Source organism: Erwinia sp. JH02, assembly GCF_013074405.1.
GTDB classification, from domain to species: Bacteria; Pseudomonadota; Gammaproteobacteria; order Enterobacterales; family Enterobacteriaceae; genus Erwinia; species Erwinia rhapontici.
This window is the reverse complement of the sequence record NZ_JABANZ010000008.1, coordinates 115,343-167,383: the sequence shown is the minus strand read 5'-3', so window position 1 is coordinate 167,383 and position 52,041 is coordinate 115,343. Positions and strand designations below refer to the sequence as shown.

Below are 52,041 nucleotides of genomic sequence, written 5' to 3'. Positions count from 1 at the left end.
TTGAGAAGTTTTTTCCGGCGGTTCAGATGCTTCCTGAACCTCCTGAGCCGCTGGCCGTAAGCCGTTGTGCCGTCTCAGTGGTTGCGCATTATAGGCAGTTTCCGACGAGTGACAAGTGTTTATTGCAATAAAATGACTGAGCGCGTTATTTTTCATCAGAAGCGTTAAAAGCATACGCTTTCAGGGCAATAAATCAGCATTTACTGACAGAAAACTGCGAAAGACCGAGGAGGAAAGCAAAAATGAGATGCTATTCTTTCTGCTTCACAGGGGATTTTTCTGCCGCACTCACAAAAGAAAGGGATACCAATGATTAAATCCGCGCGCAGTATGGCCGGACTTCCATGGATTGCCGCTATGGCTTTCTTTATGCAGGCGCTGGATGCCACCATTCTGAACACGGCCCTTCCGGCCATCGCCCACAGCCTGGGGCGTTCTCCCCTGGCGATGCAGTCTGCCGTTATCAGCTATACCTTAACTGTCGCGATGCTGATCCCGGTCAGTGGCTGGCTGGCCGATCGCTTTGGCACCCGTAAAGTCTTTATCGCCGCCGTATTTCTGTTTTCCCTGGGTTCGCTGGCCTGCGCGCTTTCGGGTTCGTTGTCGATGCTGGTCACATCCCGTGTGGTGCAAGGTGTGGGTGGGGCAATGATGATGCCGGTGGCTCGTCTTGCCCTGCTCCGGGCCTATCCGCGCAGCGAGCTGCTACCGGTACTCAATTTTGTCACGATGCCGGGACTGGTTGGCCCGGTGTTAGGCCCTTTACTGGGGGGCGTATTGGTCACCTGGGCAACCTGGCACTGGATTTTCCTCATTAATATCCCAATCGGTATTCTCGGCATTTTCTATGCACGCAAATATATGCCGGACTTTACCACTCCGAAACGCCGCTTTGACCTGATCGGCTTCCTGCTGTTTGGTTTGGGTCTGGTGGGCATCTCCAGCGGCATCGAATTATTCGGTGAACAGGTTGTATCAAGCGTGATTGCTCTGGGTGTGTTGCTGGCGGGTATCGCATTATTACTTCTCTATATAGTGCATGCGCGGCGCCACCCTGCCCCGTTGCTGCCATTACCCATGTTTAAGACGCGCACCTTCTCCGTCGGCATCGTGGGCAATATCGCTTCAAGACTGGGTACAGGCTGTATTCCCTTCCTGATGCCATTAATGTTACAGGTCGGATTTGGCTACACCGCCCTGCTGGCGGGCTGCATGGTCGCGCCCACCGCCCTCGGTTCCATTCTGGCGAAGTCGACGGTCACCCAGGTACTGCGCTGGTTTGGTTATCGCAAAACCCTGGTCGGGATCAGCATGATTATCGGCGTACTGATCGCCACCTTTGCTTTGCAGGTTCCTGGCTGGAGTATGCTGGCGCTGCTCATCCCACTCTTTATTCTGGGTATGGCGATGTCCACACAATTTACCGCGATGAACACCATCACCCTTGCAGACCTGACGGATGCCAATGCCAGCAGCGGTAACAGCATGCTGGCCGTCACACAACAGTTAGCGATTGGGTTTGGTGTCGCAGTGAGTGCAGCGGTGTTACGCTTTTATGAAAACTTTGATGGCACCACACTCCAGCACTTCCATGCCACCTTCCTGACGATGGGGGTCATTACCGTGCTGTCAGCGCTGGTCTTCCTGCTACTGAAACCAGGGGACGGTCGCAACCTGATTAGCGACCGTGATAAGAAGAAAACCTAGGCGCTTATTCCTTGCGGATATCGCCCACGGAGGCACGTTCCATCAGTTCCGGCGTCAGCACCAGCAACTGGGGGCTGGCCGTTGGATCTGTCAGGCGGTGTAGCAGAGCATCGATCGCCAGCTCCCCCAGTTCGTCTTTAGGCTGGTGAACAGTGCTGAGGGGCGGCGTCATATAGCGCGCCAGTTCGATATCATCGTAACCCACCACGGCCATATCCTGCGGGATACGCATTTCCGCCAGATAGAGCGCGTGATACACGCCAACAGCCATCGCATCATTACAGGTAAAGACAGCCTGAGGTGGAGGATCGAGGGCCAAAAGCGTATTCATGGCATTGAATCCGCCCTGGAATTCAAAATCGCTACTGACAATGTAGTCAGGCGGTATCGCTAACCCGGCGCTATCCATTGCCTGCTTATATCCTTCAAGACGCAGACGCGCAGGTGTTTTGTCCTGTGGCCCGGCAATACAGGCAATCCGTGTATAACCACGCGAAATGAGATGTCGCGTCGCCATCTCCCCACCCAGCAGGGAGTTATCCTGGATAATGTCGCTGCCGCCTTCAAACGGCGCCCAATCCATCATGACTGAAGGGATCGTGGGATAACGATGAAGTAATTCAGCGGAAGGCAGGTGACTTTCGGTACACATAATCAGTAAGCCATCAACACGCTTTTGCAGCAGTGTTTCAAGGCTTCGATTCATACGGTCTTCATCGCCTTCGGTATTGCACAATACCAGGCTATAACCACGCTCATAGCAGCTACGCTCAACACCCCGTACCACCTCGGAATAGAACGGGTTACTGCTGGCCGTCAGTAACATGCCAATAGTACGGGTCTGATTGAGCTTCAGACTACGCGCCAGCGCAGAGGGTGCGTAATTCAGCTGGCTTACCGCCGAGGTCACTTTTTCACGAACCGCTTCGCTCACGAAGCGGTTGTTATTGATAACGTGAGACACGGTGGAGGTTGAGACGCCCGCCAGGCGGGCGACATCTTTCATGGTCGCCACATCTACCCCTGCTGTTGCAAGAAGCTGTCAATCTCATCACGCCAGGGAACGGAAGGTTGTGCACCACGGCGGGTCACGGCAATCGCTGCGGCTGCATGGGCAAAGCGTACGGCTTCAGCCATCGGACGCTGCTCAATCAGTGCCGTGATCAGCGCACCATTAAAGGTGTCGCCCGCGGCAATAGTATCCACCGCTTCCACACGGAAACCAGGAATACGCTGACCATTCCCCTGCTCACTTAACCACACGCCCCGGCTGCCGAGGGTAATCAATACTGTACGGATACCTTTTTGATGCAGCACTGCCGCTGCTCGTGCAGCGTCTTCATCGCTGTTGACCGCCACACCCGTGAGGATCTGCGCTTCGGTTTCATTCGGGGTAATCATATCCACCAGCGACAATAGCTCGTCAGAGAGTTCTGTCGCCGGGGCCGGATTCAAAATCACCTGCGTCTGATGCTGATGCGCGATCTTCGCAGCCGCCAGCACGCTTTCCAGCGGTGACTCCAGCTGCATCAACAGTGCTGCGGCATCCGCAATCACCTGCTGGTGCTGCTCAACGCGCTCGGGCGTCAGGGCAGCGTTGGCGCCGGCGTGAATGCCGATCGTATTCTCACCTTCACCGTTAACAAATATCAGTGCCACACCCGTCGAGTCGCCGGCAACGGCTTCCACCGGGCTGACATCAATACGGTCATCAACCAGTTGCTGGCGGATACGTTCGCCAATGTCGTCTTCACCCACGCAGGCGATAAAGGCAATGTCTGCGCCACTGCGCCCGGCGGCAACGGCCTGGTTTGCACCTTTCCCACCGAATGCGACCTGATACTGCTTCCCGATCACCGTTTCACCCGGACGCGGGAAATGCGCCAGATTCAGAATGTGATCTGCATTAATGCTGCCGAGGACAGCCAGTTTGCCAGTTTTCATCATAAGGGGATTGTCCAGATAAGTGCGCCACCCGAAGGTGGCGCGTGCCATGCTTTTCTTTGATTTATTGGGTAACCAGCTTCAGGTCAACCGGATTGATAGCCTGTACTTTCTGGCCTTTCAGCACTTTATCAGCCGTCTGAACGCCGATAACGCCGATTTGCTCCGGTAACTGAGCCACGGTCGCAGCCAGTTTGCCACCTTCAACCGCTTTGATACCATCTGGGGTGCCGTCGAAGCCCACCACTACGACATCAGATTTGCCTGCCGTTTGCAATGCACGCAGGGCACCCAGTGCCATTTCGTCGTTCTGAGCAAACACCGCCTGCACGTCCGGGTGAGCGGTCAGCAGGTTCTGCATCACGTTCAGGCCTTTGGTACGGTCGAAGTCAGCCGGCTGGCTGGCGAGAATATTGAATTTGTGTGCATCGGCAGCCTGCTTGAAGCCTTCACCACGCTCACGCGCAGCAGACGTTCCGGCAATGCCCTGCAGCTCAATGATTTTTGCATTGTCGCCGACTTTTTTGGCGATGAAGTTACCGGCCATTTTGCCGCCGAAACGGTTATCAGACGCCACGTGGCTGACCACGGTACCCTGAGAGGCTACACGGTCCAGGGTGATCACCGGAATGTTCGCCTGGTTTGCCATTTTCACGGCGTTACCCACCGCATCAGAATCGGTCGGGTTAATCAGCACCAGCTTGGTGCCACGAACGGTCAGATCCTGCACGTTAGCCAGTTCTTTCGCCGGGTTGTTCTGAGAATCCAGCACCACCAGGTTATAACCCAGTTTATCCGCTTCTTTCTGCGCGCCATCTTTCAGCGATACGAAGAACGGGTTATTCAGGGTAGAAACCACCAGCGCAATGGTGTCCTTTGCCAGCGCGTTAGCGCTCAGCGTGGCGCCTAACAGTACAGCCAGTGCAGTCAGTTTATTCATCTTCATTTTCATATCCTGTAAAGGTAAAGAGTGTTATTTACTGCTTTTGTTGTCTACCAGCACCGCCAGCAAAATCACCACAGCTTTGACGATCATTTGGTAGTAAGAAGAAACACCGAGCAAGTTCAGCCCGTTATTCAGGAAGCCTAAGATCAGCGCACCTATCAGCGTGCCCATAATCCGGCCTTTACCGCCTGCGAGGCTGGTTCCACCCAGCACCACAGCTGCAATCGCATCCAGCTCATAGCCCGTACCGGCCGTCGGCTGCGCCGAAGAGAGGCGTGCCACTTCAATGGTGCCCGCCAGTGCAGCCAACATGCCGCACAGTGCATAAACGATAATTTTGACGCGGTTAACACTGATGCCGGACAGACGCGTTGCCGCTTCGTTACCGCCCAGCGCATAAATGTAACGGCCAAGGCGCGTGTGATGCAGCATGTACCAGGCGGCGAGGAACACCACACCCATTAACCAGACCGGTGTCGGGATACCCAGAGGACGACCGATACCAAACCAGCCAAACAGGTCTGCATTGTCGTTAAAGCCGGTATTCACCGGGCTGCCGTTGGTGTACACCATCGTCACACCACGCAGCAGCAGCATCATGACCAGTGTGGCAATAAACGCCTGCACTTTACCTTTCGCGACAATCGAGCCGGTAATCGCACCAATAAAGGCACCCAGTGCCAGCGATGCCGCCACCGCCACCAGAGCATTCACTTCCAGCCCGACAATCGAGGCAGCGACTGCCCCGGTCAGCGCCAGCAATGACCCCACGGAGAGATCGATACCGGAGGTGAGGATCACCAGCGTCATACCCACCGCCATAATGGCGTTGACCGACGTCTGTTGCAGAATGTTAAACAGGTTAGCCACGGTGAAGAAATTCGGGCTCAGACTGGAAACGATGGCAATCAGCACCACCAGCGCAATCAGCGATTTCTGCTCAAGCAGCCATGCCTTACTGATCAGGCGGCGTGAAGGAATTGTTTGCGTACTCATAGTTATGCCAGCTCCGCGCTGTAATGTTTACCAACTGCCGCCGCCATCAAAATTTCCTGCGAGGCTTGTTCAATCGGGAAGTCACCGCTCAGGCGACCTTCGTGCATCACCAGCACGCGGTCACTCATGCCCAGGACTTCCGGCATTTCGGAGGAGACGAGAATGATGCTCAACCCTTCCTGTTTAAACTGATTAATCAGCTGATAAATCTCTTTTTTCGCGCCAACATCGACGCCACGCGTTGGCTCATCCAGGATCAGCACTTTTGGCCGCGTCATCAGCCCGCGCGCAATGGCCACCTTTTGCTGGTTACCCCCTGAGAGCAAACCAATCGGCTGATTCATTGATGGCGTTTTAACGTTAAACAGCTTGATAAAATCACCGACCGCCTGCTGCTCTTCCGCATGTTTCAGGCGGCCCGCGCCATAGCTAAAATAGTTGAGGGCGGTCAGTGACATGTTCTCTTTCACCGACATGCCCAGCACCAGACCATCACGCTTACGATCTTCAGAAATATAGACGATACCGTTGGCCAGCCCCTCTTCCGGGGAACGCGCGAAGACGGTTTTTCCGTCCAGCGTTACGCTGCCACTGCTGCGTGACAAGGCGCCATACAGCACTTTCATCAGTTCGGTACGCCCCGCGCCCATCAGCCCGGACACACCCAAAATTTCGCCTTTACGCAGCGTAAAGCTGACATCCTCAACGCCGGAACCACTCAGATTCTCCACCTTCAGGCGAACCTCACCCGGTGCTTTATCCAGGCGTGGATACTGCTCTTCCAGCTTGCGGCCGACCATCATTTCAATCAGCGACTCTTCCGTCAGCTGAGCCACTTCACGTTCTGCAATAAACTGCCCGTCACGGAAGATGGTGACATCGTCGCAGATCTCAAAAATTTCTTTCATTCGGTGGGAGATATAAACAATGCCGCAGCCCTGCGCTTTCAGCTCGTTGATCACCCGGAACAGCGAAGCGGTCTCGGTATCCGTCAGCGCGTCCGTCGGTTCGTCCATGACGATCACTTTTGACTCGAAGCTCAGGACCTTGGCAATTTCCACCATCTGCTGGTCACCGATCGACAGATCACCCACCAGCTTATGGCTGCTGAAGCGCAGATTCAGGCGCTTCAGTAAGGCATCCGCCTCGGCATACATCTTTTTCCACTGGATGCGGCCAAAACGGTTAACAAATTCGCGACCCAAAAAGATGTTTTCCGCAATGCTCAACTGGGGGATCAGGTTCAGTTCCTGATGAATAATACCGATCCCGGCTTCCTGCGACTCTTTCGGCCCGTTAAAGGTGGTTTCCTGACCGAGCCATTCAAACGTGCCCGCATCACGGGCGTAGATCCCGGTAAGCACCTTCATCATGGTCGACTTACCCGCACCGTTCTCGCCCACCAGCGCCATCACGCGGCCAGGATAAACAGAGAGGGCGGCTCCCGACAGCGCCTTGACGCCCGGGAAGGCTTTATCAATGCCTTTTAATTGCAGTAAAGGTTGCATAACAGCCTCTAAAAGGTCACGCCAGCGATCAGGATGACATTCGCATACGGAGAACACTCTCCGCTGCGAATGACAGCCTGACTACGCTGAGTTTGGTGTTTGAACTGTTCGTGACTGACATAACTGATACTGATTGAATTACCCTGGTGTTGTTGCAGTAAGTCGAGCAGGGCGATCAATTCACTATGAAGCTGCGGATTATGCTGCTTAATTTCTTCCGCAATGATGGCACTCTCGACCTGCATCTCGCTGGTGACCGCCTGGGTAACCTGTAAAAATGTCGGAATTCCATGCGTCAACGCCAGATCAATACGCTGCGGACCTTGTGGGACCGGCAGGCCGGCATCGCCAATCACGATGCTGTCAGTATGACCGAGACGTGAAATCACGGACGAGATATCAGAATTCAGTAAGGTGCCTTTTTTCATTATTCACTCCAGAGCGAAACGTTTCGCTGAGGGGCAGTGTAAGAAATGGTCAGGGGAAAACAATCATCAAATGTTGAAAATGTGATCGCCATCGAAACGTTTCGCTGACGCAGAGAGAGGATTTGTTTTAAGGAAAAAAATGGCCCTTTTATGTTACCGGTAAAGGGCCATGACTGAATGTAATGAATATCTGGAAGGTATAGCAGCTCACAAAATCTGGCTGAGATGAAGCTGTCCCATCAGCAGAGGGTTGTCTGCGTAGTCCACCGGAATAGCCACTACCGCCGGGCCCTGCACATCCATCGCTTTACGCAACGTCGGTTCCAGCATTTCTGCACTTTCCACAGCAAACCCCGCGGCACCAAACGACTCGGCGTAAGCTTTAAAATCGATCGGACCGAATTTCACCCCGGAAACCCGCTGATATTTCTTCTCTTCCTGCATCGCCACCATGTTGTAGCACTCATCCACCCAGATGATATGCAGCAAATTAGCGCCCAGCCGTACTGCCGTTTCCAGCTCCATACTCGATTGCAGGAACCCGCCATCCCCGGAGACCGACACCACTTTGCGCGACGGGTCCACCAGCCAGGCACCAATCGCCCAGGGCAGGGCAACGCCCATGGTTTGCTGACCGTTGGAGATCATGATCTGACGGGCGCGGAAGCTGTAAAGATAACGCGCGATCCAGATATGAAAGCTGCCCATATCCACCGTCAGGGTGACGTCACTGTTGATGATGTCCTGCATAGCACGCACGATGCGCAAAGGATGCAGGGCAAACTGATTCAGCTGATGGCCGCGCAGCGCCAGCAGTTCACGCTGTTGCTGGCGGTCGCTGAGGATCGCAGCCGCCTGTGGGCTAAGCGTTAACGGGCCGTGGATACGTGCCGTCAGTTTATCCAGCGTGGCAGCAATATCCCCGACCAGCTCGGCATCAGGCTGATAACAGTTGTCGGTATCGGCGGGCAACACATCGATATGCACCAGGGTGGCTTTGCCACTGTTCCACATCGCAGGTTCATACTCTACCGGGCTGTAGCCAATGGTGATAATCAGGTCGGCTTCTCGCAGTAACCGATCGCCCGCCTGATTATTAAAGAGCCCGACACGCCCGGCAAAGCGGGAAAAATGCTCCTGCCGCACTGCACCTGCCGCCTGGTAGGTACTGGTGACCGGAATATGGCTACGCTCCAGCAGCTGATGCAGCGCATCGCTGTTGGCGGGCTGGCTGGCCATCAGGCCCAGCAGCAGCACCGGGTTTTTCGCCTGTGCGATTTGGCGGGCAACGGCGTCAATCGCCACATCCGGTGCCGCCCCCAGCAGCAGCTGGCCACTGGTATTCAGCAGATGTCCGCGTGCGGGCTCATTAATAATGTCCTGCGGCAGGCTGACAAAAGCGCCGCCGGGGCGCCCCTGCTCCGCACTGCGAAACGCATTCGATAACACTTCGGCAATGGCATCTGAGGAACCGACTTCTACCGCATATTTACTCACAGGGCGGAACATCGCGACGGTATCCATGCTTTGATGCACCTGTTTGGCGCTATCCGCGCGTTTTACCGCCCCCCCCAGTGCCACTACCGGATCGCCCTCGGTGGTCGCCGTTGCCATACCGGTGATCAAATTGGAACAGCCAGGCCCGGAGGTGACCAATGCAACGCCGGCTTTGCCGGTCAGCCGACCCACGGCCGCTGCCATAAATGCGGCGTTGGCTTCATGACGTACGGCAATCGTCTGGATGGAGGTGTCCAGCAGCGAATCAAAGACTTTATCGATTTTGGCACCGGGAATGCCGAAGACCTGCTTCACCCCCTGTGCTTCCAGTTGAGCCACGACCAGATCGGCACCGTGTGCCCACTGTTGAACCTCAGTGACGTTTTTCATCTTTTGTTCTCTCTCTTTTTCAGCTTTCAACAGAACGAATGGCGGAATCCAGGTTTTCCGGGCTGAGATCCGCCCGCAGGAAGTCGCTGTCGCCAGGCAGGTCAATCACCAGCTTGCTGATCTCACCAAAGGTCAGCGTGCCGTGATCAAGCTGATAGTCCAGAAGATGACCGCCACCCTGGCGATCGTCAGTAATGAAATGTTCGTGATAGCCCGCGACGTTGATGCCCTGCATATACTGCGGCGTGCGAAAACCGATCAACACGCCATTGCGCTGCTCAAAATGAAAGGTGGGCTGCTTGCCGAGCACCTCTGGCATCGATTTATACGGGCGGTGCTGACAGGGAACCGTGCGGGTTTCTGCGCGGCTGAACAAACCGTCGAGACGCAATGCGCAGAACTGATTATCGGAACTGACCTGCTGGTCGATGACCTGATGTACCCCGGCCCGATCAACCGGGCCGGTAAAGCGATGCTGATACTGAGGGTGGAAGAAGGTCATCACTGCAAACGGCGATTGCTGATCGGGACTGGCAGCACGGGCACTGCCATCTGAACGCAACTGGTACACTTCACGGTTAAAAGCGATAAGCTCGCCATCCAGCTGATTAAACGTCCCGAGGCCAAAATCGCCTTTCTTCAGCAGGTCAGCCACCGTGGTGGTACCGTCATAGACGCCGCTCAGTAACGCGCTCATCAGAGAGGTCTGATAGATTACACTTTCTGGCCTTTCCTTCTGCATCCCCCTGACCGTTTCGGTCAGTTGTTCCGAACATGAACAATCAGTTACAGAATGTGTCATTGCCATTTCCCCCGATAAACTGTTAAGAAGTATTGAATCAATGTTGACTCGGTTCAGTTCGGGATTCCAATATAGAACACCCCCCACTTTGAGACGTTTTCGATATGGAACTGCGGTATCTGCGTTACTTCGTTGCGGTCGCTGAGACGAAGCACTTCACCCGGGCGGCGGAAAGGCTGGGTATTTCCCAGCCCCCGCTGAGTCAGCAAATCAAAAAACTGGAAGAAGAGATTGGTACACCGCTGCTGAAAAGGCTGACGCGTGGCGTGGAACTGACGGATGCCGGGGAAGCGTTTTATCATGATGCCTGCCAGATCCTGGCACTGACCGGCCATGCGCTGGAGAAAGCCAAAGGGATTGCCCGCGGGATCAGTGGAAAGCTGTCGATTGGTTTTGCCAGCTCCACCGCGTTTCATCCGCAGATTTTCCGGCTGCTGCACTGTTTTCAGGATCGTTTTCCGGCCATCACCTTACTGCCCCAGGAAGAGAGTATGGCGACGCTGATGCATAATCTGGAGGAGGGATTACTGGATGCCGCCTTTGTACGTCTGCCCTGTGAGAGCAGTAAGACGTTTAATCTGAAGGTGATTGCTTCTGAGAAAATGGCTGTGGTGCTACCGACGGGTCATCCGCTTGGCAGCGTACCCTCTTTGTCGCTGGCACAGTTACGTCAAGAATCACTGATTTTGTTTCCACGTGAGGTTGCCCCCAGCCTGTACGAAGTGATTATCAGTGCCTGTCTGCGTGCCGGTTTTCAGCCAGATGGCGTGCAGCAGTCACCGCAAATTTCGTCGGGCGTGAGCATGGTCGCCGCAGGCTTCGGCATCACCATCGTGCCTGATTCACTGCGCTGCATCAGCCTGCCCGGCGTCAGCTTCCATCAGATTGAGGATGCTGCGCTGGGCAGTGATATCGCCCTGGCCTGGCGGCGTTGGGATCGCTCCCCCGCCGTCCACCACCTGGTCACGATGCTTGCCAGCGATTAGCCACCGATTTTGCGCACCTGTTTGACGTCCAGCTCCAGCGAGTTGAAGTCTTTATCCAGCTTGCCCTGGAGTTCAACATTGTCTTTCGGACCAATGGTCTGTCCGTCCCAGCGCTTATCGTCAATTTCGACGGTCATGGTGCCGGTGGCATCACGGAACAGATAGTCTTCATCACCAATGCGCTTTTCAATATGACCACGCATTGTTACCCAGGCATCATCACTCATATCCTGAGCCTGCTTGACGGTAGCCACCGTACCGTTCGGGCCGCTGAACCCGCCCTTCTGTACCTGGGCTGCCGGGGCGCTCGGGTCAACAAAACCGCCGCCCTGGACGGCAAGTACGGGCATGGACATCAGGGCGGTGATCGCCAGTAATGCAGCTGTCTTCTTCATCATTTTCACTTTTCCTTATGCAATAGAGCAGTCAGTTCTGCCCGGTAACGTCGGTTCAGTCAGTATTACAGCAAAAGGTTCTTAACAGGATCTTAAGAACTCTTTTATCACGAGTTTATTGTTCTAAATTGACGAAAAGTCGCGAATTTCGTCGATCGTTGCTGTACAAGCCGTATCATGATTCCGTATAACTCGGTGAACTGCGAAGGATAACACCATGCGAATTCTTTTAATCGAAGATGACCGCCTGATTGGCGACGGCATCAAAGCCGGGTTAAGCAAACTGGGGTTCAGTGTTGACTGGTTTACCCAGGGCAACGAGGGACTTCGGGCGCTGAGTGCCGCGCCCTATGATGCGGTAGTACTGGATCTCAGCCTGCCAGAAATCGACGGACTCACCATTCTCCGCCAGTGGCGACAGCAGGGACGTGATGAACCGGTGTTGATCCTCACGGCCCGCGATGCCCTGGAACAACGCGTCAGCGGGTTGCAGCAGGGAGCCGATGACTATTTATGTAAACCCTTTGCCCTCAGCGAAGTGGCCGCACGTTTACAGGCACTGATCCGCCGCCGCCACGGTCAGCTTCAGCCGACACTGCAACATGGCAGCCTGATCATGGAACCGGGTTCCCATACCGTTACCCTGAAGGGTGAACCGCTGGTACTGAAAGCGCGTGAACTGGCGCTGCTGGAACTGTTTCTGCTCAACAACGGGCGCGTGCTCACCCGCCCACAGTTAGAAGACAAACTCTACGGCTGGGATGACGACGTTTCCAGCAATGCCGTGGAAGTGCACATCCATCACCTGCGTAAAAAACTGGGCAGTGAGTTTATTCGCACCATTCACGGCGTGGGTTACACGCTGGGAGCGGCACCCTGATGCGCCAAAGTCTGCGACTGCGTCTGATGCTCGGTTTTTTGTTGCTCAGCCTGCTGTGCTGGGGAGTGGCCGCTGTGGGGGCCTGGTGGCAGACCCGTCACAATATCAATGCGTTGTTTGATACACAGCAAATGCTGTTCGCAAAACGGCTCACCACCCTGAATATTGAGTCAGGGGATGAGAAAACGATAACGCTGCCGAAAACAAAAAAAATCCTGCGCCATCACCGGGGCGATCAGGACGATGATGCGCTGGCCTTTGCCGTGTTTCGCCGCGATGGCCAGATGCTGCTTAATGATGGTGATAATGGCCGTAATTTCATCTTTGATTATCAGCGTGATGGTTTTGTTGATGGCCGCCTGCGCGGTGACGATGACAGCTGGCGTATGGTGTGGCTGCGTACCCCGGACGATCGCTATGTGGTGGTGGTCGGTCAGGAGTGGGAGTATCGCGATGATATGACCCGCGATCTGGTGCAAACCAACCTGACGCCGTGGCTGGTGGCACTGCCGGTAATGCTGATGTTGATGTTGTGGCTGATCACCCGGGAGCTGGCGCCGCTGAAACAGATCGCCGACCAGCTGCGGCAGCGCGCCCCGGATGACATTACGCCCCTCACCGCACAGCGTGTGCCGCAGGAAGTCCGCCCGTTGCTGACTGAACTGAATCAACTGTTTGGGCGCATCGGTGACATGCTGCTGCGCGAACGCCGTTTTACCTCGGATGCCGCACATGAACTGCGCAGCCCGCTGGCCGCGTTAAAAGTGCAGACGGAGGTTGCCCAGCTGGCTCATGACGATGCCGCATTACGCCACCATGCGCTGACCAGCCTGGATGCGGGGATAGACCGCGCTACCCGGCTGGTGGATCAACTGCTGACGCTGTCGCGTCTGGATGCCGGGGAAGATCTGGAAACACAAAGCGTGCAGTGGCAGGCGATCGTGCAGAAAGCCGTGGTGGATCAGTATGCAGCCGCACAGGCTGCGGGCGTGGAACTGGCGCTGGATGCCCCTGATGCGCCCGTTATCTGTCAGGGTCAACCGCTGCTGCTGGCGCTGTTGGTTCGTAATCTGCTGGATAATGCCATTCGCTACAGTGCGGCGGGCAGTGAAGTATGGCTGAAACTGACCGCCGGCACGTTGCAGGTGCTGGACAATGGACCGGGCGTCAGCCCGGAAGCGCTGGCACGTATTGGTGAACGATTTTATCGCCTGCCAGGCCAGCAACAGTCTGGCAGCGGTTTAGGCTTGTCGATCGTTCATCATATTGCCCGCCTGCACGGCATGACGGTGACCCTTGAAAATCGGGCAGAAGGCGGATTTGCGGTGACGGTAAATATTAACGGATAACCAGGGCGAGGCGTGCCTCGCCCCTACGATGGATCTGCTTAGGAGAGGGCGTGCCTCGCCCCAGCGACAGACAGGTTTGTAGGGGACGGGCATGCCCGTCCCGAACCGTGCTAAATCTCGACCTGAGTACCCAGCTCAATCACCCGGTTAGGCGGAATTTTAAACTGATCGGGTGCCCGCAGCGCATTACGTTGCAGCGCAAGGAACAGCTTGCCGCGCAGGCGCAGGTACCACGGACGCTTACCGATAATCAGCGACTCATGTGACATAAAGAACGAGGTCTCCATCATCCGGCAGCTCAACCCTTCCAGACCGCAGCGGTGGAAAATCTCCTCCACGTTTGGCGTTTCACGCCAGCCGTAACTGGCCACCACACGCCAGAAGGTCGGCGACAGTTGCTCGATGGTCACACGCTTCACGTTATGGACATAAGGCGCATCTTCGGTACGCAGCGTAAGCAGCACCACGCGCTCATGCAGCACCTTGTTGTGTTTCAGGTTATGCAGCATGGCGAACGGGATCACGTTCAGGGCGCGGGACATATACACCGCGGTGCCCGGCACGCGCACCGGTGGCGATTTCTCCAGCGAGGCGATCATTGCCTCCAGAGAATTACCGTGTTCGTGCATCCGACGCAGCAGACGGAAACGTTCGCTCTTCCAGGTGGTCATCACCACAAACATCACCAGCGCCAGCGAAAGTGGTAACCAGCCTCCGGCAAACACTTTCACCAGGTTTGCGGAGAACAGTGACACGTCAATGCACAACATGCCCACCAGCAGCGTCATCACCAGATAACGATTCCAGTGCCAGTTTTTAATCGCCACCACGCTGCACAGGATTGCGGTGAGAACCATCGTTCCGGTTACGGCAATACCGTAAGCCGCAGCCAGGTTGCTCGAATGCTCAAAGCCCACAATCACAATCACTACCGAGACAAACAGCAGCCAGTTGATTACCGGAATGTAAATCTGGCCCGACTCCTCTTCCGAGGTGTAAACAATACGCATCGGCGGCAGATAGCCGAGACGTACCGCCTGACGCGTCAGGGAGAAGACACCGGAAATCACCGCCTGAGAGGCGATAACTGTCGCCAGCGTGGCCAGAATCAGCATCGGGATCAACGCCCAATCGGGGGCTAACAGGAAGAAGGGGTTTTTAATCGCTTCCGGATTTTTCAGCAGCAACGCGCCCTGGCCGAAATAGTTCAGCACCAGCGACGGCAGCACCACAATAAACCACGCAAGACGGATCGGATACTTACCAAAATGGCCCATATCGGCGTACAGCGCCTCAACGCCCGTGATGGCCAACACAACGGCCCCAAGCGCAAAGAAGGACACCATTTTGTATTCAACAAAGAAATGAATCGCCCAGTAAGGATTCATGGCGTGCAGCACTTCGGGGTTACTGATGATGCCGCGCGCACCCAGTACCGCCAGCACCAGAAACCACAACAGCATCACAGGTGCGAACAGCTTACCGACCAGGCCGGTACCGTGTTTCTGGATCATGAAGAGCAATGTCAGCACGCCAATCGCCAGCGGCACGATATAGCGGTCAAGGGAGGGCGCGGCGATCTCCAGGCCTTCAATGGCCGAAAGCACCGATACCGCCGGGGTGATCACCACCTCGCCGTAGAAGAAACTGCCACCAATCAGGCCCATGATCACCAGCACGGCGGTTGACCGCGCACCGGTATTGCGTCCCGCCAGTGACATCAGTGTCAATATCCCGCCTTCCCCGGCATTATCGGCACGCATCACGTAACTGATATATTTCAGTGAAACGGTGAGTAATAACAGCCAAAAAATCAGCGACAGGAAGCCGAAAACGGCATCGCGCTCAACACCAAAACCAAACTGCCCGGAAAGACACTCACGCAGTGTATACAGCGGGCTGGTGCCGATATCACCATACACCACACCTATCGCTGCCAGGGTAACGGCACCAAGGGATTGCTTCTTCTCAGAACTCATAGACTTGTCTTTTGTTGCGGTGGACTGACGCGGGATTGCGTACGGCTCAACTGCCCGTCAAAACGCGCACAGTATGCATGATTAAACATGAATGCCTATCCTTAATTGCCTGTTAAATGACAACTTCAATGGTCAGTGTCACCCTTTGATAATAAAAAAGCTGACTGCAATCAACTCTTTCAAGCATCATAGCCAGTAGTGTTTGCGCTCGCCAGACAGCAATCTGGCCTGACCGTAGAAAAAGGATGAATGTTTGATTATGGCCCACTCTCAATTATTGGCGGAACGCATCGCCCGCCTCAGCAATGCATTAGAGAAAGGACTTTACGAACGCCATCATGCGATTCGCCTTTGCCTGCTCGCCGCCCTGTGCGGTGAGAGTGTCTTTTTACTCGGCCCACCGGGCATTGCCAAAAGCCTGATTGCCCGCCGGCTCAAGTATGCTTTCCAGCATGCCCGCGCGTTTGAATACCTGATGACGCGCTTCTCCACGCCGGAAGAAGTCTTTGGCCCCCTTTCTATTCAGGCACTAAAAGACGAAGGGCGCTACCAGCGCCTGACTAAAGGCTACCTTCCTGACGCAGAAATCGTGTTTCTTGACGAGATCTGGAAAGCCGGGCCCGCCATCCTGAATACGTTGCTGACCGCGATTAATGAACGCCGTTTTCGTAACGGTGACAGCGAAGATAAAATCCCGATGCGCCTGCTGGTCACTGCCTCTAACGAACTGCCGGAAGCGGATAGTGGGCTTGAAGCACTGTACGACCGTATGCTGATCCGCCTGTGGCTGGATAACGTGCATGAAAAGCAGAACTTCCGCAGTCTGTTGACCCACCAGCAGGATGAGAATCAGAATCCGGTATCCGATTCACTCTGCATCAGCGATGAAGAGTATCTGGAGTGGCAACAAGGTATCAGTAAAGTCAGCCTGCCCGACGATGTTTTCGAGCTTATTTTCCAACTGCGTCAACTGTTAGAAAATCAACCAGAAGCGCCGTATATCTCCGATCGCCGCTGGAAAAAAGCCATTCACTTGTTGCAGGCCAGTGCCTTTTACAGTGGCCGTAGCGTGATCGCGCCTATTGATTTGATCCTGCTGAAAGACTGCCTGTGGCACGATGTGGGATCGATGAAACTGCTGGATCGTGAACTGGATAATCTGATCACCCAGCAGGCGTGGCAGCAGCAACCGATGCTGTTCAAATTGCAGCAAATTAATGCCCGCCGTCTGGCGCTCCAGCAGCAACAAAGTGTGGAACAGGCCATCCGCCTGGAGAAACATGGCGGCATGTTCAGCCGCAAACCTCACTTTGATCTGCCGGCAACGCTGTCAGCCGATGCGCTGACGCTGATGCTGCAAAAACCGCTCACGCTGCATGATATGCAGGTCACGCATATCACCCTGACCCGCGAAGCTCTGCATCACTGGCTGCAAAAAGGTGGCGAAATGCGTGGCAAGCTCAATGGTATTGGCTTTGCCCAGACGCTGGATTTGCACGTAGACGGCCATGACTGCCTGACATTGCGCGACGTCAGCCTGCAAGCCTCACGCCTGATGCTGCCGGGTAAACCGCAGCAAGGGCTGCCGGAAGAGATTTCGCTGGCGCTGGATGAGCTTGATACCCAGCTTCGGGCACAGCGCACGCTGTTCAGCCAGCATCATCGCTGCCTGTTTATCAGCGATGACTGGCTGGCACGTGTTGAAGATAGCCTGCAACAGGTGGCGGAACAGCTGAAGCAGGCGCGGCAGTGATCTCACTTGATACATTGAGTATGTTTCTGGCAGTCAGTGAAAATGAGCTGATTGAAGAACTGGTGATCACGTTGCTGGCCTCACCGCAGCTGGCCGCCTTTTTTGAAAAGTTTCCCCGGCTGAAAAATGCCCTGACGCGCGATCTTCCACGCTGGAAGTCAGAGATCCTGCAACAGTTAAAATCGACCCCGGTTCCGGACGATTTGGCTGCAGAGTTCAGCCGCTTCCAGCAGTGCCAGACTCTCAGCCAGCATGACTTTAGCAGTCAGCTGCCCGAATTACTGACATGGCTTGCGCAGAATCACTCACCCTTTGCTGAAAAAGCGCAAGCGCTGGTCAGCCATCACGATACCTTGCAGCTCAGCGGCGCTCAGCAGACGCTGTTTTTACAGCGCTGGCGACTGAGCCTGACGCTGCAAACCCTGACCCTTAACCAACAGTTACTCGATCAGGAGCGTGAAAAACTGCTGGCTGACCTGCAACAGCGGCTGGCCATGAGTGGTCAGCTGGCTCCCGTGCTGGCCACCGACGACGAAGCCGCTGCCGGGCGCTTATGGGATTTGACCCGCAGTTCACTGCAACGCGACGACTACCAGCTCATGGTGCAATACGGCGATTTCCTGGCCAGCCAGCCGGAGCTGCTGAAACTGGCGGAACAGCTGGGCCGCAGCCGTGAAGCCAAAGCGGTACTCTCGGACGATGCTCCGCCGGAAGCCTTCCACCAGTTGGTGCGCGAACCAGAAAGCGTGCCGGAAGAAGTCAGCGGTCTGCACCAGAGTGACGATATTCTGCGCCTGCTGCCACCAGAGCTGGCCACGCTGGGCATCAGCGAACTGGAGCTGGAGTTTTACCGTCGGATGGTGGAAAAACGCTTGCTCACCTACCGTCTCCAGGGAGAGAGCTGGCATGACAAAGTCACGCTGCGCCCGGTGACTCACCACCATCATGATGAGCAGCCGCGCGGCCCGTTTATCATCTGCGTGGATACATCCGGTTCAATGGGCGGCTTTAATGAACGCTGTGCCAAAGCGTTCTGCCTGGCCCTGCTGAAAGTGGCGCTGGCAGATAACCGCCGCTGCTACATTATGCTGTTTGCCCATGAAGTGGTGGGCTATGAACTGACCGCTGAAGATGGCATCAGCCAGGCGATCCGTTTTCTCAGCCAGCGTTTCCGTGGCGGCACCGACCTGGCTGCCTGCCTCGATGCCGTCTTACTCAAGCTGTCCGGCCCACAGTGGCAGGATGCTGACGCCGTGATTCTCTCTGACTTTATCGCTCAACGTCTTCCTGATGTACTGGTCAAACGCGTACGCGACCATCAGAGCCAGCAGCAACAGCGTTTTCATGCCGTTGCCATGTCCGATCATGGAAAACCCGGCATTATGCGCATCTTTGACCACATCTGGCGTTTCGACACCGGGCTAAAAAGCCGCCTGCTCCGTCGCTGGAAACGATGAACCCCGCCTTTGACCTAATCTGACAAAGCTTATTTGCTATAGTGATGTATACGCTTTAGCCACATGGCAAGATGGGAGCATCACGTGACTTCGCAACAACACCAGACAGGATTACCTGCCCCAACCCGCACGCTGCAGTTAACCGGCAATGACCCGGAACAAAAACGTCAGCAATTGCTCAATTACTTCCGCCAGACATGGGAGCTGTATGAAAGCCTGTTTGACTGCCTGGCGGATGAACGGGCGTGGACAACCAAAGCGATATCGCTACGGCATCCGCTGATCTTCTACTACGGTCACACCGCCACGTTCTATATCAATAAGCTGATGGCAGCTCGCCTGCTCGACAACCGTACCGACGATAGCATTGAAGCGATGATGGCCATCGGCGTCGATGAGATGAGCTGGGATGACCTCGACACCAGTCACTATGCCTGGCCATCCGTCGCTGAACTGCGCGATTATCGCGGTAAAGTGCGCGCCCGCGTTGAACAGCTGATCCGTGAGATGCCGCTAACGCTGCCGATCACCTGGGATAGCCCGGCCTGGGTTGTCCTGATGGGCATCGAACATGAGCGTATCCATCTGGAAACCTCCAGCGTGCTGATTCGACAGCTGCCCCTGGCGTGGGTCAAACCGCAGCCACACTGGCCGGTGTGTCCGGATGCGCGCCATGAGCGTCAGACGGTGCCGCATAACAGCCTGATCAGTGTTGCCGCAGGACGTGTCACTCAGGGAAAAACCGATGACACCTACGGCTGGGATAACGAGTATGGCAGCCGCATCACCGACGTGAAGGCTTTCGAGGCCAGTAAAATGCTGGTCAGTAACGCAGAGTTCTTCGACTTCGTGACGGCGGGTGGCTATCAGACACCACGCTGGTGGGATGACGAAGGCTGGGGCTGGCGTGAATTCGCGAAAGCCAGCCAACCCACTTTCTGGACTGGTCATGCAGACCAGCCGGAAACGCTGAAGCTCCGCCTGATGGCGGAAGAAGTCCCGATGCCCTGGGACTGGCCAGCCGAAGTCAATCAGCTTGAAGCTGCGGCATTCTGCCGCTGGAAAGCCGAAGTGACAGGCCAGTCTGTTCAGCTTCCCGCCGAAAGCGAATGGATGCTGCTGCGTGAGAAGGTGGCCGGCGATCAGCCTGACTGGGATAACGCACCGGGTAATATCAATCTCTCCCACTGGGCCTCATCCTGCCCGGTCGATCGTTTTGCTCAGGGTGAGTTTTTCGATCTGATCGGTAACGTCTGGCAATGGACGACCACACCCATTTCAGGTTTTGAAGGTTTCCGCGTCCATCCTTTATATGATGACTTCTCCACGCCGACGTTTGATGGTAAGCATTCGCTGATCAAAGGCGGCAGCTGGATCTCTACGGGGAATGAAGCGCTAAAGTCGGCACGCTACGCTTTTCGCCGCCACTTCTTCCAGCACGCGGGTTTCCGCTATGTGGTCTCCGATCATCAGGAAAGCCGGGCCAGTAACCCCTATGAAACCGACAGCATGGTGTCACAGTACCTCGATTTCCAGTACGGGCCGGAATACTTCGGCGTGGCCAACTACGCGAAAGTGCTGGTTGAGATAGCCTGCGGTGTCACAAACCAGCGTCAGCGGGCACTGGATATTGGCTGTGCCACAGGACGTGCGAGTTTTGAACTGGCACGTCATTTCGGCCAGGTGGTGGGAATGGACTATTCCGCACGCTTTATCGACGTGGCATTACAGCTCACCAGCGGCGAAGAGTTCCGCTACGTCACCCAGGAAGAGGGCGAGCTGGTGGAATACCGACAGGTACAGTTGAAGGATATTGACCTCGGTACTGAACAGGCCAGCCGTATTCAGTTTGTACAGGGCGATGCCTGTAACCTGAAACCGCAGGCTGAACCCTTCGATCTGGTGCTGGCTTCGAACCTGATTGATCGTCTGCGCCAGCCACGTCGCTTCCTGCAGGACATCACCCGCATGATCCGCCCCGGCGGTGTGCTGATGCTCTCTTCTCCTTATACGTGGCTGGAAGACTTCACGCCGAAGGAAAACTGGCTGGGAGGCATTCGTGAAAACGGTGAGGCGCTATCGACTTACCAGGCGTTGCAGCGCCTGCTGGCACCCGATTTTGAGGAGATCGAACCCGCACAGGATGTGCCGTTTGTCATCCGCGAAACGGCGCGTAAGTACCAGCACACCGTCGCTCAGGTGACACTGTGGCGTAAACGTTAATCTTTTGTTCTCCGGCGGGCACCCTTCGGTGCCCGCTGTCATATCGGCACTCTGATTGCCATTCTGTTCACGATCCCGCACATTAATACTCTGTTCATTGAATAACATTCAATCTCGGAGTCACTATGCCGGAAAATATGCAGCCAGATAATCTCGACCGCGGCATTCTCAATGCACTAATGGAGAATGCCCGTACCGCCTATGCCGAACTGGCCAAGCAGTTCAACGTCAGCCCCGGCACTATCCACGTGCGCGTGGAGAAGATGAAGCAGGCGGGGATCATTAAAGGAACGCGCGTTGAGATAGATCCGAAGCAGCTTGGTTATGATGTCTGCTGCTTTATCGGCATCATTCTGAAAAGTGCCAAAGACTATCCGTCAGCAGTGGCGCGACTGGAAGCACTGGATGAAGTGGTCGAAGCGTATTACACCACCGGTCACTACAGCATCTTTATTAAGGTCATGTGCCGCTCGATCGATGCCCTGCAACAGGTATTGATCAACAAGATCCAGACCATCGATGAAATCCAGTCCACCGAAACCCTGATCTCCCTGCAAAACCCGATTATGCGCACCATTATCCCGTGATCGGTGCATAAGGTTATCCACACCAGAATGTTTTCTCAGATCCCCTCCTCGTCATGCACCGTCGACGGTGCCGTCAGTTTCGATCCGGCCAGCGCACAGCACCCGCAGCGTACTGAAGTACGTGAGGAGCGCGAGCACTGCCCGGATTGGAACTGGCCAACAAGCCAGGTGCCTGGCAGTAATACCCTTAATTATCCACAGGTAGATCCCATGGTGATCACAGAGTACAATGCCCGCCATTATCATTCAGGGATCTCATCATGGCCGACATTACCTTAATCAGTGGCAGCACCTTAGGCAGCGCAGAATATGTGGCCGATCATCTTGCTGAGAAGCTTGAAGAAGCAGGACATACAACAGAAACACTGCATGGGCCGGAGCTGGAAGAGCTGAAAATGGAAGGGATATGGATTGTGGTGAGTTCTACCCACGGTGCCGGTGAACTGCCCGATAACATTCAGCCACTGTTTGAAGCCATAAAGGAACAGCAACCGGATCTGAGTAACCTGCGTTACGGGGCTGTAGGCATTGGTAATCGTGAATATGATCTGTTTTGCGGTGCCATTATCCAGTTTGACGAGCTGCTGACATCACTGGGAGCACAGCGTATTGGCGATCGACTGGATATAGATGTGCTGCAACATGAGATTCCCGAAGATCCTGCCGGTGTCTGGGTAGAAAGCTGGAAAGAACTGATCTAACTCTTGCCCGGATCGGCCGGAGATCCTCTGCCCGATCCGCAAAACTGGCCTTTTTCGATCCTGAGTTTTGTAAATATTGCCCTTTTTTGCCTGGTTTTAACGCATTCAACTGTGGATAACTAGGCTCAATACAGTCTGATAACCGGTGTTTATCCCAAGGACAACATGAGTACCTGGCTGAGCCTGTGGATAACATGCCATTTAGATCCCAGCTTATACGGTGTGGGATCACCGATCATTAACAGCTAATGATCCTGTCTAATCACTTGATCCTTATCAGCAAAAAAGGCTTATCCACAGAGATCGTCGATCCTAATAGAAGATCTAATAAAGAGATCTCTAAATAAAAAAGATCTTCTTTTTAATACACGAAGATCCCGGTGCTTTCGCCATCGTCTAAAGTTGAGTAGAATCCACGCCCTCAGCAACACTCCCTTAATTCGCACAAACCGCGAGGTGCAGTACCATGTTTTATCCAGATCCTTTTGACGTCATCGTAATCGGTGGTGGTCATGCGGGAACGGAAGCAGCGATGGCTGCTGCCCGTATGGGTCAACAAACCCTGTTATTGACCCATAACATCGACACACTGGGGCAGATGTCCTGCAACCCAGCGATCGGCGGTATCGGAAAAGGACATCTGGTAAAAGAAGTGGACGCACTGGGCGGGCTGATGGCTCATGCCATTGACCAGGCGGGTATCCAGTTTAGGATACTAAACGCCAGCAAAGGTCCGGCAGTGAGAGCAACCCGTGCTCAGGCCGATCGTGTACTGTATCGTCAGGCGGTACGTACAGCACTGGAGAATCAGCCCAACCTGATGATCTTCCAGCAGGCGGTTGAAGATCTGATTGTCGAAAACGATCGTGTCGTGGGTGCCGTCACCCAGATGGGTCTGAAGTTCCGTGCCAAGGCCGTTGTGCTGACGGTAGGAACGTTCCTTGATGGTAAAATTCACATCGGAATGGACAACTACAGCGGTGGACGTGCTGGTGATCCGCCTTCCATCTCGTTATCACAGCGTCTGCGTGAACTTCCTCTGCGTGTAGGACGTCTGAAAACCGGAACCCCTCCGCGTATTGATGCCCGAACCATTGATTTCAGCGTTCTGGCTCCGCAGCATGGTGATACGCCGATGCCAGTGTTCTCGTTTATGGGTAATGTCAGCCAGCATCCACAACAGGTGCCGTGCTACATCACCTACACCAACGAAAAAACCCACGATGTGATCCGCAATAATCTCGATCGCAGCCCAATGTATGCCGGGGTGATCGAAGGGATCGGTCCACGCTATTGCCCATCGATCGAAGACAAAGTGATGCGCTTTGCCGATCGCAATGCACACCAGATCTTCCTGGAGCCGGAAGGGCTGACCAGCAACGAAATTTATCCAAATGGCATTTCTACCAGTCTGCCGTTTGACGTTCAGATGCAGATCGTACGTTCTATGCAGGGAATGGAGAATGCCAAAATCGTTCGTCCTGGCTATGCCATTGAGTACGATTTCTTCGATCCACGCGATCTGAAACCGACGCTGGAAAGCAAATATATTGAGGGTCTGTTCTTTGCAGGACAGATCAACGGCACCACAGGTTATGAAGAAGCCGCTGCACAGGGGTTACTGGCGGGTCTGAACGCCGGGCGTCTGTCTGCTGACAAAGACACCTGGGCACCGCGTCGCGATCAGGCCTACCTTGGCGTACTGGTTGACGATCTCTGCACACTCGGCACAAAAGAGCCGTACCGCATGTTTACCTCACGTGCTGAATATCGTCTGATGCTGCGTGAAGATAACGCCGATCTGCGACTGACGGCTGCGGGTCGTGAACTGGGTCTGGTGGACGATGCCCGTTGGGCTCGTTTCAACGAGAAACTGGAAAGCATTGAACTGGAACGCCAGCGTCTGCGAGATATTTGGGTACATCCGAAATCAGAGTGCGTTACTGAGGTGAATACACTCCTGAGCGCAGGCCTGACGAAAGAAGCGAGTGGTGAAGATCTGCTGCGCCGCCCGGAAATGACTTACCAGAACCTGATGACATTGAGCACCTTTGGCCCGGCATTAACCGATCCTCAGGCGGCTGAACAGGTTGAGATCCAGGTCAAATACGAAGGCTATATTGTCCGTCAGCAGGAAGAGATCGATCGTCAGTTACGCAATGAGAACACCTTGTTACCTGTTGATCTGGATTATCGTCAGGTCAGCGGCCTCTCTAACGAAGTGATCGCGAAACTTAACGATCATAAGCCAGGGTCAATTGGCCAGGCGTCACGTATTTCTGGGATTACACCTGCAGCCATCTCAATTTTACTTATTTATCTTAAAAAACAGGGGCTTTTACGTAAAAGCGCATGATTAATAAATTATCCGTATTGCTAAAAAGCGCCGGTATTTTCCTGTCCGATCAGCAGAAACAACAGCTGGTCGGTTATGTGGAAATGCTGCATAAATGGAATAAAGCCTACAATCTGACGTCAGTACGTGACCCTGAGCAGATGCTGGTACGCCATATACTTGACAGTATTGTGGTGGAGCCTCATCTGTCAGGCGATCGGTTTATTGATGTGGGTACCGGGCCTGGATTACCTGGCATTCCACTGGCGATTGTCAGGCCGCAGTCTCATTTCACGCTGCTGGACAGCCTGGGCAAGCGCGTACGCTTCCTTAAACAGGTACAGCATGAGCTGAAGCTGGAAAATATTTCACCGGTACAAAGCCGTGTAGAAGACTTTCCTGCCGAGCCGCCGTTTGATGGCGTGATCAGCAGAGCTTTTGCCTCGCTGACGGATATGGTCACCTGGTGCCATCATCTGCCGGGTCCACAGGGTCGTTTTTACGCGTTAAAAGGTGTGCTGCCCCAGGATGAAATCGCGGCATTACCTGCCGGTTTGACGGTGGAAAACGTTCTCCCACTGAGCGTTCCTCAGCTCGAAGGTGAGCGCCATTTGGTGATTATTGCCCCTTCTGCCTGATTTTGACGTTGTGCGAACCTGGCCTGTCAGCCTGTTTTTTTAGCGTTGATGGGTTTTTTTTCGCAATTATTGGCCTTTTTAACCAGAAAAAACGGTATTTCAGTGATAGTTAACCCCTGAAATCATATGACTTTTTGGTGTGTCAATAGCACATTTAAAGTGTGGGTATTCAGAATATGCTCATCTCATGATTTTTTTTGCGAAAATTTGCCTGGACGGAGCTGTTACCATCGGGTTAAATCACTCAGCGGAAATTATCTGAAAACCTCTGTTACATTTAACGTTATTTTCACATTTAGTTATCACTTGAGTCATATTTTCGTGGTGCGACAGGGATAAAATAGTCACGCAGGAAAATATATCGCGCTAATAAATTAGCGTGAGTGATGACCGGGTCGATGTTAAATATTTGCTACAGATGTCAATAAAAGCTTTTAATCGAGATAACAGTGTGTTTTTACAAAAATTATAATTATCTATCTGATTTTAATCATTTTATTGGTGTTATGTTATTCAAGTTCATTCAAAAGGCAGTTTGATTCTCCGCCATTACATTACTAATTTGTGATCTTCCGCACGCTTTGTAAGCATGGATTCGCGGGCATTGCAGAAAAAAGTCGATAAGCAGCCGTTGTCATTGGTTTTGGAAAATAGGCTGCTGGAAAGAAATTTAAATAATTGTTCACCTTTTCTCTACTTATCGATTGAAATCACAGGTGCGCACCGTATAATTTGCACGGTTTTTGCTGCTTGACTCAAAAGAGCAAAGGCAGTTTTATACGACACGCGACATACCCCTTTCGGGGCAGGAGAGTTTCAGCGACATGTCAGTGTCCCTTTACAGAGTTAAATTTGCCCGAACCATACTGCTGTGGCAGTTGGCGACCTTCGTCGTAATCGGTGCGCTGTTTTCCTTTAAAGATCTGACCTGGGGCGTGTCCGCCCTTGCCGGCGGGCTGGCAGCCTGGCTGCCAAACGTGTTGTTTATGATTTTTGCCTGGCGCCACCAGGCGGGGCATGAAGTAACGGGACGGCTTGCCTGGACTTTTGCGCTAGGCGAAGCGCTGAAAGTTTTCGTTACGATCCTCGTGATTATCGTGGCGCTGGGAGTGTTTAAGGCGGTGTTTACGCCGCTGGGACTGGCCTGGTTATCGGTGCTGATTGTGCAAATCGTCGCACCGGCTGTAATTAACAACAAAGGGTAAGAGGCATCATGGCTGCAGGAGAAATCTCTACGCCGCAAGAATACATAGGCCACCACCTGAAGAACCTTCAGTTGGACCTGCGTACCTTCGAGCTAGTGAATCCGCACGACGCACCGTCGTTCTGGGTATTAAATATCGACTCCATGTTTTTCTCTGTGGTGCTGGGACTGGTGTTCCTGGTGCTGTTTCGCAAAGTGGCGAAATCAGCGACCAGCGGCGTGCCAGGCAAATTACAGGCCGCTGTTGAGTTAGTTGTTGGTTTCGTTGACGACAATGTGCGCGACATGTACCACGGTAAAAGCAAACTAATCGCTCCGCTGGCCCTGACGGTTTTCGTCTGGGTGTTCCTGATGAACTTTATGGACCTGTTACCTATCGATTTGCTGCCGCATATCGCCGGGATGATGGGGCTACCAGCGATGCGTGTGGTGCCTTCTGCTGACGTGAACGTTACGTTGTCGATGGCCCTTGGCGTATTTATTTTGATTCTGTTCTACAGCATCAAGATGAAAGGCATTGGCGGCTTTACTAAAGAGCTGACTCTGCAACCCTTCAACCACCCTGTGTTCATTCCGATCAACCTGATTCTGGAAGGTGTGAGCCTGCTGTCCAAACCGGTATCTCTGGGTCTGCGACTGTTCGGAAACATGTATGCGGGTGAATTGATTTTTATCCTGATTGCCGGTCTGTTGCCGTGGTGGTCACAGTGGATTCTGAGTGTGCCTTGGGCCATTTTCCACATACTGATCATTTCGTTGCAGGCTTTCATTTTCATGGTCTTAACGATTGTCTATCTGTCGATGGCATCTGAAGAACATTGATTTTTTTCTCAACACTACTGCGTTTTAACTGAAACAAACTGGAGACTGTCATGGAAAACCTGAATATGGATCTGCTGTACATGGCTGCCGCTGTGATGATGGGCCTGGCGGCAATCGGTGCTGCGATCGGTATCGGCATCCTCGGAGGCAAATTCCTGGAAGGCGCCGCACGCCAACCGGATCTGATTCCTCTGCTGCGTACGCAGTTCTTTGTTGTAATGGGTCTGGTGGATGCAATCCCGATGATCGCTGTTGGTCTGGGTCTGTACGTGATGTTTGCTGTCGCGTAAAACCGTTTGTTCATCGCCGTACTCACGTATAGCGATGAACGGATTCTGCCGCTGTCATCACAGCGGCAGAAAACGTTAACTTAACAAGAGGCATTGTGCTGTGAACATTAACGCAACAATCCTCGGCCAGGCTATCGCGTTCATCCTGTTCGTAGCGTTCTGCATGAAGTACGTATGGCCGCCGCTTATGGCCGCTATCGAAAAGCGCCAGAAAGAAGTTGCTGAAGGCCTTGCTTCCGCTGAACGTGCCAAGAAAGATCTGGATCTCGCGCAGGCTAATGCGACCGATCAGTTGAAAAAAGCGAAAGAAGACGCTCAGGTAATCATCGAGCAGGCGAACAAACGCCGCGCTCAGATCCTGGACGAAGCTAAAGCTGAGGCTGAACAGGAACGTAGCAAGATCGTCACTCAGGCGCAGGCAGAAATTGATGCCGAACGCAAACGTGCACGTGAAGAGCTGCGCAAGCAGGTCGCGATGCTGGCTGTTGCCGGCGCCGAGAAAATCATTGAACGTTCCGTGGATGAAGCTGCTAACAGCGACATCGTTGATAAACTGGTCGCTGAACTGTAAGGGAGGGGCTGATGTCTGAATTTACTACCGTAGCTCGCCCCTACGCTAAAGCCGCTTTTGACTTTGCGGTTGAACATCAAAGTATCGATCGCTGGCAGCAGATGCTAGCGTTTGCCGCCGAAGTGGCTGGCAATGAACAGGTATCAGAACTTCTTTCCGGCGCTCTGGCGCCGGAAGCGTTGTCTGGCGCGTTCATCGCAATCTGTGGTGACCAACTCGACGAAGCCGGTCAAAACCTGATTAAGGTGATGGCTGAAAACAAACGTTTGCCTGCGCTTGCCGCTGTTCTGGAACAGTTCATCCAACTGCGTGCCGCACATGATGCGACCGCCGAGGTTGAAGTTATCTCTTCCACAACATTGAGCGATGAACAGCTGACCAAAATCAGCAGCGCGATGGAAAAACGTCTGTCACGCAAAGTTAAGCTGAATTGCAAAATTGATAAGTCTGTAATGGCAGGCGTAATCATCCGAGCGGGTGATATGGTCATTGACGGAAGCGTACGCGGTCGTCTTGAACGCCTCGCAGACGTCTTGCAGTCTTAAGGGGACTGGAGCATATGCAACTGAATTCCACCGAAATCAGCGAACTGATCAAGCAGCGCATTGCTCAGTTCAATGTAGTGAGCGAAGCTCACAACGAAGGTACTATTGTTTCTGTAAGTGACGGTATCATCCGCGTCAACGGCCTGGCCGATGTGATGCAGGGTGAGATGATTGCCCTGCCGGGTAACCGTTACGCAATCGCACTGAACCTGGAGCGTGACTCTGTTGGTGCAGTTGTGATGGGCCCATACGCTGACCTCGCCGAAGGCATGAAGGTGAAGTGTACTGGCCGTATCCTGGAAGTGCCGGTTGGCCGTGGTCTGTTAGGCCGCGTGGTGAACACCCTGGGTGCACCTATTGACGGTAAAGGCGCTATCGACAACGACGGTTTCTCACCGATCGAAGTGATTGCACCTGGTGTTATCGATCGTCAGTCCGTTGACCAGCCTGTACAGACCGGTTACAAATCTGTCGATGCAATGATTCCAATCGGCCGTGGCCAGCGTGAGCTGATCATCGGTGACCGTCAGACCGGTAAAACCGCGATGGCGATCGATGCGATCATCAACCAGCGCGATTCAGGCATCAAATGTGTGTACGTTGCTATCGGCCAGAAAGCCTCTACCATCGCTAACGTGGTACGCAAACTGGAAGAACACAACGCGCTGGCTAACACCATCGTTGTTGTTGCGACTGCCTCTGAGTCTGCTGCTCTGCAATACCTGGCTCCGTATGCCGGTTGCGCCATGGGCGAATACTTCCGTGACCGCGGCGAAGACGCTCTGATCGTATACGATGACCTGTCTAAACAGGCTGTTGCTTACCGTCAGGTTTCTCTGTTGCTGCGCCGTCCACCAGGTCGTGAAGCCTTCCCTGGCGACGTGTTCTACCTCCACTCCCGTCTGCTGGAGCGTGCTTCCCGTGTGAGCGCCGACTATGTTGAGCGTTTCACCAATGGTGAAGTGAAAGGTAAAACCGGCTCACTGACCGCGCTGCCAATCATCGAAACCCAGGCGGGTGACGTTTCTGCGTTCGTTCCAACCAACGTAATCTCGATTACTGATGGTCAGATCTTCCTGGAAACTAACCTGTTTAACTCCGGTATTCGTCCGGCAGTTAACCCGGGTATCTCCGTTTCTCGTGTTGGTGGTGCTGCTCAGACCAAGATCATCAAGAAACTGTCCGGTGGTATTCGTACCGCTCTGGCACAGTATCGTGAACTGGCTGCGTTCTCTCAGTTCGCATCCGATCTGGATGAAGCAACCCGCAAACAGCTGAGTCACGGTCAGAAAGTGACCGAGCTGCTGAAGCAGAAACAGTATGCGCCGATGTCAGTAGCGCAGCAGGGTCTGGTTCTGTTTGCTGCCGAGCGCGGCTTCCTGAATGACGTCGAACTGGCGAAAATCGGTAGCTTCGAAGCAGCACTGCTGGCATTTGCTGATCGCGATCACGCAGAGCTGATGGCTGATATCAACCAGTCTGGTAACTATAACGGCGAAATCGAAGAGAAGCTGAAAGGCCTCCTCGAAACGTTTAAAGCAACCCAGTCCTGGTAATGTCTGGCGGCTTGTCCCTTAGGGGGCAGGCCGCAAGGCTTTGAGGAGAAGCTTATGGCCGGCGCAAAAGAGATACGTAGTAAGATCGGCAGCGTGCAAAACACGCAGAAGATCACCAAAGCGATGGAAATGGTCGCCGCCTCCAAAATGCGTAAATCGCAAGAACGCATGGCGGCCAGCCGTCCTTATGCAGAGACCATGCGCAAAGTGATTGGTCACATTGCGTTAGGTAATCTGGAATACAAGCACCCTTACCTGGAAGAGCGCGACGTTAAACGCGTTGGCTATCTGGTCGTATCTACCGACCGCGGGCTTTGTGGTGGTTTGAACATTAACCTGTTCAAAAAAGTGCTGGCAGATATGAAGGCCTGGTCTGATAAAGGCGTCGAGAGCGATCTGGCGGTTATCGGTTCTAAAGGTCAGTCATTCTTCGGTTCTGTTGGCGGCAACGTGGTTGCTCAGGTAAGCGGAATGGGTGATAAACCTGCGCTGTCCGACCTGATTGGCCCGGTCAAAGTGATGCTGCAAGCATACGATGAAGGCCGTCTCGACAAGCTGTTTATTGTCAGCAACAAATTTATCAACACCATGTCTCAGTCTCCACAGATCGTACAGCTGCTGCCGTTACCGCCAGCAGATGATGCGGAAGGCGTTGTGAAGAAGAGTACCTGGGACTATCTGTATGAACCCGATCCGAAAGCGCTGCTGGATACATTACTGCGTCGCTACGTCGAGTCTCAGGTTTACCAGGGTGTTGTTGAAAACCTGGCCAGCGAGCAGGCCGCGCGAATGGTGGCGATGAAAGCCGCGACCGATAACGGCGGAAACCTGATCAAAGAGCTTCAGTTGGTATACAACAAAGCTCGTCAGGCCAGCATCACCCAGGAACTTACCGAAATTGTCGGTGGGGCCTCCGCGGTTTAACCAGGTATACGCAGAATTTAGGTAGAGGATTCAAGATGGCTACTGGAAAGATTGTCCAGGTAATCGGCGCCGTAGTTGACGTCGAATTCCCTCAGGACGCAGTACCACAAGTGTACAGCGCCCTTGAGGTTAAAAATGGTGATGCTCGTCTGGTGCTGGAAGTTCAGCAGCAGTTGGGCGGCGGTGTGGTTCGTACCATCGCAATGGGTTCTTCCGACGGCCTGAAACGTGGCCTGGAAGCGGTTGACCTTCAGCACCCAATTGAAGTCCCTGTCGGTGTGGCAACACTCGGCCGTATCATGAACGTGCTGGGTGAGCCAATCGATATGAAAGGCGACATCGGCGAAGAAGAGCGTTGGGCAATTCACCGCGCTGCACCTTCTTACGAAGATCAGTCTAACTCGCAGGAACTGCTGGAAACCGGCATCAAGGTTATCGACCTGATGTGTCCGTTCGCTAAGGGCGGTAAAGTTGGTCTGTTCGGTGGTGCGGGTGTAGGTAAAACCGTAAACATGATGGAACTGATCCGTAACATCGCGGCAGAACACTCAGGTTTCTCGGTATTTGCTGGCGTGGGTGAGCGTACTCGTGAGGGTAACGACTTCTACCACGAAATGACCGACTCTAACGTTATCGATAAAGTTTCCCTGGTCTATGGCCAGATGAACGAGCCACCAGGAAACCGTCTGCGCGTCGCGCTGACTGGCCTGACTATGGCTGAAAAGTTCCGTGACGAAGGTCGTGACGTTCTGCTGTTCATCGATAACATCTACCGTTACACCCTGGCCGGTACTGAAGTATCAGCACTGCTGGGTCGTATGCCTTCTGCGGTAGGTTATCAGCCAACGCTGGCGGAAGAGATGGGCGTTCTGCAGGAACGTATCACCTCGACCAAAACCGGTTCAATCACGTCTGTACAGGCCGTTTACGTTCCTGCGGATGACTTGACTGACCCGTCTCCAGCCACCACCTTTGCTCACTTAGATGCAACCGTGGTACTGAGCCGTCAGATCGCTTCCCTGGGTATCTACCCGGCGGTTGACCCACTGGATTCAACCAGCCGTCAGCTGGATCCACTGGTTGTTGGTCAGGAACACTATGACACTGCGCGTGGCGTTCAGTCACTGCTGCAGCGTTATCAGGAACTGAAAGACATCATCGCCATCCTGGGTATGGATGAACTGTCTGAAGAAGACAAACTGGTGGTAGCACGCTCTCGTAAGATGCAGCGTTTCCTGTCCCAGCCGTTCTTCGTGGCAGAAGTATTCACCGGTTCCCCGGGTAAATACGTGTCTCTGAAAGATACCATCCGTGGCTTTAAAGGCATCATGGAAGGTGAATTCGACCATATGCCAGAGCAGGCTTTCTACATGGTCGGTTCTATCGAAGAAGCCGTGGAAAAAGCGAAGAAACTGTAATCGTCTCCCCCGACTATTTCGGCACGTTGTCTGAAGTATGAAGGGGAAAGTTTCCCAGGAGATTAACAATGGCTATGACATTTCACCTGGACGTTGTCAGCGCAGAACTGCAAATGTTCACAGGCACTGTACAGAGCATCCAGGTATCAGGTAGCGAAGGTGAGTTGGGTATTCGCCCAAACCACGCCCCGCTTCTGACCGCCATTAAGCCTGGTATGATTCGCATCGTTAAACAGCACGGCGACGAAGAGGTTATTTACCTTTCTGGTGGCGTACTGGAAGTGCAGCCGGGTGCGGTTACCGTACTGGCTGACACAGCGATCCGCGGCAGCGATCTTGATGAAGCTCGCGCGCTGGAAGCGAAACGCAAAGCTGAAGAGCATATGAACAGCTCTCACGGTGATGTTGACTTCGCGATGGCGTCTGCGGAACTGGCTAAAGCGATCGCCAAACTGCGCGTGATCGAGTTGACCAAAAAAGCGATGTAATTCAGGTTTAAACATCAAAAAGCCGGTCAGGAAACTGACCGGCTTTTTTTATTGTGTAACCCAGGTTGATCCACAGAATCGACGCTAAGGGGTAGGGTTATCTGTTGCTGAATGCGCATATTTATTCTTAATGGCCATCAGCTCATTGCTTCGGGATAAATCAATACACTTCATCACGATAAGCTCTGAATGTCCCTCTTTGCTCACATACTTCTTTTTGAGAAATTGATGAACAAGATCGGTGGCTTCTTCATAAGCTTCAGCGGGATAGGAACCCAGTTCAACATAAGCCCCCACCGCAGCCAGCGCATCTTCTTTTACGCTCTTGTCAGAAAAGCCCTGCGCCAGACACTGACTTAAAGCAAAATTTTCTAAATTATCTTTTTCTACGTCGCGTTGATTGCCTTGGGAAATAGCAGGAAAAGAGAGTAATAACAGGAGTCCTGTTACTTTAAAATTCATCACTGTACTCCGTTGAGTTCGGGGGAACTTATACCCATTGAGTCCTGAGAGTATTCTAAACAGCGTTTCCAGATACAGAGTCGATTCCATGAAAACGAGCACGATGTCCCTTCTCTGGGCCCTTTTAATCACTCCCGGGCTGAGTCGTCGCGGGATGCGCTCTTCGTTCGCTTGGTGAAATAAGCGATAAACCAGTGGCATAGCAATTTTTGCACGCTAAACTGGGCATAAATCGATAGATTTACCCTGTCAGCCGCGCTTTATGATGCGATAAAGGGTGGAAATCATCTGCGAATCGAGACTTTTCGGACGGTACGTTTTTTACTGCAAAATATGTAGAATTTTCAAGGATAAATCGATTTACTTCTCTCACTAAACAGATTCAGGACGCGTATGTCAAACAGTGCTATGAGCGTGGTGATCCTTGCCGCTGGTAAAGGAACCCGAATGTACTCCGATCTCCCGAAGGTTCTGCATACCCTCGCCGGGAAACCGATGGTCAAACATGTTATTGATGCAGCGAATCATTTGGGCGCTCAGCATGTGCATCTGGTTTACGGTCACGGCGGAGAGCTGCTTAAACAAACGCTGACTGACAGCTCGCTCAACTGGGTGTTGCAGGCGGAACAGCTGGGAACGGGCCATGCTATGCAGCAGGCCTCCCCTCACTTCGCCGATGACGAAGACATTTTGATGCTGTATGGCGATGTGCCACTGATCTCCGTGGACACGCTACGCCAGCTTCAGGTGGCAAAGCCCGCTGGCGGCATTGGCCTGCTGACCGTCATTCTGGATAACCCAACCGGTTACGGACGTATTATCCGTGAAGCGGGTCAGGTGGTCGGCATTATCGAACAGAAAGATGCTGCGCCTGAACAATTGCTGATTAACGAAATCAACACCGGCATTTTGCTGGCTAACGGCGCCGATCTTAAGCGCTGGCTGAGCAAGCTGGACAATAACAACGCGCAGGGCGAATACTACATTACCGACATTATCGCCCTGGCCCATCAGGAAGGCCGTCAGATCGCGGCGGTGCATCCGGCAAGAACCACGGAAACCGAGGGCGTCAATAATCGTCTGCAACTGGCAACGCTGGAGCGGGTGTATCAGGCTGAGCAGGCTGAAAAACTGCTGCTGGCGGGGGTGATGTTGCTCGACCCGGCGCGTTTCGATCTGCGGGGTGAACTGATACACGGCCGTGATGTGGTGATTGATACCAATGTGATCATCGAAGGCAAGGTCACGTTGGGTCACCGGGTGAAAATCGGTAGCGGCTGTGTGATTAAAAACAGCGTGATTGCTGATGACAGCGTTATCAGCCCGTACAGCGTGATTGAAGATGCGCAGCTGGAATCAGGCTGTACTGTCGGGCCATTCGCGCGTCTGCGTCCGGGCACTGAGCTGGCTGAAGGGGCGCATGTGGGCAACTTCGTCGAGATGAAAAAAGCGCGCCTGGGTAAAGGCTCTAAAGCGGGCCATCTGAGTTATCTCGGTGATGCGGAAATCGGTGCTAATGTGAATATTGGCGCAGGCACCATTACCTGCAACTACGATGGCGTCAATAAATCGAAAACGATCATCGGTGATGATGTGTTTGTCGGTTCAGATACCCAGCTGATCGCACCGGTAACGGTAGCTGCGGGTGCCACCATCGCAGCCGGAACCACCATTATGAAAAACGTTCCGGCAGCAGGCCTGGTGTATAACCGTAAAGAACAGCAGTTGAAGGCAAGCTGGCAGCGCCCGGAAAAGAAAAAGTAAGCCCATTTTATGAAGGGGTGAGGCATGCCTCACCCTCTGTTTTTGTTGTAAATGCAGTCAATACAAAAATAATCCCCACTCTCTACAAGGCTCGGGGAACCCGAATATACGGGAACAATCAGGTCAGAAGACAACGCTGATGGCTTACCGCCATCATGTCAGGAAAATAATTATGTGTGGAATTGTTGGTGCTGTAGCGCAGCGTGATATTGCAGAAATCCTGCTTGAAGGGCTGCGTCGTCTGGAATACCGGGGCTATGACTCTGCGGGTCTGGCCGTTGTTGATCAACAGGGTAACGCCACCCGACTGCGCCGTCTGGGTAAGGTGCAGAACCTGGCTGAAGCAGCAGAAACCACCTCACTGGTAGGGGGAACGGGTATTGCGCACACGCGCTGGGCCACGCATGGCGAACCTTCGGAAGCGAATGCCCATCCGCATATCTCTGAACATATCATCATTGTTCACAACGGCATTATTGAGAATCACGAACCCCTGCGTGAACAACTGATTGCGCGGGGTTATACCTTTGCCTCAGAAACCGATACCGAAGTGGTGGCGCATCTGGTGCACTGGGAGCAGAAACAGGCTGGTGGCTCGCTGCGTGAAGTTGTGCAGCGGGTGATCCCACAGCTGCGCGGTGCCTATGGCATGGTGATTCTGGACAGCCGCGATCCGTCGGTTATTGTGGCTGCCCGTTCCGGTAGCCCGCTGGTGATAGGCCGCGGCGTGGGTGAAAACTTCATTGCTTCCGATCAGCTGGCGCTGTTGCCCGTGACCCGTCGTTTTGTCTACCTGGAAGAGGGCGATATTGCGGAGATCACCCGCCGTGATGTGACCATTTTTGATCGTCAGGGACATCAGGTAAAACGTGCTGAGATCGAATCGAACGCACAGTATGATGCTGGCGACAAAGGGGTTTACCGCCACTACATGCAGAAAGAGATTTACGAGCAACCTGTCGCGATTAAAAACACCCTGAGTGGTCGTTTCAGCCACGGTGAAGTCGATCTCTCCGAGCTGGGTCCGCAAGCTGATACGCTGCTGGCCAACGTTGAGCACATTCAGATCGTTGCCTGCGGCACCTCATACAATTCCGGTATGGTTTCCCGTTACTGGTTTGAGTCGCTGGCCAACGTGCCGTGTGACGTTGAGATTGCGTCTGAATTCCGCTATCGCAAATCGGCAGTACGCAAAAACAGCCTGCTGATCACCCTGTCTCAATCGGGTGAAACGGCGGATACCCTGGCAGCACTGCGCCTGTCGAAAGAGCTGGGTTACCTTGGTTCTCTGGCGATTTGTAACGTTGCCGGTTCATCGCTGGTGCGTGAGTCCGACCTGGCGCTGATGACCAAAGCCGGGACCGAAATCGGCGTAGCGTCGACCAAAGCCTTCACCACTCAGCTAACGGTGCTGCTGATGCTGGTGGCGAAAATCGGTCGTCTGAAAGGCGTTGATCCGCAGGTTGAGCACGATATCGTGCACTCTTTGCAGGCGCTGCCAAGCCGAATTGAACAGATGCTGTCACAGGATGAGCTGATCGCGTCACTGGCGGAAGACTTCTCGGACAAGCATCATGCGCTGTTCCTCGGCCGTGGCGATCAGTATCCGATCGCGATGGAAGGTGCGCTGAAGCTGAAAGAGATCTCCTACATTCATGCTGAAGCTTATGCTGCAGGTGAACTGAAACACGGTCCGTTAGCGCTGATCGATGCCGATATGCCGGTTATTGTGGTGGCACCGAATAATGAATTGCTGGAGAAACTGAAGTCAAATATCGAAGAGGTGCGCGCCCGTGGTGGTCTGCTGTATGTCTTCGCCGATATTGATGCCGGTTTTGCCAACAGTGAAGGCATGCGCATTATTCCATTGCCGCATGTGGAAGAGGTGATTGCGCCTATCTTCTACACCGTGCCGTTACAGCTGCTGTCCTATCACGTGGCGCTGATCAAAGGCACCGATGTGGATCAACCGCGTAACCTGGCAAAATCCGTTACGGTTGAATAAGCCCTGCCCTGCACGCAGGTGAACTCTGCGTGCTGCTCAAGAGTCCGGTATGACTGCTCCGTCAGTCGGCCGGACTTTTTTTGTACAAATTCCCGTTATTCCTTTCCTTACAATGAACGTTCTTAGGTTCTTTTTAAGGGAATAGAATGAAAAAGATGCAAACGGGGTTTTGTCTGATGGCGCTGTGCTTTGGCACCGTATACGAGGCGAATGCCTCATCAGCGAAGGTACCCTGCCCGGTGCCACTGAAAACGTGTCCTGCTCCGCTGGATAAAAACCTGCCAGACGTCAAAAATATGCTTACCTGGACGCCTCAGCAGCGTGTGGTGGGTTTCCGTAACGACTATCGATCCTATCCCGGCGATATTTTCCGCGCCAGCAAAGCAGGCGTACCGCTCCCTGTTGCTCATCGCAATCTCTCTGCCGTGTCCTATGAGTATCAGCAGCATCACTACTCATTGGCAGATTACCTTAAACGCAATAACGTGACAGGCATGATGGTGATTAAAGACGGTAAAAAGGTCTGGGACTATTACGGCCATGGCAACACGAAAACGACGCTATGGACCTCGCGATCTGTCGGTAAATCAGTGGTGTCCACGTTAGTCGGGATCGCACTGAAGCAGGGGAAGATAGCCTCGCTGGATGATGAGACTGTGAAGTACAATCCAGAGGTACGGGGCACTGCCTGGGAACATGTCCCTCTACGCAGTCTGCTGCAGCACACCTCCGGTGTGACCTGGAATGAGGATTACACCAACCCCCAATCTGATTTTGCCAAACTGACCCAGTGTGAAGCAGGAAAAGACACCTATGACTGCGTCAGCAAACTGGTACTCGACCCTCAGCGTAAAGCCTATGCAAAACCGGGTCAGGTCTGGTCCTACTCTTCCGGCGGTGCCTGGGTGCTGGGTGACACGCTGGAGAAAGCGACCGGAGAAACACTGGCCCGCTATCTGCAGGACAACATCTGGCAGCCTTACGGAATGGTGAATGATGGCGTGTGGCACAGCTATCTGCCGGGCAAACATGATGTGGGTGCACACGGCTTTAACGCAACGCTCGAAGACTGGGGCAAGTTTGGTCTGTTCGTGATGAACAATGGCATCCTGCCTGATGGCACGAAAACGCTGCCCGAGGGTTGGGTAAAAGAGGCCAGTACCTGGAATAAAGCCGAAAACTCGGTGACGACCGATTATCCTGACGGACAATTTGGTTACCAGTGGTGGAACATCGGTGTGCCCTTGAGTGCGAAAAACGATGCACCATCAGAAGGATTAACGCGTAATAAGACCCTGTCGGCTGAGGGTATTTTTGGCCAGATGATTGCGATCGACCAGGCGCAGAAACTGGTGATTGTTCAGTGGTCCGCCTGGCCACAGGCAGAACCGGCATCAGATGCCCAGCCGCTCGAAGCCTCTTTGATGTTTAATGCGATTGCGAATGCGCTGTCTGGTGCTTCAGCTTCTCCAGCAAAAAATCGATAAGCACCCGGCATTTAGGGGGAAGATAGCGATTGGGATGATACAAAATCCATGACATCCCGTAATAGGATGTCATGTAGTCCCATTCGGGAAGTACCTGAATAATCTGTCGGTTATCCATGACCTGTTGCGCGGAAAAGCGCGGCAGGCACCCGATGCCCAGATGATGAATGATGCCTTCCAGCCTCGCTTTGCTGTGATTTGAGGCAAAGCGCCCGTGTACCGCAACGCTGATTTGCTCTCCGCTGGCGATATGACGAAACTTCCACTGATTATCCCCGGGCACTTCTCCCAGATAAATACAGCTGTGCTGCGTTAAATCCTGCGGGTGCTGCGGAATACCGTGCTGTTGCAGATACTCTGCGCTGGCACAGAGCACGTGCCTGACAGGAAACAGCGGGCGTGCCGCCAGCCCCGGAGGCGGGGTATCGGTAATGCGGATCGCCAGGTCAACATTGTCATTGATTAAATCCACCATACGATCGGTGAGCATCAGTTGCAGATCCACCTGAGGGTAGCGCTGTAAAAACTCAGCCACGTGCGGGGAGATGAGATCCTTGCCGTAGGCACGCGGTGCACTGATTTTCACCCGCCCCTGCGGGGTGTCACTAATGCGCCCAGCCAGCTCAAACACCGACTCTGCGGACTGCATCATCTCAAAGCAGCGCTCCCAGGCGACGGTTCCGGCTTCTGTCAGGCGCAGCCTGCGTGTCGTCCTTTCCAGCAGTTTCACCCCCAGGGCATTTTCCAGGCTGGCGATCTGACGGCTGACCGAAGACGCGGTGCTGCCCAGCTTTTCTGCGGCCGCCGAGAAGCTGCCGAGTTCCACCACTTTCACGAACACTGCCATATACGGCAGCAGACCCATATATTGATTTGTTCTCATAGCGCACAAGTCTTGTTTACCCGTACGGATTATTCCGTCTGGAGAAAAACATCATAATCGCAGTTGGGTTTATCGCCAACGTCAGGGGAATGCAGGTGGAGAAACAACAGCGTTACGCAGAGTGGATGTTACTGGCTGTCGCCGTGGTCTGGGGAACCAGCTACGGCATGGCAAAACAGGCCGTTCTTTTCTATCCGGTCGTGGGTTTTCTGTTTATTCGTTTTTTGCTGACCTTCGTTCTGCTCTTACCCACGTTAAGGCTCTGCTGGCGCCAGGCGCTGCCCCCGGGGTTGATACTGGGTTCGGTGTTGTTGGCTATTTTCCTGTGTGAAACTTATGGGGTGGCGTTGACCTCTGCCAGTAATGCGGCATTTCTGATCAGCCTGTGCGTGGTGCTGACGCCGTTTGTTGAATGGCTGATGTTCCGTCAGCGGCCCGAAATCAGCGTGTTTATCGCCGCCGCCGTCTCTCTTTGCGGTGCCATGCTGCTGGTGGGCGGTACGCAGATTGCGATGAACAGGGGCGATCTGCTGGTGTTGGGCGCTGCGCTGCTGCGCGCGTTGATGGTGTGTCTGACGAAAAAAATGACCCAGCATCGCAATGTGCCCGCACTGGCGCTGACGGCGGTACAAACCGGGGTGGTCGCCAGCGGTTCGCTGGTAGTGTTACTGGCGACAGAGCATGGGATACCGGCCCTGCCTGAGAGTACGCTGTTCTGGGGCCCGACGCTTTACCTGGTGTTGTTCTGCACGCTGTTTGCTTTCTTCGCGCAGAACTACGCGGTGAAACGTACCTCACCGACGCGTGCCTCACTATTAATGGGGTCTGAGCCGCTCTTTGGTGCCCTGTTTGCCGTGCTCTGGTTGCAGGAGTCGCTGACGCCAGCGGCATGGCTGGGCGGGTTGCTGATTGTTGCTGCATCGCTGTGGGCCACGCGCCCGGTTAAACGTAACCCGGGACTGAGCGCGGTAATGGAAAAAACCGACTGACGTCAGCCTTCATGATTAGAGTGGCTTGTCACAAAAGTGTCATATTTCGTACATTTTACTGTCACCAAACTGTCCTATTTTGCCTCCAGCAGCAATCATTAATTAGACAAACACGGCAACTGGCCTGACTTTTTAATCCCGTGGAGGGAACATGACACTGATGCACAAAACCCTGGCTCAATTCGTCGCAGTAACCCTTTCTCTGAGCGCCGTTACCGCAATGGCCGCGACCAACCTGACCGGTGCTGGCGGGACATTCCCGGCACCTGTGTATAACAAGTGGGCAGCAGAGTACAACACCGCGACGGGCAGCCAGGTTAACTATCAGGGTATCGGTTCATCCGGCGGCGTTAAGCAGATTATCGCTAAAACCGTAGACTTCGGTGCATCAGATGCGCCGATGAAAGACGAAGATTTAGAAAAAAATGGCCTGTTCCAGTTTCCGACAGTTATTGGCGGGGTGGTACTGGCGGTTAATATTCCTGGTATCAAATCTGGACAGCTGACGCTGGATGGCAAAACCGTGGGTGATATCTACCTCGGTACCATCAAAAAGTGGAACGACCCGGCCATCACCAAGCTGAACCCGGGCGTGAAACTGCCTGATTCCAACATCAACGTGGTACGCCGCGCTGACGGTTCGGGTACCTCATTCGTGTTCACCAGTTACCTGTCTAAAGTGAACAGCGACTGGAGCAGCAAAGTCGGTAAAGGCAGCACCGTTAACTGGCCAACCGGTCTGGGCGGCAAGGGTAACGACGGCGTGGCTGCATTCGTACAGCGTCTGCCAGGGTCTATCGGCTACGTTGAGTACGCCTACGCGAAACAGAACAGCCTGGCTTACACCAAGCTGGTGGATGCGGATGGCAAAGCCATTGAACCGGGTGAGAAAAGCTTTAGCGATGCCGCGAAAGGCGCAGACTGGTCCAAATCTTTTGCTCAGGATCTGACCTTCCAGAAAGGCGACAACGCGTGGCCAATCACCTCTACCACCTTTATCCTGGTGCACAAAGAGCAGGCTAATGCTGAGAAAGGCGCCGCCGTACTGAAGTTCTTCGACTGGGCTTATAAAAACGGCAGCAAAACCACGGCTGGCCTGGACTACGCATCACTGCCAGATTCTGTGATTGAGCAGATTCGTAGCGCCTGGAAAACCAACGTGAAAGACAGCTCCGGCAAAGCACTGTACTAAGCGATTGCAGTAAGCACCACGATGCGTGGTGCTTATGCCCCCATGGGCCAGGCTTGCCTGGCCCGATACGTATCAGCAGTATCAGACTCGAGAATTCTATGGCTGCAACCAAGCCGGCATTCAAGGCTCCCGGAAAACAGGGTGACATCATCTTCAGCGCGCTGGTTAAACTGGCTGCGTTGATTGTGCTGTTGCTGCTCGGTGGCATTATCGTTTCCCTGATTATCTCTTCATGGCCGAGTATCCAGAAGTTTGGTTTCTCGTTCCTGTGGAATAAAGAGTGGGATGCGCCTAACGAACAGTTTGGTGCGCTGGTGCCGATTTACGGTACCGTCGTCACCTCCATTATTGCCCTGCTTATCGCTGTCCCGGTAAGTTTCGGCATTGCCTTGTTCCTGACCGAACTGGCCCCTAACTGGCTGCGTCGCCCGCTGGGCGTGGCGATTGAACTGCTGGCGGCTATCCCCAGCATTGTGTATGGCATGTGGGGGCTGTTTATTTTCGCGCCACTGTTTGCCACCTATTTCCAGCAGCCCGTCGGGGACGTACTGGCTAACGTACCGATTGTAGGATCCCTGTTCTCCGGCCCGGCATTTGGTATCGGGATTTTAGCCGCCGGAATTATCCTGGCGATTATGATTATCCCTTATATCGCTTCCGTCATGCGCGACGTGTTCGAGCAGACGCCAGTGATGATGAAAGAGTCCGCGTACGGCATTGGCTGTACCACCTGGGAAGTGATGTGGCGTGTTGTGTTGCCCTTCACCAAAAACGGGGTGATTGGTGGGGTGATGCTGGGCCTGGGGCGCGCACTGGGTGAAACCATGGCGGTGACCTTCATTATCGGTAACACCTACCAACTCGACAGTGCTTCACTGTTTATGCCGGGTAACAGCATCACCTCCGCGCTGGCGAACGAATTTGCTGAAGCGGAATCGGGCGTGCATACCGCCGCGCTGATGGAGCTGGGGCTGATCCTGTTTGTCATCACGTTTATCGTGCTGGCCTGTTCAAAACTGATGATCCTGCGTCTGGCAAAAAGTGAAGGAGCGCGCTCATGACCACGATGGAATTGCAGGCGCGTGACGAACTGCTCGCTTCACGCCGTAAGATGCAGGCGTGGCGCCGGATGAAAAACCGTATTGCCCTCGCCCTGTCGTTGCTGACGATGGCATTCGGTCTGTTCTGGCTGGTGTGGATCCTGTTTTCTACCGTGACTCGCGGTATCGACGGCATGACGCTGTCGCTGTTTACTGAGAATACGCCCCCGCCGAATACGGCGGGAGGAGGCCTGGCAAATGCCCTGGCAGGCAGCGGTCTGTTGATCTTCTGGTCAACCGCTGTGGGGACGCCGCTGGGGATTATGGCGGGGATCTATCTGGCTGAGTATGGCCGTAAGTCCTGGCTGGCCGAAGTGATTCGCTTTATTAACGACATTCTGCTTTCGGCGCCGTCGATTGTGGTCGGTCTGTTTGTGTACACCATCGTGGTGGCGCAGATGCAACACTTCTCCGGCTGGGCCGGGGTGGTGGCGCTGGCACTGTTGCAAATCCCGATCGTGATCCGCACCACCGAAAACATGCTGAGACTGGTACCGGACAGCCTGCGAGAAGCGGCGTATGCGCTGGGGACGCCAAAATGGAAGATGATTTCGGCGATTACCTTGAAAGCCTCCGTTTCCGGCATTCTGACAGGGGTTCTGCTGGCGATTGCCCGCATTGCCGGGGAAACCGCACCCCTGCTGTTTACCTCGCTGTCGAACCAGTTCTGGAGCACCGATATGATGCAGCCACTGGCGAACCTGCCGGTGACCATCTTTAAGTTCGCGATGAGTCCGTTTGCCGAATGGCAGAGTCTGGCCTGGGCGGGCGTGCTGATTATTACGCTGTGTGTACTGTTACTGAACATCCTGGCACGCGTGATCTTCGCCAAGAGCAAACATTAATTGAGCAGCGCGGCGTTAGCGGCGCGGACTAAGTGAGATAAAAATGGTTGATACGACTTCCGCTAAGATGATTCAGGTTCGTGATTTGAACTTCTATTACGGAAAATTCCATGCGCTGAAAAACATCAATCTGGATATTGCTAAAAACCAGGTGACGGCGTTTATCGGCCCATCCGGCTGCGGTAAATCCACGCTGCTGCGTACGTTTAACAAGATGTTTTCGCTCTATCCTGAGCAGCGTGCTGAAGGTGAAATCCTTCTGGATGGCGAAAACATCCTGACCGCCAGCCAGGATATCGCCCTGCTGCGTGCCCGTGTTGGCATGGTATTCCAGAAGCCTACACCGTTCCCGATGTCGATTTATGACAACATCGCTTTCGGTGTGCGTCTGTTTGAAAAGCTGTCACGTGCCGATATGGACGAACGTGTTCAGTGGGCATTGACGAAAGCGGCGCTGTGGACCGAAACCAAAGACAAGCTGCATCAGAGCGGTTACAGTCTTTCCGGCGGTCAGCAGCAGCGTCTGTGCATCGCGCGTGGTATTGCGATTCGCCCGGAAGTGTTACTGCTGGATGAACCTTGCTCGGCCCTGGACCCGATCTCAACCGGGCGCATCGAAGAGCTGATTACGGAACTGAAGCAGGATTACACCGTGGTGATCGTCACCCACAATATGCAGCAGGCAGCACGCTGCTCCGACCACACGGCATTTATGTACCTGGGCGAACTGATCGAGTTCAGTGATACCGATACACTGTTCACCAAGCCGCATCAGAAGCAAACTGAAGATTACATCACCGGCCGCTACGGTTGATTTGACTGGAGAATACAATGGATAGCTTAAATCTGAACAAACATATCTCCGGCCAGTTCAACGCCGAGCTGGAGCATATCCGCACCCAGGTGATGACCATGGGTGGCATGGTCGAGCAGCAGTTGACCGATGCCATCACGGCGATGCACAACCAGGATGGTGAGCTGGCGAACAAGGTGATTGAAGGTGACCACAAGGTCAATATGATGGAGGTGGAGATTGATGAAGCCTGCGTACGCATCATCGCCAAACGTCAACCTACTGCCAGCGACCTGCGTCTGGTAATGGCGATCATCAAAACCATCTCTGAGCTGGAACGTATTGGTGATGTTGCCGAGAAGATCTGCCGTACCGCGCTGGAAAAATTCACCCAGCAGCACCAGCCGCTGCTGGTGAGCCTGGAGTCACTGGGCCATCACACCATTCAGATGCTGCATGACGTACTGGATGCTTTTGCGCGGATGGATCTTACTGCCGCCATTGAAATCTATCGTGAAGACAAGAAGGTTGACCAGGAGTATGAGGGCATCGTGCGCCAGCTGATGACCTATATGATGGAAGATCCGCGCACTATCCCGAGTGTGCTGACGGCCTTGTTCTGCGCGCGTGCCATCGAGCGCATCGGTGACCGCTGCCAGAACATTTGTGAAATTATCTTCTACTTCGTGAAAGGTCAGGATTTCCGTCACGTGGGCGGTGACCAGTTGGATAAACTGCTGACCGGCGATGACACCGGTAGCAATAACCCGTCGTAATCTCTGCTCAGGCGTGCCAACCCCCCGGCATGCCTGACTTCCTTCCCCATCACTTTTTCGTCTGGATACCTTCGTCGCTCATACTTATACTTGCGGCAAATTTCCAATGAAAAGGCCAGAAAATCATGTCAATTTCCCCCCCGGACAAGCGTAGCGTCACGCCGGGCAAAGCGATGGTCGCTGCTGTCAGCGGTTACGCAATGGACGGCTTTGATCTGCTGATCCTCGGTTTTATGTTACCTGCTATCAGCCTGTCGCTGGCATTATCCCCCTCGCAGGCTGGTTCACTGGTCACCTGGACACTGATTGGTGCCGTGCTGGGAGGCATTGTTTTCGGCCATATCAGCGATCGTCTCGGGCGTATTCGTGTACTGACCTTTACCATCCTGATGTTTTCAGTCTTTACCGGGCTGTGCGCAGTGGCGCAGGGATATTGGGATTTACTGGCGTATCGCACCCTTGCGGGTATGGGCCTGGGCGGTGAGTTCGGTATTGGTATGGCGTTGATCGCCGAAGCCTGGCCTGCCAACAAGCGTAACCGTGCTTCAGCGTGGGTGGGCATGGGGTGGCAACTCGGCGTACTGCTGGCGGCATTTATCACGCCGTTGCTGCTGAATGTGATCGGCTGGCGCGGCATGTTCCTCGTTGGCCTGCTGCCCGCCCTGGCCTCGTTTGCCATTCGTCGTGGCATGGGGGAGCCGGAAGCGTTCACCCAGCATGTGGATGTGAATCAGGGGTTGTCGTTCACGGCGCGCATTAAGCTGTTGTTCGTGGATGCGGCTACCACCAAAGCCAGCATCGGCATCTTTATCCTCTGTTCTGTACAGAACTTTGGTTATTACGGTCTGATGATCTGGATGCCGAGTTATCTCTCATCTAACTTTGGTTTTTCGCTGACGAAATCCGGGTTGTGGACGGCGGTCACGGTCGTCGGGATGACCTTCGGTATCTGGTTATTTGGTCTGCTGGCCGATCGCTTCTCCCGCTGGAAAATTTTCCTGCTGTATCAGTTTGGCGCAGTGGTGATGGTGGTGGTTTACGCTCAGTTGCGCGATCCGACGACCATGCTGTTTACCGGGGCACTGATGGGGATGTTTGTGAATGGCATGATTGGCGGTTACGGCGCGCTGATTTCTGACACTTATCCGGTGAAAGTACGTGCTACGGCGCAGAATGTCTTGTTTAACCTGGGGCGTGGTGTGGGTGGATTTGGTCCGCTGGTGATTGGGCTGCTGGTCAGCCAGTGGTCATTTACTGCTGCTATCACCATGCTGGCACTGATCTATCTGCTGGATATTGTCGCCACGTTATTCCTGCTGCCGAAAAAGCAGGGTAACGATGATGCACTGGGCGCGATTGGCTAACTGAGCGGCATCCTGCGCTGGTCCCTTCAGCGCAGGATAATATGAACCTGATTTCTCCCCCCGTTTTCTTCTATTCTTCCTTTTCCCTTTATTATTTTCATAGAAATTTTCTTAAAGTGCTTATTTATTTAAATTTACACTTTAATAGGTGTGTGAATATATCGGCTTGGTAACCTGTTTGGCATATAGTGGTATTATTTTTCTTTGTGATTTTATATTGTTTACAGCGCTTAAGAAAAACGATAGTCTCGAAATTAGTCAATGGTTTTTGTTTTTTTTTCTCAGTGTTGAGGCGATATATCCCTTCTTTATTTTCCATTTCGATTTTGATGTGTTCCGCGCTGAAAATATCAACTGGTCACTTAGGGGGAACGGTGCTGGCAGCGATAATAACAATGCAGGTACACGATCCCTCCTCACCGTGAGTATAATTAATATAGCGAAAAGGAGTAATGTATAGCGGGTGATTAACGCTATCATTAATATATTAGATATGAGAAGAAATAAAACAGCCGTTCAGCTAAAGAAACAAGAGGCATTCCGTGCGCTGGCTTTAATCTGCCAGGAACTCGCCTCCAGCCCCAAAGAGGGTACGCATTTATCCGATCCCACGCTATGGCCTAAAACCAGAGAGTTAGCGGATAATTGCGGTGAGAGTATCTATATGATGCGAAATATTCTTTTACAGCTGGTCGATGAAGGCAAAGTTATTAAACATGCTTCACTGCTGTCAAATTCATTACGCTGGTATATCAATGAGGGGGACGGTATTTGATTTTTTCTATACCGCTTGCTGGCAACAGGCCGGGTTGTTTCCGGCCTGCCCCCATTTAGCGCGTTAACTGCCAGCCACGCGCCTGCCATAAATCTGGCAGCTGTGCCATATCATCAAACACCGTCACCAGTGGATGGTTGATTACCGGATTATGCGCATCGACGCAGTAATAGAATACCGGGATCCCGGCGGCGATGCCCGCTTTTGCCCCCGCCTCAGAATCATCGATCAGAATGCAGCGCTCAATCGCAACGCCCATCTGTTTGGCAGCGTAGTACATCAATTCCGGGTCGGGTTTCCAGTGCTCAATGTCATAGCCGCTGTATAAGTGGTCCCCAAAGAAGGAGAGCATGCCGGTCAGGCCGAGCGAATGCTGCATTTTGGGGACGGTCCCGTTAGAGACGACACAGGCCGGAACACTCACTTTTTCCAGCAACGCCTTTGCACCGTGAATCGGTTTAAGCTCCAGGTCAAACAGGCGAGCCACTTCCTGACGATAAGCCGGTTCCAGGACTTCAACCGGGGTCGTCAGCGGGTGCTGCTGGCAGACATCCGCGATGATGTCGTACAGTTTCACTCCTTTGTACTTTTCGAACATCTCCTGCAGCGACAGCGTGACACCAAACTGCGCGAAAGTGTTGACGTACGCCTGAGTACAGAGCATTTCGCTGTCGACCAGCGTTCCATCACAATCGAAAAAAATGCATTCCACGGTCATCCTGATTCCTTCTGTCCAGTGGGTGGATACCCGATAGTAGCGCGAAGCGGGGTGAATTATGTCAATTACTGTTAACGGTTGTGATAAGACGGGTAAAACAGCGCAATCGGTTGCGAAAAAACCGGGTGATCGGCATCCCAAAATCAGAATTTTGGGGTAGGATAACGGCCGACAACTTTTCTCCGTTCTGGAAACACATAATGACGAATCCCGGTCTGTTACAACGGATTTTTAAATTGCAGGAGCATGGCACCACCGTTCGTACCGAGGTGATTGCTGGTTTCACCACCTTTTTGACGATGGTGTATATCGTTTTTGTTAACCCTCAGATCCTCGGCGTGGCCGGCATGGACACGCAGGCGGTCTTCGTTACCACCTGTCTGATAGCTGCCGGAGGCAGTATTCTGATGGGGCTGGTCGCGAACCTGCCTGTGGCACTGGCCCCCGCGATGGGGCTGAACGCCTTCTTCGCCTTCGTGGTCGTGGGTGCGATGGGGATATCCTGGCAGATCGGAATGGGCGCTATTTTCTGGGGGGCTGTTGGCCTGCTGTTGCTGACGATCTTCCGTGTGCGTTACTGGATGATTGCCAATATTCCACTGAGTCTGCGCGTCGGGATCACTGCCGGTATTGGTCTGTTTATTGCGATGATGGGGCTGAAAAATGCCGGTATTATCGTGGCCAACGAAGCAACACTGGTAACAGTCGGTAACCTGACCTCGCACAGCGTACTGCTGGGTGCGTTGGGCTTCTTTATTATCGCCATCCTTGCATCGCGCAATATCCATGCGGCGGTGCTGGTGTCGATCGTGGTGACCACGCTGATTGGTCTGGCGATTGGTGATGTGAAATATACCGGTATCTTCTCAGCGCCTCCTGCGGTGACCTCCGTTCTGGGGCAGGTTAACCTGAAAGATTCACTGAACGTTGGCATGGCCGGGATCATCTTCTCCTTTATGCTGGTCAACCTGTTTGACTCTTCCGGGACATTGATTGGTGTTACGGATAAAGCCGGTCTGACTGATGAGACGGGTAAGTTCCCGCGTATGAAGCAGGCGCTGTATGTGGACAGCATCAGTTCCGTTGCCGGCTCATTTATCGGTACCTCTTCGGTGACTGCGTATATCGAAAGCTCATCCGGCGTGTCCGTGGGCGGTCGCACCGGCCTGATGGCCGTTGTGACGGGCGTGCTGTTCCTGCTGGTGATGTTCCTGTCACCGCTGGCGGGTATGGTCCCCGCTTATGCCGCAGCCGGTGCGCTGATCTACGTGGGCGTGCTGATGACCTCAAGCCTGGCGCGCGTGAAGTGGGATGACCTGACCGAAGCGGTTCCGGCGTTTGTGACAGCGGCGATGATGCCATTCAGTTTCTCGATCACTGAAGGTATCGCACTGGGCTTTATCTCTTACTGCGTGATGAAGCTGGGCACGGGGCGCTGGCGTGAAATCAGCCCGTGCGTCGTGGTCGTGGCGTTACTGTTCGTTCTGAAAATCGCGTTTATCGACGCGCATTAATCAGACTAACGGGTGGTGGTAACGCCACCCGTTTGACTCTCAGGAGTGGTAGAGCGGTTTTTCCGCCGGCAGACTGGTCAGACGCAGCGTGCGTGGCCCAAGATTGTGTGCATAAACGTTAAAATCCCGCAGTGATTCCCAGCCATCTTCCCCGTTATATTCCCACAAATGCAGTCGGTCAGTGCCTGGCGATAACGCACAGGACCACACCAGCAATGGCTCAACATCACACAGCGCCTGAATATCTGGCCAGGTGACGCAGCGCAGTCGTCCTGATGCCGGGTGCAAGCGTAGTGAATCACTTCCTTCATCCGCTTCGCCAGTGAGTTTTAGAATGCTTTGGCGTAGCGTCCACAGCTGCGTAGACGCCTCAATGGCATCATTCTGTGCATTGATCCACGCTTTCTCTCCCGACGACAGACATTCAAAATGGTGCTCCGTCGTCTGACGGCTATGTGCGCGGACAATTTCCATATCGAGTCCGGCGCGGCCCCGTTCCTCAGCTAACATCACACCGACCATGTTACCGGCGTAGGCCAGGCTAAAGTCAGGGAGATCCGGGTCTGCAAAGCAGGGGCGTCCACTGGTGGTGGTGATCAATTCGGGCAAAAGGGGGATGCCATACACGCGCAGCATCAGTTCAGCGAGCAGGCTTCGGGCGGCCAGATAACGGGCCCGGCGTTTCTCGGAAAATCTGCTGGCCTGCTCTACCATCTGCTGCGGGAGTCGGTGAACCTGGGGTCTGGTTTGGGCGAGTGCCCAACGTGCAAAATGACTTGCCATCTGTCGCTCCGTGAAAATGGTCGGGTAATCATCTCTGCCATTGTAAGAATTTTCTTATCAAATTTCACCTGGGATTCCATTCCCAGGGGTATTTTCGGACTATTGTCACTGTTTATAGCCAGATTGCTGGTGGAATAGAGCGATCAAACCGGGTGTTTACTTCCCGATGCAAAAACTGGAGAAAATACGCCCCAGCAGATCATCCGAGCTAAATTCTCCGGTAATTTCACTCAGCGCTTGCTGGGCAAGGCGAAGCTCTTCTGCCAGTAATTCACCGGCCCAGGCACCCAGCAGTTGGTCTTTGCCCTGCTGTAAGTGAGTGGCTGCTAACTCGAGTGCGAGCAGGTGGCGTCGGCGTGCCAGGAAGCCACCTTCCATATTGCCAGAGAAACCCATGCTGTGCTTCAGGTGGTCGCGCAGGACATCAATGCCATCGCCAGTGCGTGCCGACAGACGAATAAGTGAGTGACCATTTACTTCTTCGATGCCCAGCACTTCACCTGTCATATCAGCTTTATTGCGCACCACGGTAATCGGTAACGTTTGTGGCAGCCGGGCGATAAAGTCCGGCCATATTTCGGCCGGGCCGGTCGCACCCGTTGTGGTGCCATCGACCATAAACAGCACACGATCGGCCTGTTCGATCTCATTCCATGCGCGTTCGATGCCAATGCGCTCAACTTCATCGCTGGCTTCGCGTAATCCTGCGGTATCAATGATATGCAGCGGCATGCCATCAATATGGATATGCTCGCGCAGCACATCGCGGGTGGTGCCCGCGATATCGGTCACAATCGCTGCTTCGCGTCCGGCCAGTGCATTCAGCAGGCTGGATTTACCGGCGTTTGGACGCCCGGCGATAACCACTTTCATCCCTTCACGCAGCAGGCTGCCCTGGCGTGCTTCGGCACGTACGTCGTCAAGGTCGGCAATCACCTGATGCAGCTGCGCTTCAATTTTACCGTCGGAGAGGAAGTCGATCTCCTCATCCGGGAAGTCGATGGCTGCTTCTACATAGATTCGCAGGTGAGTAAGTGCTTCCACAAGATGGTTTACACGGGCAGAAAATACGCCCTGTAATGAATTAACGGCGGAACGTGCTGCTTGCTCGGAGCTGGCATCAATCAGGTCGGCAATCGCTTCAGCCTGTGCCAGATCCAGTTTGTCATTGAGGAAGGCGCGTTCTGAGAACTCTCCCGGATTGGCAATTCGCAGCCCGGGCAGTGCCACAATACGCTTCAGCAACAGATCAAGGATCACCGGACCGCCGTG

At 53.7% G+C, this 52,041-nt stretch carries 48 protein-coding genes (1 of these 48 running past the window's edge); 33 read left to right on the top strand and 15 right to left on the bottom strand.

Annotated features, from left to right (window positions below; all coding sequences use genetic code 11):
* Nucleotides 1-309: 309 nt before the first annotated feature.
* A complete protein-coding gene (gene mdtD, locus HHI26_RS19515; RefSeq protein WP_133844904.1) occupies nucleotides 310-1,707 on the top strand; it encodes a multidrug transporter subunit MdtD in 1,398 nt (465 codons plus the stop codon).
* A 4-nt stretch (nucleotides 1,708-1,711) separates the two neighbouring features.
* Here the strand turns inward: mdtD and rbsR are convergent, their stop codons facing one another.
* The 8 genes from rbsR to budA form a co-directional block, all read right to left on the bottom strand.
* The gene (gene rbsR / locus HHI26_RS19510) at nucleotides 1,712-2,722 is read right to left on the bottom strand and encodes a ribose operon transcriptional repressor RbsR (RefSeq protein WP_171149546.1); all 1,011 of its coding nucleotides are present in this window, start codon (nucleotides 2,720-2,722) and stop codon (nucleotides 1,712-1,714) included.
* 2 nt (nucleotides 2,723-2,724) lie between these two features.
* Nucleotides 2,725-3,654 carry a ribokinase gene (gene rbsK / locus HHI26_RS19505; RefSeq protein WP_133844902.1) on the bottom strand — a complete coding sequence of 310 codons (930 nt, stop codon included), beginning with the start codon at nucleotides 3,652-3,654 and terminating at the stop codon, nucleotides 2,725-2,727.
* A 61-nt stretch (nucleotides 3,655-3,715) separates the two neighbouring features.
* The gene (gene rbsB, locus HHI26_RS19500) at nucleotides 3,716-4,591 is read right to left on the bottom strand and encodes a ribose ABC transporter substrate-binding protein RbsB (protein ID WP_133844944.1); all 876 of its coding nucleotides are present in this window, start codon (nucleotides 4,589-4,591) and stop codon (nucleotides 3,716-3,718) included.
* 33 nt (nucleotides 4,592-4,624) lie between these two features.
* Nucleotides 4,625-5,593, bottom strand: coding sequence for a ribose ABC transporter permease (gene rbsC, locus HHI26_RS19495; RefSeq protein WP_133844901.1), 969 nt, complete (start codon nucleotides 5,591-5,593; stop codon nucleotides 4,625-4,627).
* Nucleotides 5,594-5,595: 2 nt separating this feature from the next.
* Nucleotides 5,596-7,101, bottom strand: a complete 1,506-nt coding sequence (gene rbsA / locus HHI26_RS19490; RefSeq protein WP_159338287.1) for a ribose ABC transporter ATP-binding protein RbsA — start codon at nucleotides 7,099-7,101, stop codon at nucleotides 5,596-5,598.
* Nucleotides 7,102-7,109: 8 nt separating this feature from the next.
* Complete coding sequence (gene rbsD, locus HHI26_RS19485) at nucleotides 7,110-7,529, bottom strand: D-ribose pyranase (protein WP_133844891.1); 420 nt, start codon at nucleotides 7,527-7,529, stop codon at nucleotides 7,110-7,112.
* Nucleotides 7,530-7,736: 207 nt separating this feature from the next.
* On the bottom strand, nucleotides 7,737-9,416 hold the full coding sequence (gene alsS, locus HHI26_RS19480; protein WP_133844889.1) for an acetolactate synthase AlsS: 1,680 nt from the start codon (nucleotides 9,414-9,416) through the stop codon (nucleotides 7,737-7,739).
* Between the two features lie 19 nt (nucleotides 9,417-9,435).
* On the bottom strand, nucleotides 9,436-10,218 hold the full coding sequence (gene budA / locus HHI26_RS19475) for an acetolactate decarboxylase (protein WP_133844887.1): 783 nt from the start codon (nucleotides 10,216-10,218) through the stop codon (nucleotides 9,436-9,438).
* A gap of 104 nt (nucleotides 10,219-10,322) precedes the next feature.
* Here budA and HHI26_RS19470 point away from each other — a divergent pair, with 104 nt between their 5' ends.
* Nucleotides 10,323-11,204 (top strand): LysR family transcriptional regulator, encoded by an 882-nt coding sequence (locus HHI26_RS19470; protein WP_171149545.1) that lies wholly within the window; start codon nucleotides 10,323-10,325, stop codon nucleotides 11,202-11,204.
* Here HHI26_RS19470 and HHI26_RS19465 read toward each other — a convergent pair.
* Entirely contained in the window at nucleotides 11,201-11,599 is a 399-nt protein-coding gene (locus HHI26_RS19465; protein WP_166653740.1) for a NirD/YgiW/YdeI family stress tolerance protein, read from the bottom strand. The genes HHI26_RS19470 and HHI26_RS19465 overlap by 4 nt on opposite strands.
* Before the next feature lie 217 nt (nucleotides 11,600-11,816).
* Between HHI26_RS19465 and qseB the strand changes: the two genes are divergently transcribed.
* Both qseB and qseC read left to right on the top strand, forming a co-directional pair.
* On the top strand, nucleotides 11,817-12,479 hold the full coding sequence (gene qseB, locus HHI26_RS19460) for a quorum sensing response regulator transcription factor QseB (protein WP_133844880.1): 663 nt from the start codon (nucleotides 11,817-11,819) through the stop codon (nucleotides 12,477-12,479).
* Nucleotides 12,476-13,828 carry a quorum sensing histidine kinase QseC gene (gene qseC / locus HHI26_RS19455; RefSeq protein WP_171149550.1) on the top strand — a complete coding sequence of 451 codons (1,353 nt, stop codon included), beginning with the start codon at nucleotides 12,476-12,478 and terminating at the stop codon, nucleotides 13,826-13,828. The genes qseB and qseC overlap by 4 nt, the downstream gene beginning before the upstream one ends.
* Nucleotides 13,829-13,938: 110 nt before the next feature.
* Here the strand turns inward: qseC and kup are convergent, their stop codons facing one another.
* Nucleotides 13,939-15,807: a low affinity potassium transporter Kup gene (kup, locus tag HHI26_RS19450; protein ID WP_133844876.1), complete on the bottom strand. Its 1,869-nt coding sequence runs from the start codon at nucleotides 15,805-15,807 to the stop codon at nucleotides 13,939-13,941.
* A 259-nt stretch (nucleotides 15,808-16,066) separates the two neighbouring features.
* Here kup and ravA point away from each other — a divergent pair, with 259 nt between their 5' ends.
* The 17 genes from ravA (at nucleotide 16,067) to HHI26_RS19365 (ending at nucleotide 33,319) form a co-directional block, all read left to right on the top strand.
* A complete protein-coding gene (ravA, locus tag HHI26_RS19445) occupies nucleotides 16,067-17,560 on the top strand; it encodes an ATPase RavA (RefSeq protein WP_133844874.1) in 1,494 nt (497 codons plus the stop codon).
* Nucleotides 17,557-19,017: an ATPase RavA stimulator ViaA gene (gene viaA / locus HHI26_RS19440; RefSeq protein ID WP_133844872.1), complete on the top strand. Its 1,461-nt coding sequence runs from the start codon at nucleotides 17,557-17,559 to the stop codon at nucleotides 19,015-19,017. Before ravA ends, viaA begins: the two co-directional genes overlap by 4 nt.
* 63 nt (nucleotides 19,018-19,080) lie before the next feature.
* The gene (gene ovoA, locus HHI26_RS19435) at nucleotides 19,081-21,240 is read left to right on the top strand and encodes a 5-histidylcysteine sulfoxide synthase (RefSeq protein ID WP_171149544.1); all 2,160 of its coding nucleotides are present in this window, start codon (nucleotides 19,081-19,083) and stop codon (nucleotides 21,238-21,240) included.
* Between the two features lie 125 nt (nucleotides 21,241-21,365).
* Nucleotides 21,366-21,827 (top strand): transcriptional regulator AsnC, encoded by a 462-nt coding sequence (gene asnC, locus HHI26_RS19430; RefSeq protein ID WP_133844867.1) that lies wholly within the window; start codon nucleotides 21,366-21,368, stop codon nucleotides 21,825-21,827.
* A 27-nt stretch (nucleotides 21,828-21,854) separates the two neighbouring features.
* Nucleotides 21,855-22,106: a hypothetical protein gene (locus tag HHI26_RS19425; protein ID WP_133844865.1), complete on the top strand. Its 252-nt coding sequence runs from the start codon at nucleotides 21,855-21,857 to the stop codon at nucleotides 22,104-22,106.
* Nucleotides 22,088-22,528: an FMN-binding protein MioC gene (gene mioC / locus HHI26_RS19420; protein ID WP_133844863.1), complete on the top strand. Its 441-nt coding sequence runs from the start codon at nucleotides 22,088-22,090 to the stop codon at nucleotides 22,526-22,528. Before HHI26_RS19425 ends, mioC begins: the two co-directional genes overlap by 19 nt.
* Before the next feature lie 466 nt (nucleotides 22,529-22,994).
* Nucleotides 22,995-24,884, top strand: a complete 1,890-nt coding sequence (gene mnmG / locus HHI26_RS19415; protein ID WP_171149543.1) for a tRNA uridine-5-carboxymethylaminomethyl(34) synthesis enzyme MnmG — start codon at nucleotides 22,995-22,997, stop codon at nucleotides 24,882-24,884.
* Nucleotides 24,881-25,501: a 16S rRNA (guanine(527)-N(7))-methyltransferase RsmG gene (gene rsmG / locus HHI26_RS19410; RefSeq protein ID WP_171149542.1), complete on the top strand. Its 621-nt coding sequence runs from the start codon at nucleotides 24,881-24,883 to the stop codon at nucleotides 25,499-25,501. Before mnmG ends, rsmG begins: the two co-directional genes overlap by 4 nt.
* 824 nt (nucleotides 25,502-26,325) lie before the next feature.
* Nucleotides 26,326-26,706, top strand: coding sequence for a F0F1 ATP synthase subunit I (gene atpI, locus HHI26_RS19405; RefSeq protein WP_133844857.1), 381 nt, complete (start codon nucleotides 26,326-26,328; stop codon nucleotides 26,704-26,706).
* An 8-nt stretch (nucleotides 26,707-26,714) separates the two neighbouring features.
* Nucleotides 26,715-27,527: a F0F1 ATP synthase subunit A gene (gene atpB, locus HHI26_RS19400; RefSeq protein ID WP_133844856.1), complete on the top strand. Its 813-nt coding sequence runs from the start codon at nucleotides 26,715-26,717 to the stop codon at nucleotides 27,525-27,527.
* Nucleotides 27,528-27,577: 50 nt separating this feature from the next.
* Nucleotides 27,578-27,817 (top strand): F0F1 ATP synthase subunit C, encoded by a 240-nt coding sequence (gene atpE / locus HHI26_RS19395; protein WP_003849523.1) that lies wholly within the window; start codon nucleotides 27,578-27,580, stop codon nucleotides 27,815-27,817.
* 100 nt (nucleotides 27,818-27,917) lie between these two features.
* Nucleotides 27,918-28,388, top strand: a complete 471-nt coding sequence (atpF, locus tag HHI26_RS19390) for a F0F1 ATP synthase subunit B (protein ID WP_062744106.1) — start codon at nucleotides 27,918-27,920, stop codon at nucleotides 28,386-28,388.
* Between the two features lie 11 nt (nucleotides 28,389-28,399).
* The gene (gene atpH, locus HHI26_RS19385; protein ID WP_133844854.1) at nucleotides 28,400-28,933 is read left to right on the top strand and encodes a F0F1 ATP synthase subunit delta; all 534 of its coding nucleotides are present in this window, start codon (nucleotides 28,400-28,402) and stop codon (nucleotides 28,931-28,933) included.
* A 14-nt stretch (nucleotides 28,934-28,947) separates the two neighbouring features.
* On the top strand, nucleotides 28,948-30,489 hold the full coding sequence (gene atpA, locus HHI26_RS19380; protein ID WP_133844851.1) for a F0F1 ATP synthase subunit alpha: 1,542 nt from the start codon (nucleotides 28,948-28,950) through the stop codon (nucleotides 30,487-30,489).
* Nucleotides 30,490-30,543: 54 nt separating this feature from the next.
* Nucleotides 30,544-31,413, top strand: a complete 870-nt coding sequence (atpG, locus tag HHI26_RS19375) for a F0F1 ATP synthase subunit gamma (protein ID WP_133844849.1) — start codon at nucleotides 30,544-30,546, stop codon at nucleotides 31,411-31,413.
* Between the two features lie 35 nt (nucleotides 31,414-31,448).
* On the top strand, nucleotides 31,449-32,831 hold the full coding sequence (gene atpD / locus HHI26_RS19370; RefSeq protein ID WP_133844847.1) for a F0F1 ATP synthase subunit beta: 1,383 nt from the start codon (nucleotides 31,449-31,451) through the stop codon (nucleotides 32,829-32,831).
* A gap of 68 nt (nucleotides 32,832-32,899) precedes the next feature.
* A complete protein-coding gene (locus HHI26_RS19365; protein WP_133844845.1) occupies nucleotides 32,900-33,319 on the top strand; it encodes a F0F1 ATP synthase subunit epsilon in 420 nt (139 codons plus the stop codon).
* Between the two features lie 84 nt (nucleotides 33,320-33,403).
* Here HHI26_RS19365 and HHI26_RS19360 read toward each other — a convergent pair whose 3' ends face one another.
* Nucleotides 33,404-33,781, bottom strand: a complete 378-nt coding sequence (locus HHI26_RS19360; protein WP_171149541.1) for a T6SS amidase immunity protein Tai4 family protein — start codon at nucleotides 33,779-33,781, stop codon at nucleotides 33,404-33,406.
* A 393-nt stretch (nucleotides 33,782-34,174) separates the two neighbouring features.
* Between HHI26_RS19360 and glmU the strand changes: the two genes are divergently transcribed.
* The 3 genes from glmU to HHI26_RS19345 all read left to right on the top strand — a co-directional run bounded on the left by glmU (nucleotide 34,175) and on the right by HHI26_RS19345 (nucleotide 39,037).
* Nucleotides 34,175-35,545 (top strand): bifunctional UDP-N-acetylglucosamine diphosphorylase/glucosamine-1-phosphate N-acetyltransferase GlmU, encoded by a 1,371-nt coding sequence (gene glmU / locus HHI26_RS19355; protein ID WP_133844841.1) that lies wholly within the window; start codon nucleotides 34,175-34,177, stop codon nucleotides 35,543-35,545.
* 172 nt (nucleotides 35,546-35,717) lie between these two features.
* Complete coding sequence (gene glmS / locus HHI26_RS19350; protein WP_133844839.1) at nucleotides 35,718-37,550, top strand: glutamine--fructose-6-phosphate transaminase (isomerizing); 1,833 nt, start codon at nucleotides 35,718-35,720, stop codon at nucleotides 37,548-37,550.
* A gap of 146 nt (nucleotides 37,551-37,696) precedes the next feature.
* Entirely contained in the window at nucleotides 37,697-39,037 is a 1,341-nt protein-coding gene (locus tag HHI26_RS19345) for a serine hydrolase (RefSeq protein ID WP_133844837.1), read from the top strand.
* Here HHI26_RS19345 and HHI26_RS19340 read toward each other — a convergent pair.
* The gene (locus tag HHI26_RS19340; protein WP_205945580.1) at nucleotides 38,979-39,920 is read right to left on the bottom strand and encodes a LysR family transcriptional regulator; all 942 of its coding nucleotides are present in this window, start codon (nucleotides 39,918-39,920) and stop codon (nucleotides 38,979-38,981) included. The two genes, HHI26_RS19345 and HHI26_RS19340, sit on opposite strands and share 59 nt — an antisense overlap.
* Before the next feature lie 95 nt (nucleotides 39,921-40,015).
* On the opposite strand from HHI26_RS19340, the gene HHI26_RS19335 reads away from it, so the two are divergent.
* The 8 genes from HHI26_RS19335 (at nucleotide 40,016) to HHI26_RS19300 (ending at nucleotide 47,754) form a co-directional block, all read left to right on the top strand.
* The gene (locus HHI26_RS19335) at nucleotides 40,016-40,909 is read left to right on the top strand and encodes an EamA family transporter (RefSeq protein WP_197931243.1); all 894 of its coding nucleotides are present in this window, start codon (nucleotides 40,016-40,018) and stop codon (nucleotides 40,907-40,909) included.
* Between the two features lie 151 nt (nucleotides 40,910-41,060).
* Nucleotides 41,061-42,101, top strand: coding sequence for a phosphate ABC transporter substrate-binding protein PstS (gene pstS / locus HHI26_RS19330; RefSeq protein ID WP_133844836.1), 1,041 nt, complete (start codon nucleotides 41,061-41,063; stop codon nucleotides 42,099-42,101).
* Between the two features lie 98 nt (nucleotides 42,102-42,199).
* Nucleotides 42,200-43,162, top strand: a complete 963-nt coding sequence (pstC, locus tag HHI26_RS19325) for a phosphate ABC transporter permease PstC (RefSeq protein WP_133844835.1) — start codon at nucleotides 42,200-42,202, stop codon at nucleotides 43,160-43,162.
* A complete protein-coding gene (gene pstA / locus HHI26_RS19320; protein ID WP_133844834.1) occupies nucleotides 43,159-44,046 on the top strand; it encodes a phosphate ABC transporter permease PstA in 888 nt (295 codons plus the stop codon). The genes pstC and pstA overlap by 4 nt, the downstream gene beginning before the upstream one ends.
* A 43-nt stretch (nucleotides 44,047-44,089) precedes the next feature.
* Nucleotides 44,090-44,860, top strand: a complete 771-nt coding sequence (pstB, locus tag HHI26_RS19315) for a phosphate ABC transporter ATP-binding protein PstB (protein ID WP_133844833.1) — start codon at nucleotides 44,090-44,092, stop codon at nucleotides 44,858-44,860.
* A 17-nt stretch (nucleotides 44,861-44,877) separates the two neighbouring features.
* Nucleotides 44,878-45,615, top strand: coding sequence for a phosphate signaling complex protein PhoU (gene phoU, locus HHI26_RS19310; protein ID WP_133844830.1), 738 nt, complete (start codon nucleotides 44,878-44,880; stop codon nucleotides 45,613-45,615).
* 125 nt (nucleotides 45,616-45,740) lie between these two features.
* Nucleotides 45,741-46,979 carry an MFS transporter gene (locus HHI26_RS19305; protein WP_133844828.1) on the top strand — a complete coding sequence of 413 codons (1,239 nt, stop codon included), beginning with the start codon at nucleotides 45,741-45,743 and terminating at the stop codon, nucleotides 46,977-46,979.
* Nucleotides 46,980-47,442: 463 nt separating this feature from the next.
* On the top strand, nucleotides 47,443-47,754 hold the full coding sequence (locus HHI26_RS19300) for a hypothetical protein (RefSeq protein WP_238337116.1): 312 nt from the start codon (nucleotides 47,443-47,445) through the stop codon (nucleotides 47,752-47,754).
* Nucleotides 47,755-47,809: 55 nt separating this feature from the next.
* Here HHI26_RS19300 and yieH read toward each other — a convergent pair whose 3' ends face one another.
* A complete protein-coding gene (yieH, locus tag HHI26_RS19295; RefSeq protein ID WP_133844826.1) occupies nucleotides 47,810-48,472 on the bottom strand; it encodes a 6-phosphogluconate phosphatase in 663 nt (220 codons plus the stop codon).
* 200 nt (nucleotides 48,473-48,672) lie between these two features.
* On the opposite strand from yieH, the gene HHI26_RS19290 reads away from it, so the two are divergent.
* The gene (locus HHI26_RS19290) at nucleotides 48,673-49,986 is read left to right on the top strand and encodes an NCS2 family permease (RefSeq protein ID WP_133844824.1); all 1,314 of its coding nucleotides are present in this window, start codon (nucleotides 48,673-48,675) and stop codon (nucleotides 49,984-49,986) included.
* A 39-nt stretch (nucleotides 49,987-50,025) separates the two neighbouring features.
* On the opposite strand, the gene HHI26_RS19285 is transcribed toward HHI26_RS19290, so the two are convergent.
* Both HHI26_RS19285 and mnmE read right to left on the bottom strand, forming a co-directional pair.
* Complete coding sequence (locus HHI26_RS19285; RefSeq protein WP_133844822.1) at nucleotides 50,026-50,769, bottom strand: phosphopantetheinyl transferase; 744 nt, start codon at nucleotides 50,767-50,769, stop codon at nucleotides 50,026-50,028.
* Between the two features lie 156 nt (nucleotides 50,770-50,925).
* Nucleotides 50,926-52,041, bottom strand: the 3' portion of a protein-coding gene (gene mnmE / locus HHI26_RS19280) for a tRNA uridine-5-carboxymethylaminomethyl(34) synthesis GTPase MnmE (RefSeq protein ID WP_133844820.1). The gene runs 249 nt beyond the window's last position; 1,116 of the gene's 1,365 nt are visible here — the last part of the coding sequence; the start codon falls outside the window, past its right edge; the stop codon is at nucleotides 50,926-50,928.

Excerpts from the sequence above, each read along its gene's own strand:
- mdtD (WP_133844904.1), top strand. The coding sequence starts at position 310 with ATGATTAAATCCGCGCGCAGTATGGCCGGACTTCCATGGATTGCCGCT.
- rbsK (WP_133844902.1), bottom strand. The coding sequence starts at position 3,654 with ATGATGAAAACTGGCAAACTGGCTGTCCTCGGCAGCATTAATGCAGAT.
- rbsB (WP_133844944.1), bottom strand. The coding sequence starts at position 4,591 with ATGAATAAACTGACTGCACTGGCTGTACTGTTAGGCGCCACGCTGAGC.
- rbsC (WP_133844901.1), bottom strand. The coding sequence starts at position 5,593 with ATGAGTACGCAAACAATTCCTTCACGCCGCCTGATCAGTAAGGCATGG.
- rbsA (WP_159338287.1), bottom strand. The coding sequence starts at position 7,101 with ATGCAACCTTTACTGCAATTAAAAGGCATTGATAAAGCCTTCCCGGGC.
- rbsD (WP_133844891.1), bottom strand. The coding sequence starts at position 7,529 with ATGAAAAAAGGCACCTTACTGAATTCTGATATCTCGTCCGTGATTTCA.
- alsS (WP_133844889.1), bottom strand. The coding sequence starts at position 9,416 with ATGAAAAACGTCACTGAGGTTCAACAGTGGGCACACGGTGCCGATCTG.
- budA (WP_133844887.1), bottom strand. The coding sequence starts at position 10,218 with ATGACACATTCTGTAACTGATTGTTCATGTTCGGAACAACTGACCGAA.
- HHI26_RS19470 (WP_171149545.1), top strand. The coding sequence starts at position 10,323 with ATGGAACTGCGGTATCTGCGTTACTTCGTTGCGGTCGCTGAGACGAAG.
- HHI26_RS19465 (WP_166653740.1), bottom strand. The coding sequence starts at position 11,599 with ATGAAGAAGACAGCTGCATTACTGGCGATCACCGCCCTGATGTCCATG.
- qseB (WP_133844880.1), top strand. The coding sequence starts at position 11,817 with ATGCGAATTCTTTTAATCGAAGATGACCGCCTGATTGGCGACGGCATC.
- kup (WP_133844876.1), bottom strand. The coding sequence starts at position 15,807 with ATGAGTTCTGAGAAGAAGCAATCCCTTGGTGCCGTTACCCTGGCAGCG.
- ravA (WP_133844874.1), top strand. The coding sequence starts at position 16,067 with ATGGCCCACTCTCAATTATTGGCGGAACGCATCGCCCGCCTCAGCAAT.
- ovoA (WP_171149544.1), top strand. The coding sequence starts at position 19,081 with ATGGCAAGATGGGAGCATCACGTGACTTCGCAACAACACCAGACAGGA.
- asnC (WP_133844867.1), top strand. The coding sequence starts at position 21,366 with ATGCCGGAAAATATGCAGCCAGATAATCTCGACCGCGGCATTCTCAAT.
- HHI26_RS19425 (WP_133844865.1), top strand. The coding sequence starts at position 21,855 with ATGTTTTCTCAGATCCCCTCCTCGTCATGCACCGTCGACGGTGCCGTC.
- mioC (WP_133844863.1), top strand. The coding sequence starts at position 22,088 with ATGGCCGACATTACCTTAATCAGTGGCAGCACCTTAGGCAGCGCAGAA.
- mnmG (WP_171149543.1), top strand. The coding sequence starts at position 22,995 with ATGTTTTATCCAGATCCTTTTGACGTCATCGTAATCGGTGGTGGTCAT.
- rsmG (WP_171149542.1), top strand. The coding sequence starts at position 24,881 with ATGATTAATAAATTATCCGTATTGCTAAAAAGCGCCGGTATTTTCCTG.
- atpI (WP_133844857.1), top strand. The coding sequence starts at position 26,326 with ATGTCAGTGTCCCTTTACAGAGTTAAATTTGCCCGAACCATACTGCTG.
- atpB (WP_133844856.1), top strand. The coding sequence starts at position 26,715 with ATGGCTGCAGGAGAAATCTCTACGCCGCAAGAATACATAGGCCACCAC.
- atpE (WP_003849523.1), top strand. The coding sequence starts at position 27,578 with ATGGAAAACCTGAATATGGATCTGCTGTACATGGCTGCCGCTGTGATG.
- atpH (WP_133844854.1), top strand. The coding sequence starts at position 28,400 with ATGTCTGAATTTACTACCGTAGCTCGCCCCTACGCTAAAGCCGCTTTT.
- atpA (WP_133844851.1), top strand. The coding sequence starts at position 28,948 with ATGCAACTGAATTCCACCGAAATCAGCGAACTGATCAAGCAGCGCATT.
- atpG (WP_133844849.1), top strand. The coding sequence starts at position 30,544 with ATGGCCGGCGCAAAAGAGATACGTAGTAAGATCGGCAGCGTGCAAAAC.
- atpD (WP_133844847.1), top strand. The coding sequence starts at position 31,449 with ATGGCTACTGGAAAGATTGTCCAGGTAATCGGCGCCGTAGTTGACGTC.
- HHI26_RS19365 (WP_133844845.1), top strand. The coding sequence starts at position 32,900 with ATGGCTATGACATTTCACCTGGACGTTGTCAGCGCAGAACTGCAAATG.
- HHI26_RS19360 (WP_171149541.1), bottom strand. The coding sequence starts at position 33,781 with ATGAATTTTAAAGTAACAGGACTCCTGTTATTACTCTCTTTTCCTGCT.
- glmU (WP_133844841.1), top strand. The coding sequence starts at position 34,175 with ATGTCAAACAGTGCTATGAGCGTGGTGATCCTTGCCGCTGGTAAAGGA.
- glmS (WP_133844839.1), top strand. The coding sequence starts at position 35,718 with ATGTGTGGAATTGTTGGTGCTGTAGCGCAGCGTGATATTGCAGAAATC.
- HHI26_RS19345 (WP_133844837.1), top strand. The coding sequence starts at position 37,697 with ATGAAAAAGATGCAAACGGGGTTTTGTCTGATGGCGCTGTGCTTTGGC.
- HHI26_RS19340 (WP_205945580.1), bottom strand. The coding sequence starts at position 39,920 with ATGAGAACAAATCAATATATGGGTCTGCTGCCGTATATGGCAGTGTTC.
- pstS (WP_133844836.1), top strand. The coding sequence starts at position 41,061 with ATGACACTGATGCACAAAACCCTGGCTCAATTCGTCGCAGTAACCCTT.
- pstC (WP_133844835.1), top strand. The coding sequence starts at position 42,200 with ATGGCTGCAACCAAGCCGGCATTCAAGGCTCCCGGAAAACAGGGTGAC.
- pstA (WP_133844834.1), top strand. The coding sequence starts at position 43,159 with ATGACCACGATGGAATTGCAGGCGCGTGACGAACTGCTCGCTTCACGC.
- pstB (WP_133844833.1), top strand. The coding sequence starts at position 44,090 with ATGGTTGATACGACTTCCGCTAAGATGATTCAGGTTCGTGATTTGAAC.
- phoU (WP_133844830.1), top strand. The coding sequence starts at position 44,878 with ATGGATAGCTTAAATCTGAACAAACATATCTCCGGCCAGTTCAACGCC.
- HHI26_RS19305 (WP_133844828.1), top strand. The coding sequence starts at position 45,741 with ATGTCAATTTCCCCCCCGGACAAGCGTAGCGTCACGCCGGGCAAAGCG.
- yieH (WP_133844826.1), bottom strand. The coding sequence starts at position 48,472 with ATGACCGTGGAATGCATTTTTTTCGATTGTGATGGAACGCTGGTCGAC.
- HHI26_RS19290 (WP_133844824.1), top strand. The coding sequence starts at position 48,673 with ATGACGAATCCCGGTCTGTTACAACGGATTTTTAAATTGCAGGAGCAT.
- HHI26_RS19285 (WP_133844822.1), bottom strand. The coding sequence starts at position 50,769 with ATGGCAAGTCATTTTGCACGTTGGGCACTCGCCCAAACCAGACCCCAG.